This is a genomic window from Streptomyces sp. NPDC090032 (genome assembly GCF_044748025.1).
GTDB lineage: Bacteria > Actinomycetota > Actinomycetes > Streptomycetales > Streptomycetaceae > Streptomyces.
In genome coordinates, this window is sequence record NZ_JBIVFF010000019.1 from 1 (window position 1) to 55,253 (window position 55,253).

The following is a 55,253-nucleotide window of genomic DNA, read 5'->3' on the forward strand; positions in this document are numbered from 1 at the left end:
CACCGCGGCCTCATGGCCGGCTTCGGACCAGGCATCACCGCCGAAATCTCCCTCGGCACCTGGACCACCCAAACCGAAACCTGACACCCCCAAAAAGGCCCAGGACCCGTTCCACCGCCACCGCCACAGCAGCGGCAGCGGCAGCGGCAGCGGCAGCGGCAGCGGCAGCGGCAGCGGTGCAACGAACGCGGAGAACCCCAGCAACTCATCCCCCACACGACGGCTGCCTCGTGCCGCGCCCGCGCGCAACACGAGGCAGTCGTCGTGTGCGTGAGCGCAGCCAGCCCGGCAACCAGACGGATAACACACCTCGAGCACACCCGCTCAGGCTCCCGCACCGCACCCCTCAACCCCAGCCAGTCGGCAAGCCGGCGACTGGCCGATGGCCATGCCTGGGGGTGGGGCGTCTCTTCTGTCACCGGACGGCACCAGAGGGCTGCAGCAAGCGGCGTGGCGCGGCGCGCCACGTCAGCGGGTGGCGGCCACGAGCACCCCGAGCACGACCGCGACCACGGACACAGCACCGAAGGCGACCGTCAGCGGCCCCTGCATGGTGGGCCTGCGGTGCACCGCCACGGCGGCGCCTACGGCGAGCGCGAGCGTCACGATCACGAGCAGGAGAACAAGCACCAGCTGGGACAGGGACATCGGGTGTGGTCCTTCGGTTCGGGCGTGCTCGGCACGCGACATCTGATGGAGCCATCCAGCTCTCCAGCCCCTAGGGCGGCTCGAGTTCGGTCGGACAGCACCACAGACCTTGGGACACCCCGGGGTTAGCCCCGCAACCCCCGATTCCCACGCGGTTCGTAGGAATGCCTCCCTTTTGCGCCCGTACTGGCCTTACCGGCAACAGCACTCGCGCCCAGGGCCGGGACGGCCTGCGGCAGCACCAGACTTCCGGCGCGGCCCGCAGCCTCGTAAGGCCCAGGTGAGTACTCACCGTGTACAGCCGGGCTCCAACCCTCTCGCGCTATAGCCCCGCAACCCACCCAAGATGTGGCCGGCCCCTCTCGTCCCAACACCCGGACGCAATCGTGGAGTTCAGGTCCACGGACGGCCGGGTCAGGAGTCGGCGGGCCGGGTTCTCAGCCCGTCCAGGATGAGCTCCAGGATGCGGGTGGCGCGGGCTTCCCAGTCCTCGCCGGGCGGGATCCGCCACAGGACGCTGAGCTGGAGGAGTACGTCCTGCGGTTCGGTGCCCGGTTTGAGGTCGCCGGAGGCGCTGCCGGCGTCGAGCAGGACGGCGATGGCCCCGAGGAAGGGGTCGTAGTTCTTGTCGTCGAGGCCCCCGCTGGTCGCCGCGTGGATGACTTCGGAGACGCCGTACTTGAGCCTCCCGTAGCGGGAGACTTCCTCGAACCAGCGGCGCAGGGCGTCGAGAGGGGGCAGATCGGCCGCGAGGGTGTGGGCGAGGTCGATGACCTTCTGGATCTCGTGGTGGTAGAGCTCCACGATCAATGCCTCGCGGGTGGGGAAGTGCCGGTACAACGTCCCCACCCCGACCCCGGCCTGCTTGGCGATGCCCGTCATGGAGGCCCCCGAGGACGCGGCGAAGGCTTCACCGGCGACCTCGAGGATGCGGGCCCGGTTGGTCAGTGCGTCGGTGCGGGGGGCGCGGGCAGAGGGTGGGGTCATGGCTGGTCCGATCGGTCCGGTTGCAAAGCGGAAGGGCTTCCGTTACGTTCGAAAAGCAATGCGGAAGGGCTTCCGCTTAATCTTGTCACACCCCATGGAGGACAGCCATGCCGGAAACGGTTCTGGTCACCGGAGGCAGCGGATACGTCGCCGGCTGGTGCATCGTCGAGCTGCTGCGGCGCGGCTACCGCGTGCGCACCACCGTGCGCAGCCCTGGCAAGGAGCAGGCGGTGCGCGAAGCCGTCGCCACTCAGGCGGACACGGCCGGCCGGCTGGAGTTCGCGATCGCCGACCTCACCGCGGACGAGGGCTGGGACGCCGCGGTCAAGGGTGTCGACCACGTCCTGCACGTCGCTTCCCCCCTGGGCGGCGCCGTCGCCGACAACTCGGAGGCCATGATCGCCCCCGCCCGCGATGGGGCCCTGCGCGTACTGCGCGCCGCCACCGGGGCCGGGGTGCGGCGCGTGGTGATGACGTCCGCGGCGAACACCGCCAGCCCCTCCTCGTACAGCGAAGAGGGCGTCACCGACGAGACCCTGTGGACCGACCCGGACGATCCGACGCTGATCCCCTATCGCCGCTCCAAGACGCTCGCCGAACGTGCCGCGTGGGACTTCATGGCCACCTACGACGGCCCCACCGAGCTCACCACGATCCTGCCCGGTGCCGTCTTCGGGCCGGTCCTGGCCACCAGCACCATCGGCTCGGTCGGCATCGTCCAGCGGATGCTCTCCGGCGCCATGCGGGGTGTGCCGCGCATCGGCCTGGAGATCGTTGACGTCCGCGACCTGGCCGACATCCACATCCGTGCCATGACCTCGCCCCGGGCCGGCGGCGAACGCTTCCTCGCCACCGGCGAGTTCACCTGGATGCTGGACATGGTCCACGTCCTGCGGGAGGAACTGGGCGAGGACGGCCACCGGGTCTCCACCCGCCGGATCCCCGACCTCGCCGTCCGCCTCGCGGCCCGCTTCCGCGACCCGTCACTGCGTGACATCACCCCGGCCCTGGGGCGCCGCAACCGCCACAGCACCGCCAAGGCGCACCGCCTCCTGGAATGGCAGCCGCGCCCGGCCCGCGAGACCGTCATCGACTGCGCCCGCAGCCTCCTGGCCCACGGCGCCGTGTAACGGGTACGGATACGGTGGCTCGCTCGGCGCACCGCGCTCAAGCCGTGCGTGGTGAATGCGCTCAAGCTGTGCGTGGTGAAGAGGAGTGCCCCCAGCCGGTGGGCCCAGATCGCCCCATGGCCCTCGCCACTGGCTTCGACATCCCACGTCGGTGATGCCGGGAATCAGCCGGGCGCAGGTGACATCACTCGTCGCCGACGCGCTGCGACGCGGTCCGTACCGGCTCGCCGGAAGGTGATCGGAGCCGGTGGAAGGTAAATGCGTCGACAGCGCCCCTCGGCACCCGGCAAAGTGGCCGCCCGTGACGAGCAGTGAGCTGTGGACCCGTGCGACCGCCGACCGCTACGACGCCGAGGAGGCCGAAACGTCCTCGGCCGCCGTTCTCGGGCCGACTCTCGCCTTCCTCGCCGGACTCGCCGGAGATGGCCGGGCACTGGAGTTCGCCATCGGAACTGGACGAGTGGGCGTCCCGCTCCAGGAACGCGGCGTGCCGGTAGTGGGCATCGAACTGTCCGAGCACATGGCAGCGGTGCTGCGGAGCAAGATCGACGACGACGCGCTCCCGGTAGCCATCGGGGACATGGCCACCACCGTCGTCGCCGGCGAGTTCACCCTGGTCTATCTCGTCTACAACACCATCACGAACCTGCTCACCCAGGACGAGCAGGTCGAGTGCTTCCGCAACGCCGCACGTCATCTGGAGCCCGGCGGCCGATTCGTCATCGAGCTGGGCGTGCCGCCGCTGCGGTTCCTGCCGCCCGGCCAGGTCGCGGTGCCGTTCGATGTCTCTGAGCGGCATCTCGGCTTCGACACCTTCGACCTCGTCGAGCAGATTCTCGTCTCGCACCACTTCACCCGCGACGGCGACGACGGCCGCTACCGCCGCGGCAACTCCCGGCACCGGTACGCCTGGCCGGCAGAGCTTGACCTGATGGCACGGATTGCGGGGCTCGAGCTGGAACGTCGCGTCGCGGACTGGGACGGGACGCCGTTCACCCAGGACTCCGCGAAGCACATCTCCGTGTGGCGCAAGCCAACCTAAGGTCTGCCACCGAGCCGTCAACGTAGGCCGCCACCGTTGCGCATCAGCAGTTGATCGTTGATCCACGTGCCCTCCCTGGAACACAGGAAGTCGACGAGGTGCGCGGCGTCCTGCGGAGTGCCCAGCCGGCTGAGGGGGGCTCCGGATGCAGTGCTCCCGGACTTCCTCGGGTATCCAGCCGGTGTCGATCAGCCCGGGAATGCTCGCGTTGGTGGTGACGCCGGAGTGGGCGAGTTCGTGAGCGGCTGTCAGGGTGATGCGGTCCAGGGTCCCTCGCTCGCCCCGTAGTGCACGTTGCCGAGAGTGTGATCACTGGTGCGGCTGACGGTCCGTCCGGTTCCCCGATGTGCGGTAAGCGGCGCTCGAAAACTCGCGGATGAGCAGCCAGGTGGCACGCGCGGGTGTTGAACGGGGCGTGTCGCGGCTCGACCTTCTTGGCGAGGGTTTCCTTGCGGTCAGCCGCCTCGACAGAGTTGCGGCCATCGGCTTCCGGGTGTCAGGAACGTGCCACCCGGAAGCCGATGTTGCCCGTCGAGCTGTCGGGGGTGTTGGAGCTGCGCGCACCGACGCGGTAGCGGTTGCAGTACGACACGTGGCACAGGTGGGAGCCTCCGCGCATCACGCGTTTCGTCCCGGCAGGCGGACCCTGCGGCGCGGTCCGGGGCCCCGTGCGGTGGTAGTCCGGGCTGAACCAGTCGGTGCACCACTCCCATACGTTGCCCACCGTGTTGTAGAGGCCGAAGCCGTTTGGCCGGTTGGAGCGAACCGGCGCTGTGCCGTTGCGGGCCCCCGGGGCTGCGTTCGGGAAGTCGCCTTGCCAGATGGTGAGCATGTTCCTGCCGTTCGGGGCCAGTTCGTCGCCCCAGGGGTAGCGCTTGCGCGCAAGTCCGCCCCTGGCGGCGTACTCCCACTCGGCCTCGGTGGGCAGCCGGGTGCCCGACCAGGCGCAGTACGCCGTCGCGTCGTGCCAGGAGACGTGCACCACCGGGTGCTGCTGGATGTCCTGGAAGTTCGAGCCGGGCCCGCTGGGCGCACGCCAGTTCGCCCCCTCGATGGCCCGCCACCACGGGGTGCCGGGCACCGCCGGGGACGAGGCCCGCAGGTCCGGGGGCAGGAAGCCGGCGAACACATACGAGAATCCGAACCTTTCCGCCTCCGTGACGTGCCCGGTGACCTTCACGAAGGATGCGAACTCCGCGTTGCTGACCGCCGTCGCGGCGATCGAAAAGGCGTCGATCTCCACTTGCCGTACCGGCCCCTCGCCGTCGGCCGTTACGCCGTCGGCGTCGTCGCAACCCATCGAAAACGCCCCGCCCGGGAGCGTGGTCAGGCCTCGGCGGGCGCGCCGGGCCGCGGGATCGCTCGTCTCCGACCGCGGCGGGACGAGCCGTTGTTCCAGGGTGCTGCGTGCCGGGGTGCAGCAGGAGGGACGAGGGGCGCTGGTCATGGAAGGGGCCTCTCGGGCAGGGCGACGGGGTCGGGGAGGTGAGGGGGAGAACTGCGGTGTGTGCCGGTGCGGGAGGCTCCCGCACCGGCACACCCGGATCAGGCCGCCCGGTCCGCGGCCAACTGCGCGGCCAGCGCCGGGATGCCGAGCCGCCGCTCATCCGCGGGCGTGGCCCCGTGCAGAAGGTTGGCGAGTTGGTAGGGGTCGTTCACGAGGTCGTAGTACTCCCGGAACTGGAGCTCACCGGTGCCGACCTCCTGCCCGGCACTGTCCGTGTGCAGGGCGTAGTACTCGATGTACTGCTCCGTCGGGCTCTTGTAGGAGGACCAGGTGTGCGGATTGTCGCCGGGGTTGCGGTGCCACCATTCGATCAGCAGGTGGTCGCGGCGCGCGGTGCCGAGGAGGGACTGCCCGTCGTGCAGCGGACTAGGGGCGAGGCCGGCCGCGTCCAGGATGGTCGGAGCGATGTCGATGTTCGCGGCCAGGCGGTCGTCGACGGTGCCCGAGCCGAGCCCGCCGGCCGGCCACGACACGTAGAACGGCACCTCGACGGCCGGGCGGTAGGGCACCGACTTGGCGCCCCAGCCGTGGTCGCTCCAGCTGTAACCGTTGTCGCCGAGGTAGAAGACCAGCGTGTTGTCGAGCTGCCCCAGGGTGGCCAGCTTGTCGTGCAGGGCCTTCACCGCGTCGTCCACGGACAGGAGGGTGCGCAGCTGGTTGCGGCGCACGGTACGGCCGTCGGCGAGAGTGCGGGTCGCATTCCGGATGTACTCCGGCTTGTCGCCGCGGTCCTCCTCGGTCACCGAGGGACGGCCGTTCCAGGCGGGCACGGGGGTGTCCGCGTATTTCGGCTCGGGCGTGTTCGGCCCGTGCGGGGCCTTCGGCGCGACGAAGGCGAACCAGGGACGGTGGTCGGTGGCGGACTTGTCCAGGAACTTGAGGGCTCGGTCGCGGATGACGCTGGTGCTGTAGCCATCGATGGTGCGTACCGTGCCGTTGTCGTTGTACGTGCCGTCGTTATAGGTGACCGGCGCCGAGAGCAGCCACTCGTCGAAGTGCGGCGGGATGTCCTTGTTGCTCCAGGCGTTGAGGTATTTGCCGAACAACCCGGTCCGGTAGCCCGCCTGTTGGAGGTGCCGCTGGACGGTGGTGGACTGATCGAGGTTGTACGGGCTGCTGTTGTCGCGCACTCCGTGGTGGCGTGCGTGCCGACCGCTGAAGATCGACGAGCGCGACGGTGCGCAGAGCGGGGTGGCCACGTGCCCCTGCCGGAATTCGACACCGCCGTCGACCAGCCACCTCAGCGTGTTCGGAGTCGCCCACTCGGTGTGGAGGGGCTGGTCGTCGGTGAGGATCACGAGGATGTTGGGGCGGTTCGCCGCCGCGTCCGGCGCCGCCGCGGCGGCGGCACGGGTGGCGAGGGTGGGAACGGCGGTAGCTGCGGCGACGGCTGTGGCGCCGGCGAGGAATCCGCGTCTGCCGAGGTCCGATTGGTCGTTTCGGCTCATGGCGGAGGAAGCCCTTCTGAAGGTGCGCCCGGCTGGGCGTACGCGAAGTACGACAGGGGGAAAGGAATGGGCGGCGCTCCCGGGGCGCGTCCACACCGGGGTCTGCGGAGTGAACTTAGGAGGGCGCGGGGTAGCTGGGCAACGGAGGCGGACGGACGGACACAGCCAATTCATGTGCGCGCAGTAATCCGGCGAACACAGCGCCGGAGATGCCCGGAAAGGCGGGGTACGACCGCTGATGGACGGCAGTACGCCTCACCCCGAGCGGCTCGCGGAGCAGGGACTGGCTGGCCGCGTGTGAACCTGGCTCCCCTCATCAGGTTCCTTGGAATCGATCTTCTAGGCTGGCGCGGTGACTGATGAGCAGGAATGGGAGCAGCCGTCGGGAGTGTGGGCTACCGCGGTGGGGGTGGCCCGGGTACGGGCACTGGAGACCGAGCGGGAGAACGCACTGTTCCGTGACCCACTGGCACAGGCCTTCGCCACCGCCGGCGGCCTGTGGCCCTCCTCGCCGCCGCCCGATGACGAGGCCGCGCGACGCCGCCGGCTGGCCGTGTCGTTGTCCATCGTCATCAGGACGAAGTTCCTAGACGACCTGTTGCAACAGGCCTCCGCGTCCGGGGTCCGGCAAGTCGTGCTGCTCGGCGCGGGCATGGACAGCCGGGCCTTCCGGATGGACTGGCCCGAGGGCACCCGGCTGTTCGAGGTCGACACCGCCGCGCCGCTGGACTTCAAGGCCTCCGTGCTGCGCCAGGAGCGGGCCGTCGCACGCTGCGAGCGGATCACCGTGCCGGTGGATCTACGTGAGGACTGGCCAGGCGCGCTGAACGCTGCCGGGCACGATCCAGCCGTGCCGACCGCGTGGATCGCCGAAGGACTACTGATCTATCTCCCCGAGGACGCGGTGGAACTGCTGCTTGCCCGGATCAGCACGCAGTCGGCGACGGGCAGCAGGATGGGGCTGACATTGGGCTCGCGCGGCGTGATCGAACGCTTCGGCGCGGACTCCGCGCCGGGATCGGCGGCGTCCATGTGGGTCTCGGAGATGCCCGACGACCCGGTGAGCTGGCTGGCCGGGCATGGCTGGGAGGCTGACAGCCACACCCTGCACGAGCGCGCTGCCGCCTACGGCCGCCCGATCAGCACTCCGCCGCAGCGCGAGGAGCGACCCGGCGGACTGATCTCGGCTGTCCGCCGGTAGAGCGCCTCCCGGTTCCCTGGATGATCGATTCCGAGGGGCCTGATGAGTGGAGCCAGGTTCATGCGCGGCCGGCCGGTCATGCGCGCACTGACCGCCTGTCGCACCGGCGTTGGATGATCCGCTCCACGAGCGCATGCGCCACGAGATCACCGACATCGCCCAAGCCGTCGCCACCCACGCACTCGCCGTCGCCACCCACGCACTCTCGAAGACCCCCACCAAGAGCTGCCCACTGCACGCCGGGCCAACGCCGCCGACCTCACCGCCCCCACACACAGCGAGATCCACTACCGCGTCCCCATGAAACCGAAGACCAAGCCGGCAACCAGGCTGGGCTGCACACGGCGAAAGAGGCCGGGGCTTCGAGCACCCCATCCGCAAGGTTAGGCCAATCGAGTGAACCGGCCACCAGGAACTTGCCGCATATGCCAGGATCCTGCGTTACTGAACATATTCCAACTAATGGGCAGCCCTTACCACTCGGGATGCGTGGTGCTGGGGTGGCCTGTCCCTTCACACGTGGGAAGGAACAGGTCCGTCGGGATCGCGATGGGCACCCAAGTGGGGTTGGAACGCCAGTCGGTGCCGCTTACGCGGTGCCGGCTGGTCTTTTTTGTGTGGACCGGGCGAAGATCGGTGGCGCACGCCGGTGGTACGCAGGCTCCCCCTCAAGCATCCACGTGCTGTGGCTGGCACCTTGTCAGACATTCATCCTTGTGGGGTACTTGAAGCAGCGAACCGGTGGGCTGCCCATCCCACAACCGGGGATCACGGTAAAGGGCGGCATCTGCCGGTTCTTCCTTTGTGCGTTCACGAGGGAACTCCATTGACCGGCTGCACGGTTCAGCCGTCCGTCCTGCCGTAAGGGCCTTCCGCGAAGGATGCCCGGCGGTCCCCAGGTTCCGCCGTGTCCTGTGTACCTGTCCTGTCAGCGAGGAGTCTCTCCATGCCCATGACCCCGAACCAGGGATCCACCGGCGGTGGCACGCTGGTGACGATCACCGGTACGAACCTGTCCGGCACCACCGCCGTCACGTTCGGCACCAAGCCGGCCGCCAGCTTCACCAACGTCACGCCGACCCAAGTCACAGCCGTGTCGCCCTCGGGCGCCGGCAGCGTCGGAGTGACCGTGACCACCCCGGGCGGCACGAGCAACCCGATTCCGTTCTTCTACGTCGGAGCCCCGTTCAAGTCCTCGCTCGGGCCGACATCCGGCCCCCTGGCGGGCACCAACACGGTCACGATCAACGGTGTCGGTCTGGCGACGGCCACCAGTGTGTCGTTCGGCGCCAACTCCGCCGTACCGACGGTCGTCTCCGACACCCAGCTCACCGTCGTCGTGCCGGCAGGCGCGGCACCAGGTCCCGTAGGAGTGAGCGTGACCACCGCGGGCGGCACGAACAACGGTCTGTCCTACACCTACGTGGACGTTCCCACCGTGACCGCGGTGACGCCCACCGCCGGGCCGACGTCCGGCGGTACCGGAGTGACCATCACCGGTACCAACCTCGGCACCACCGAGTCGGTCACCTTCGACGGCAACCCGGCACCGTTCACCCTGGTGAACTCCGCCACGGTCTCGGCGGTGACCCCGCCCGGCACCGCCGGCGCGGTCGACGTCGTGGTGACCAACCCGGCCGGCTCCGACACGGCCGCCGGCGCGTTCACCTACGTCGCGCCTCCCGGCATCTGACCGTCAGCCCCGCTGCCGCCCGGTCTTCACCGGGCGGCAGCTCTGCTTGACCACCGCTGCCCGAACGGCAGTTCCCACCCTGCGCCGTCCGGCCACGTGATCCCCCGTGGGCGGACGGCCCTCATCCGCCCAAGCCCCAGACCGGGCAGTTCCCCCGGACCTGGACCGGACATCCGCGTCGCCTTGGGCTTCGCCCAGGCTGCCATAGGAGCTTCTTCATGCCGCCCACGATCAGCACCATCAATCCCTCGCAAGGGCCCACCACCGGGGGTACCACCGTCACCCTCACCGGCACCGGGATGACGGGGTCCACCGCAGTACGGTTCGGCAGTACCAACGCGACCTCCTTCATCGTCAACTCGGCCACCCAGATCACAGCGGTGAGCCCGCCCCACGCCGCGGGTGCGACAGCGGTGGTCGTCATCCATCCGACCGGTAACAGCAACTCGGTGACGTTCACTTTTGTGGTGGCGCAGGTGCCGGTGGTCACGGGTGTGGCGCCCAGTAGCGGTCCGACGTCGGGCGGCACCAGTGTCACCCTCACGGGAACCGGGTTCACCGGGGCCACGACGGTCACCTTCGCCGGGGTCCCGGCGACGTCGTTCATCGTGAACTCGGCCACCCAGATCACCGCCGTGACGCCCGCCGGCAGTGCCGGGGCAGCAGTAGTGAGTGTCACGACACCGGGGGGTACCAGCGCCCCGGACGCCTTCTTCTTCTACGCCATGCCGCCCGTCCTCAACAGTGCAGACCCAGCGCTCGGCCCGGCAGCCGGCGGCGTGGTGGTCACCCTGACCGGAAGCAATCTGCTCAATGCCAGTGCCGTACGGTTCGGCAGTACCAACGCCGCCTCGTTCACCGTGGTGTCAGCGACACAGATCACGGCCACTGCCCCGCCGGGGACGGGGAGTTCACCGATCACAGTGATCACGCCAGGCGGCACGAGCAACCCCGTGGCCTTCAGCTACGTCGCCACGCCCACCCTGACGGCAGTAGTGCCCAGTAGCGGCCCGACGTCCGCAGGCACCGTGGTCACCCTCACCGGTACGCGCCTGGCCACCGCCTCGGCCGTCACCTTCGGGGGTACGGCCGTCTCATTCACCGTCGTGTCGGACACCCAGATCACGGCGGTCGCACCCGCGGGACCCGCTGGTGCGGTCACGGTGATCGTCACGACAGCAGGCGGCACCAGCCCCGGCCTGACCTACACCCGCGTTTCCCCGCCGGGCATCTGACACCCCGACGTCCGCACACTGCGATCCACCGCACACACCCCATACAGCCCGTCGTGCCGGCGTGCCGTCGAGTCACTCGGCTGCCCGACGATCCTCTCAACCGATGATCCAACCAGGTTACTTGTGGGCGCCGCCTCCCTGGGAGGCAAGAAGCACCGCCGTAGCGTGAAGCTCCCAGTGCCCGCAACCGCGGGCCCTGCGACACAACAAGGAGCCGAACCGGTGAGGATCACACCACGCAGGTCAAGACTCGTCGTCGCCACAGCCCTGGCCGCCGTGCTGGGACTGGCCTCACCTGCCTGGGCCGCAGGGTCCAGCACCACGGTGACGGCCACCCCGCAGTCCACCCAGGTGGGCGCTACGGTCCAGCTCGCGGCCACGGTCGACTGTCCTGCCGACCCCAGAGGCGGGCTCGGCGTGACGTTCTTCGACGATATGGTCCAGCTCGACACCGTGCAGGTGAACGCCAACGGCCAGGCAAGTCTCCCCACGACGTTCGCCACCCCCGGCACGCACACCATCACCGCCTCCTACAACGGCACCACGGAGTGCGACGCCTCCCACAACACCACAACCGTCCAGGTCACGTCCGTCCCGACGCCCCCTGGTCCGCCCCCGGGCTTCTGCCTCCTCGCCTGTGGCGGACTGATCAACTTCACCGTCGGCGACATCAACAACATCAACATCTCCAAGCACTAGTCATAGGCCTCTGCACCGCGGCACCTGCGCCAGGCACACTGCCTCGGAGCATTGCCTGCGCGGCTGACTGGTGGTTCACACGTGCCGAAATCCGAGCGGCGCGGCGGCCGTCGGATCGGCCACCGCAAGGTCATCAACGCGCTCCTGTGCCGGCAGTGCACCGGGGTGCGAGGCAGGATGTGCCTCCCCCTCCAGCGATGACCAGCGATCTCCTTCCGCCGCAGGTCTGGATACGGTCCATGTTCATCACCAGCGTCAAGGGCCGCGCATTCTCGTCGGTCTGAGCCCCACAAACCGTTGCTGTCCTCCTCAATCTCGGTGAGGAGGACAGCAACATTTCGGCAGCCGAGTCACTCCCGTGAGCAGGCCCGAGCTCCCGTGTCGTCTCCCGGGCGGCACTGCCATCGGCCTCGCGCGGCACACCTGCCGGGTCGTGCTGTTCGGCGAAGTCGAGCGTCAGGGCGCCAACCCATCAAAGAGACACGCTCTGAGGGCGCGTGGTGTCGGTGTCCCCGTGGACACCGATCAACGCTTCCCTAGAAGTAGTGCCTACGTCCCCCCACTGCACGCCCGCTGGCGCCGAGAATCCACAGGACCGCACCGACAACGACAAGGATGCCGCCGACCGTCGTCAGCAACGAAATACCGACCAACATGCCTATTACGAGCAGAATGGCTCCGAGCACAATCATGGGTGTTCCTCTCATCAAGTCTCGTCGGGATGCGTCGGAATTCTGTCTGTCCGACGGCATCCGCTTCCCGCCGTCTGCATAGCCGGGAAGGGGTCAAGAACCCCGCCACCAGCAAATCTTGCGGGCGCTTGGTCGCTCCATGTTTTGTCCGTGTGCCCGTCTCTCTGCGGCCCATGCGTCGACAACCCGCACTGTTTCCTTCGCCGAGGTTGCTCCGTCGACGTGACAAGGGGCAATGACCGGCAGAAAACATCTCGGCACCGTAGCCCAGCGGCGTCACCGCGTTGCTCTTCCTGTCATCTCCAGCGAGCAAGACACGACTCGGAATGTGCAATGTGCCAGGGGTCGACTCTTCCAGCGGGGGCAGACGGTGGACATGACTCCAGGATCGACAGCGGCACGCGGGCGCGGTCAGGCACGACGCGCCGCGAACAGCACGGCAGTTGCAGCGGGAGCCCGGGCGGGGTTCGTCGCTCGCGGGATCATCTACGTACTGATCGGCGTTCTTTCGCTGCGGATTTCCTTCTCGGACGGGGGTGGCAAGCAGGCGGACCGGGGCGGGGCCATCGCGGAGATCGCGGGCAAGCCCTTCGGTGCCGCGCTGCTCTGGCTCCTCGGCGCAGCCCTGGCCGGCATGGCCCTGTGGAGGCTGTCCGGGGCCACGTTCGGCCAGGCGGGGCCCGATGGCAGGAGGGCGAACAAGCGGGCCATGGCCGCAGGTCGTGCTGTCTTCTACGGGTTCGTCTCGTACTCCGTGCTGTCTTACGCGGCCGGGGACAAGAGCAGCGGAAGCGGTGCCTCGGACGAGAACTCCCGCGACGTCACGGCGAAGGTTCTGGATTGGCCGGGAGGCCAGTGGATCGTCGCCATCGCCGGCGCCGCGGTGGCCGCGGCCGGCGTATGGATCGCGGTGAGGGCCCTGAGGCGCAAGTTCCAGAAGCATCTGAAGATGTCCGGGATGTCTCCGAAGATCCGTCAGGTGGTCACTGTGCTCGGGGTGTTCGGCGGTACGGCTCGGGGTGTCGTCTTCGCTGCCGCAGGCGGGTTCGCCCTCACGGCGGCCGTCCAGCACAAGGCCGGCAAGGCCAAGGGCATGGACGACACTCTGCGCTCTTTCGCCGATACACCAGTCGGGCCCTGGCTTCTGATGTTCATCGCGGTCGGCCTCATGGCTTACGGGATGTTCTCCTGGGCCAGCGCCCGCTGGCGAAAGCTCTGATGCTTGGCCCGCACGCCGCCGGCGGGCGCCCGCCGGCGGCGTGCGGGCCATGGAGCGAGACCGATTACTCGTCTCGGAGCGGGCTACGAATTCGATAGCTCAGGCTTTCCTCTGCATACCGCTCCGGGCAGGGTTTGCCTGTTCCGCCGCCTTGGGGTCCTTCTCGTCCGCCTTGGCTCGCACGCCTTGCTGGATGCGCTCGCCGAGCGACTTGTCGATGTTGGACCAGTACTCCAGGGCCCTTGCGAGGACGGGCTCACTCACCCCGTTGAGCAGGTGCCCGACGACGTTGTCCACGAGACGCCCGCGCGCGGCGTCGTCGAGGACCTCGCGTACCAGCGTGCCCGCCTGGCCCCAGTCGTCGTCCTCGGCGTGGTCGACGTACGCAGCGCGCGTGATGTCGCCGTCCGCGTACCAACTGGGCGGCGAGTAGCGGCCCGCGTCGGCTGCCGGGCCGCCCTTGGAATTGGGGGCGTAGACCGGGTCCTCGGTCTTGCGGTACGCCATGGCTCCGTCTTTGGAGTATGTGTTCACCGGCACGATGGGAGCGTTGACCGGAAGCTGCTGGTAGTTGCCGCCAATGCGGTAACGGTGCGCGTCGGCGTAGGAGAAGAGTCTCGCCAGCAGCATGCGGTCAGGGCTGGGGCCGATGCCGGGCACCAGGTTGTTGGGCTGGAACGCAGCCTGTTCGATCTCGGCGTGATTGTCCGTGGGGTTGCGGTCGAGGGTCATCTTGCCGACCTCGATCAGCGGGTAGTCGCTGTGCGGCCACACCTTGGTCAGGTCGAACGGGTTGAAGCGGTAGGTGGCCGCCTCGTCGTACGGCATGACCTGCACGTACAGCGTCCAGCTCGGGTGATCGCCGTCCCGGATGTGCTCGAAGAGATCCCGGGTGTGGTAGTCCGTGTCGGCCGCGCACATCTGGTCACCCTCGTCCTGGGTGAAGAACTCGATGCCCTGGTCGGTCTTGAAGTGGTACTTCACCCAGAACCGCTCGCCCTGCGCGTTGATCCACATGTACGTGTGCGAGGTGTAGCCGTTCATGTGGCGCCAGGTACGCGGGATGCCCCGGTCGCCCATGAGCCACGTGACCTGGTGCGCGGACTCGGGCGAGAGGGTCCAGAAGTCCCACTGCATGTCATGGTCACGGAGGTTGTTGTCCGCACGGCGTTTCTGGGAGCGGATGAAGTGCTGGAACTTCATCGGGTCCTTCACGAAGAAGACCGGGGTGTTGTTCCCCACCATGTCGTAGTTGCCATCGGTGGTGTAGAACTTCACCGCGAATCCGCGCGGGTCACGCCAGGTGTCCGGGCTCCCGCGCTCGCCGGCGACGGTCGAGAACCGGGTCACCAGATCGGTGCGCGTGCCCGGCTGGAAGACCGCGGCCTTCGTGTAGGCGCTGACGTCTCCGGTGACTTCGAAGTGGCCGAAGGCACCGCTCCCCTTGGCGTGCGGCTGCCGCTCAGGAATGCGCTCCCGGTTGAACTGCGCCATCTGCTCGATCAGATAGGAGTCCTGCAAGAGGATCGGGCCACCGGCGCCGACGGTGAGCGAGTGCTCGTCGCTCTCGACCGGAATTCCGGCATCCGAGGTGGTCGCCTTACCTGTGACGTCGTTCATGAGCTGCGTGCGCCTTTCGATCGGTGTCCGTCGCGCCGCGCGGCCGTGTTCTGCTGCTACGGAGAGTGACAGCAGGGGCGGCTTCGCGGCTGATCAGCAGATACACGGGCGAGCTGTTCCCATCCAGCCTGCGGCTTCTTCGCTCATTCGGCATTTTTCCTACACCGCCCTGCAGCCCAGCCCTGCCGACCGGCCCTCCTGCTCGGTGATCTCTCGCGGTCGGGTCCGGGGGCCTGGTTCACGCCGCCTCTACGTGCCAGGGCGCGGTTTCCCGGGGCTGATGTCGGCTCCGCCGGGACTGGTCAGCTTCTCGCGCCTCGACCCGGGGGCCGGCAGGCGAGCGGCAAACTGGACGGGTCCGGCGTGGATGTCGAGGGCTACGGCAATTGGGGCGGGGGTCGAATCTCTGCGCCGGGTACTCCGCCCGAGGGTGCCGCGATCACACGTGAGGCCTTGAGGACGGCGGCCGTATCCATTACCGCAAAGTCTGCGAGTTGGTCGGCCAGGAGCTGATCGAGGCCGAGAACGGCAAGGGCTACCAGGTCTCCAAGGACGAGATCATCGCGTCGGCCAAGAAGACGGCTCCGAAGAAGGCGGCGATGTCCGGGCGCCGGAGGTCCGCCTGTACGGCGAGGAGAAGCATCATGGCAGCGAAGCAGACCGTCTACCACTCAAACCGTCCGGCGAACGGGCTGCGGACGCGGGAGTGAAGTGGCAGGTCGAGGGCAGGGAAGGCCGTCGGCTGCTGCACGAGCCGCACCGCACGCAGAAGGATGCGATCGACTCCGCGCGTGACCGGGCCAGGGAACACACCCCCGCGCAGGTCGTCGTCCACGCCCGCGACGGGCACATCCGCACCGCGTACGCCTATGGCGACGCTCCTGCGACGTCCCCCGACAATCGTGGCCGTAACGCAGGGAGCGGGGGCCTCTTCCAGGACCCTGGGAGCGCGGGCACTATGAGTTCGACACGCACCGTCAGTCCACCTCGAGGGTTCGCGCTCGCCGTGGCCGTGCCGTGGTGGGCCGAGGCGATCGAGCGGACGATGGCCAGGCCGAGGCCGTGCCCGGAACGGTCGCTGCTGACCCGGGAGCGGGCCCGGTAGAAGGGTTCGAAGAGCTGGTCCACAACGGCTTTGTCCACGTGCGGGCCGGTGTTCTCCACCTCCATGACCACCGCTGCGTCCCGGTCCCGGAAGACGGAAAGGTGCACATCGCCGTTCGGGGAAGTGTTGTGGAGGAGGGCGTTGTCGAGGAGGTTGAGGACCAACTGCCGCAGCAGGGTGGCGTTTCCGGCCACCTCGCAGGTCTCGCAGCCGGACTCCGTGTCCACGTCGAGGCGGATGCCGCGTGCTGAGGCCTGCGCGGAGCGTTCGGCGGCGGCCCGTTCCGCGAGTTCGGCGAGGTCTACCGGATCCGGGTCGAATGGGGCGTAGCCGGCGCTTGCCAGGTCGAGCAGCGCGCGTACGACACTGATGTTGCGTTCGTTGGTCTCCCGCAGCATCGGGGCGAGCTCGGCGAACGACTCGCCTGTGGAGTCGTCGCCGGCGATCTGGAGCGCGGCCCTGGTGGTGGCCAGCGGGGTGAGCAGTTCGTGGGAGGCGTTGGCGGCGAAACGCTGGTGCGCGGCGAAGGACTCCTCCAGGCGGGCCAGCATCGTGTCGAAGGTGTCGGCCAGGCGTTTGAGCTCGTCGGCGGGGCCTTCGGCGCGGATGCGGTCTTTCAAGTTGCCGTCCGCAGCCTCGCTGATGGAGTGCAGGGGTGCGAGCAGCCGCTTGGAGAGCAGCCAGCCGGCGCCGAGGCCGCTCGTCAGCACCAGGAGCACCCCGCCGACGGAGACCAGCAGGACCGTGTTCCAGACGTCTTCCTTGCTGGTGATGTCGCCGAGGTTCTTGGCCTTCGACCCCGGCTGGATGTCGGAGGGCTGGATGGGAGAGCGCTGTGGTGTGGGGGTTCGGGGCGTGGGCTGAGCCGGTGTTCCGCGTGATGCCTCGATGAATGAGGAGCCGGGCGGGGCGATCACCGTCGTGCTGAGATCGTACGTCGGCAGGTAGCGCATCCCGGTGTAGATGATCGTGACCATCAACGCGGCGCACACCCCGAGTGCCGCCCCGAGTCCGAGGAAGAGGCGGGTGTGGATGCTCAGGCTCCGGATGCGGACCTGCCGCATCACTCCGTCCCCAGGTAGTAGCCGGCGCTGATCGCGGTGTGCACCAGCTGTGGTTCGCCGAGCTTCTTGCGCAGGGTGTGAACGACGAGGCGTACCGCGTTGGTGAACGGGTCGGTGTGCGCGTCCCAGGCTTTGTCCAGGAGGTACTCGGCGCTCAGCACCCCGCCGTCGGCGCGCATCAGGAGTTCCAGTACGGCGAGTTCCTTCGGTGTGAGCCTCACCTCCGTGTCTGCGCGGGTGACGAGGCGACGGTGGGTGTCCAGGCGGACGTCGGCGAAGGTGAGGACGGGGGCGTGAGCCATGGGGGTGCGGCGGTACAGGGCACGCAGGCGGGCGATGAGTTCGGGGAAGTCGAAGGGCTTGGCGAGATAGTCGTCAGCACCCAGCCCCAGCCCCTCGACCTTGTCGCCGAGGCGCCCGGCGGCGGTCAGCATCAGGATGCGGCAGCCGAGGTCCATGGCGACGATGCGACGGCACACCTCGTCGCCGTGCACCTCGGGCAGGTCCCGGTCCAGGACCACCACCCACCGGCAGCCTCGACCAGGACACCGCCGACGGGATCGTCGAGGTGTTCCGCAAGCTGGCGCACGACGACGGAAAGTGCGTGATCCTGGTGACCCACTCCCGTGAGGTCGCCGACGCCTCCGACGAGGTGGTCCGGCTCAAGCGCGGCAGACTCATGACGACCTGATCCGGCGCACGCAGCATGTGGGAGGGCTCGGGCTCCCTGATCAGCGGGGAGCCCGAGGCCTACGGCCGGAGAACGATCTTGCCGTGGGTGTGGTGCCGTTCCAGCTCACCGAACGCGTCTCGCACCCGCTCCAGCGGGTAGGTGTGGGCGATCGGCACTCTCAGCTCCTCGCGCGCGGCGAGCCGGGCCAGCTCGCCGAGCACGACCGCGCACGCCGCCGCACCTTCTCCGTACGTCCCTGCTCCGACCTTGGCCGCGGCCTGCCAGTCGCTGATCGTGTTGATCCGTTCGGGCCGTACGCCCAACTCCACTGCCAGTTCCACGTAGCCGTCGCCGAACGTGTCGATGAACGCGTCGACGTTCCCGCCGGAAGCCTGCCGGATCCGGTCCGCCACGCCCTCGCCGTACGCCACCGGGACAACCCCACGATCCGTCAGCCAGGCGTGGTTCGGCTCGCTCGCCAGCCCGATCACCGTGGCGCCACGCCGCCGCGCGAGCTGCACGGCAAGAGACCCGACGCCGCCCGCCGCACCGGACACGACGACCGTGTCGGCAGGTTCGGGGTCCACCGCGAACACGGTGGCGTACGCGGTCGTGCCGGCCACGTACAACGACCCTGCCACGTCCCAGGACAGCCCTTTGGGACGGGAGACCACGTTCACGTCGTCGACCACAACGAACTCCGCATGACTCGCCCTGCGATGGGTGAAGCCCAGCACTTCATCGCCCACCGCGAAGCCGCGTACGTGCGGACCGATCTCCGCCACGACGCCGGCGAGATCGCTGCCCTGCCCGGAAGGGAACGTCGCAGGCCAGCGTTCGTGCAGCGCGCCCGTGCGGATATGTGCCTCGCCCGGCTGGATCCCGGCCGCGTGGACCTCGACCAGCACCTGCCCGGGGCCGGGCACCGGCCGTTCCACCTCCTCCACCCGCAGTACATCGATCCCGCCGTACTCGTGGAACCGCACCGCCTTCATCAGGTGATCACCGCTCTCCTCGTTCGTACAGGGCTTGGACGGCCACGCGCCGGATGGCTACATCGACCGTGCCATCGCACCCAACGGCTGGGCGACAGAGGGGTATTCCCCCAGAGCGTCGCCGATGGAGAAGCGGTCCGCGGCGACGTCAGCCTCGCCGGCCGCGCACCTGTGACCTGACGTCCACGGTGCAATCCGAGCACGCCGGAATTCGGTCGAGCGCTGTTGGCTTCCCACCACGTTGCGCTGATCGCGGCTGGGACGCGACCCCGTTCGATCCAAGAGCAGGCTGTCCGGGACGAGCGGGGCGTGCAGCCGGCTGCTGAGGACGGCGACGACGCTGCTGTTGGTCGTGGGCGGGGTTCGTCTTGGGGTGTCCAGCGAGAAGCCCTGGTTTCCGTGGATGCGCTTGAACGGAGGGGCCGTTGGCCGGCTTCGCGGAGTTCCATGCACCGCGGCTGTGACGCTGAACTCGGCGTGACCCGGCCTACGAGCCTATGGGTGTTCGCCGAGTTGGAGGACGCCGGCGAGGGAGAAGCACAGAGCTCCGGTGAGGGTGCCCCAGTTGGCGATGTCGGCGTTGACGAGACTCTCGGTGGCCGGGCAAGTGTAGGCAGCGAGCGCTGAGACCATGAAGAGGGCCGAGCCCAGCTGGTTCACGGCGACGATCCACCAGCCAAGGCTGTCCAGGCGGAGGCGGGGCCGGCCATGGCAGATCTCGACCAGCCCCAGGTGGCCTGAGACCAGGAAGAGCGAGCAGCCGATCACGTCGGGCGCCCAGATCAGCCGGTTGACCTGCTGGACGTTCAGGCCTTCCAGGAAGGAGTCCAGAAGATCGACGGCGAAGACGAGGGTGCCCGCGAACAGGACGAAGGTGCTCAGCCAGTCCACCCGCATCGGTTCGTAACTCCACCACCGCCAGTGGGGGGTGACCAGTTGGCCTTCGCCGCCGCCCACGTGGCGGGGCGCATTGATCACCTGGAGCAGCGAGACGTACCCGCCCGTGTTGAAGAACAGGCCGCCGGCGAAGTAGATCGAGGCGCACTGGGTGGCGTCTCCGGAGCCGAACTGTGCGAAGGCCGCGCCGGCGGCGAAGAACGCCCCGCCGATGACGAAGGCGGTCGCCGCGATGGCATTGAGTCTGCCGAGGCGGGCCATGGCAACGGCGTCCGCACTGTTGTGCCGAGTGGTCCCCGTGCCGGGAGGACGGACGGCTAGTACCCCGCGTCGGCGCGCGAGCCTGGACTCCCATACAGCGGTGCCGCCGCCGGGCGGGTGCCAGGTGAGCCGGGTGATGAACGGTCCTGCGCCATCGGCGCGCTGCACAGGTTGTCCCACAGGCCGAGCTTAGAGATTCAGGAAGGGCCGGGAGGCGGGCGAAACGCCGTCCTGCCGAGCCGTCGCTGCAGCTTGGGGGTGAGCCATGGTTCCTGACCGGCCCGTCCTCGGCGGCGGGGTGCGGGGCTCGGGCGATAACGGCCGCACTCTCCAGGGCCTCGGCCTCGGCCTCAGCGGAGCGCCCACGCTCCTCAGCAGACCAGTACAGCGGCACACCACCGGGAACCGACGACTGCCCCTCCCCCGCCCGGACACGGGCGCAGACGCAGGTGCGGAGAGGGCGACCCCCCAGACGACCGCTCGTAGCTCGACCGGACGCTGAGAAGTCACTCGATCGTCCGTCCAGGCTCCACTCCGGTGGCGGCGTTCCTTCACTCAGTTTCCACCGACCCGAAAGCGTCGTCGAAACGGTGCGCTCGGTCTGTCCGCTCAAGGTGGACTTGAGGGTGACGTGCATGGTCGGAGTGCCGCCGAACGAGAAGGCTCAAGTCGCGAGGGTGGCAGGCCTCGGCCGGGCGGAGGCGGCTTCGGGGTGCTGATCACCGGCGGGGGCGTGAAGCCCGACTCCCGCGCGGCGACCAGGGAGTTTGCGGCACAGCAGGGAGTGCAGCGGATGATCGACAGTACGTCGACGGCACCGTTCGACGCCTACGTGCGACGGGAGTTCGAGCCCCGGATCCGGTAAGCCGCCTCCAAGGGGTGACGGCCATGGGGGCCCAGGCGTTGATCCCGGCACCTCCTCACCTCGAACAGCACCAGCACCAGCACAGCCCCGACCTGACGCAGCATTACGAGGTTCCGTCCGGTCGTCACGGGCGGAGTCAGAGCCGGATCACTCATTGCGGCGGTGACGGTGCCGTGCAAGAGAACATGCCCATTGGTCGTACCTCGTGGCCACAGCCCGGAAGCTGTTGAGCCGGTTGGCCTGCGCGCCGGCGAAGACGACTAGGTGTCTGCGGTCTGAGGGCGGCTCAGGTAGTGCTGTCCTTCGGTGGTTCGGGTTGGGTATGGAGGATGTCGCGGGCCTGTTCCGCCGCGCGCGCGATGCTTTCGGAGACGAAATCGAGGAACCGGGCGATGTTCTCCAGACGGGTCGCCGCCGGAGTACCCGACCCGAGAACGCCGACACCCTGCCGCGCGATGTCAACCATGTGGGCGGTGGATCGGGCGGAGGCCATCATCGACTGGTACATGATGTCGTTGTCCACGACATAACGCTCACGGCGGCGTTCATCGCGCTCCCGGCGGACCATGCCCTGACTCTCCAAAAACGCGACCGCCTTGGAGATGGACGCAGGACTGACCTGCAGACGCTGGACGAGTTCGGCCGCGGTCAGACTGCCCGTGTCGGTGAGGGTGAGACAGGACATCACCCGGGCCATCATCTTCGGCGCGCCCGACTGTATGAGAACCGTCGTGAACGTCTCCTCATACGCGCGCACCGCCTCGGCATCACGCCCATGAGCCTGCGCCGGCGCGCCCGGGTCACGGGGCGCTGCCGGCTGCTTGCGGCGGGAACGCTGTTCCGTCGCACGGTGGGCGAGGTCCGCACGGTAGGCGGTCGGGCCGCCGTTACGCATCACCTCACGCGTGACCGTCGACGTCGGACGCGCCAGGTTTCTGGCGATCTCGGCATAAGCCAAGCCATCGGCCAGCCCCAGCGCGATCTGCTGACGCTCCTGCTGGGTAAGTCTGCCTCCCGGCATTGCGCTCCCCTTCTCCTTCACAACCCTGCGCCGACCCCGGCACCCATCCGCGGCATCCGGCGTTCGGACCCGGCAACCGTGCCCAGAGGCCGGCATTCGCGTCCGGCATCCGTGACCGATGTCCGGCGGGTCGACTATAGCGTTCACTCTCATATCATTGCAACGAACAGGGGTGTGACCCGTTGCGTTAGAGCCCAGATCATTGCAATGAAATCCCTGCAACTACCTGTACTTATAGGGTTCTTGCACAACAAGGGTATTGCTCGATCATTGAATGCAACGTAGCGTTTCGTCCATCAGAAACCACGGATTCAAGGAGCACACCGTGCAGAAGTTCGACACCCCCTCCCCCGTCACCGCCGTCCTGGACATCCCCGCGGGACGCATCCAGTTCATCGCCGCCGACCGCGCCGACACCACCGTCGAGATCCTGCCCGCCGACAAGTCCAAGAGCCGCGACGTGAAAGCGGCCGAGCAGACCACGGTCACCTACGCCGACGGTGTTCTCCGGATCGAGGCGACGGCTTCGAACAACCGGATCCTGGGCAACTCCGGATCCGTCGAAGTGACCGTCCAGCTGCCCGCCGGCTCCCGCGTCCAGGCGAAGACCGCCGCCGCCGAAGTGCGGGGCGTGGGACGCCTCGGCGACGTCACCTTCGAAGGCGCGCAGGCCTTGGTCAAGCTCGACGAGACTGCCGGCGCCCGCCTCACCCTTCAGGCCGGCAACATCCTCATCGGCCGCCTGGGCGGTCCCGCGCAGATCAGCACGCAGAAGGGCGACCTGGACATCACCGAAGCCACGAGCGGCACGGTCGAACTGCGCACCGAATCAGGCGACATCACCATCGGCGCCGCCCGCGGCACCTCCGCCACCCTCGACGCCGGCACCACCTACGGCCGCATCCACAACACCCTGAAGAACACCGAAGGCTCCACCGCCGGCCTCAACATCCAGGCCACCACCGCCCACGGCGACATCACCGCCCGCAGCCTCTGACCGCCCGCAGTCTCTGAGGAGCAGTCAGCAGGACGAACCTGGCCGTCGCGGCGAACAGACTGGGCAAGTCCTACGGCGACAAGCCCGTCCTCGACGGCATCGACCTGGCCGGCCCCGAGGGAACCATCCTCTCCCTCGGGCCGAACGGCGCCGACAAGACCACCGCCGTCAAGATCCTCTCCAACCTCCTCGCACTCGACCCGCCTCCGGCGAGACCCGCGTCGGCGGCCACCACCTCACCGCCCATGCGCAGACCGTGGGGGCCGCGATCGGAGTCACCGGACAGTTCTCCGCCGTCGACGGCCTCGTCACCCGCGACGAGGTCAGCAGTCGGGCCTGGCGCGATCTGCTCCTTGAACCGCGCCCGACACACCCCGCACAGAACAGGGCCTTGCTCCATCAATGCGTGCCTGACTTGCGACCCGCGTGGCGGCCGGCATCGCAGACAATGGCGAACCGGCCGCCGGCCCATGGCGTGCGCTGGGGACTGGCCGAGCGGATGGTCGCCTCATCTCAGCGGGGCCGAGATCGGGCACGGCATGTGGTTCGAGGAATGCTGGTTCGGCCAGAGTGTCAGGCTCCACGGAGCTGCGACCCGGACGATCGAGATCAAGGCCAGCCAACTTCCGGGACGCAACCTGACCTCGAACATGGAGGGCGCCTCCCCACCCGCAAGCGGCCCGGCAGGATCCGGCGGACCGAGTCCGCCCAAGGACCTCCTGGACGGACCCGTTGAGCGTGAGCTCGCGCTCTCAGGACTGTGGCCTCCGGCCACGGCACGCCCCCCCCAAGCTGACCGCATCGAGGGCTTGCCCTCACATCCCGCGACCAGGTAGGAGCTGATCATCCATCGTCCACCACTTCGAAAGGTCTTCCACGGCGGGGCGGGCCAGCGCTGTGCGGGGGGGGGCAACGTCGGTGGGCGCACTCAGCGGCTGCTCAGCGGCTTGCCGTACTTCTGAGCCGTGGAGAGGTCCGGGAGGCCGAGCGTGCGAGGTGAGAAGGCTGTCGAGCCGCCGGCCGAGCCGCTGCGGAGGAGCCATGCGGCGCCCAAGGAGGCGTTCTCCCCGGGGGATCCGACGGTGACATCCGGTACACCGTCGGCGTTGCCGTCACCCGAGGCGACCGCCGCGCCGAAGGCGTCCCCCGCCTCGGCGACGCCCGGGACGCCGGGCGTGTCCTGATTCCAGGCAACGGACCTGGCAGCACCCCCTGCGTCGAGCAGGCCCTGAGCGCCGCCGTAGAGCAGCCAGGCGGCACCCGCCCCCGCTTTGCTTCCGATGGCCTCCCCAGGAGCGCCGGCAATCAGGTCGTCGCGGCCGTCGCGGTTCACGTCGGTGACGGCGAGTGAGGCGCCGAAGCGGTCGCCGTCCTCGGCCACGCCCGGGACGCCCGCCGTGTCCTGGTTGAGGGTCTGGGCGCGACTGCCGAACGAGCCGCCCGCGGGGCCTCCGTAGTGGATGTGGATGCCGCCTCCCTGGGCGAGCTTCTCGGGGCCGCACGGGTCGTCGATGTTCTCGTCGGCGATCTCTCGGCATTCGCCGAGCGCCAGGTCGTCGTGGCCGTCGCCGTCGAAGTCGCCGGCGGCCAGGGCGGTCACGCCGGCGTTGTCCGTGTTCCAGAAGTTGGCCATCTCGGCCCGGTCGGCGTCCCACTTCCACAGGCGTACGTGGGACTGCGTGTTGGGATTGCCCGCGGTCCAGTACGCCACGGCCAGGTCCCCGATGCCGTCGCTGTCGAAGTCGCCGGTGGCCAGGACGGGGGCGCGGCCGCCCATGGGGGCGGCGACGACGGTGGTGACCATGCTGTCTTCGCCCTGGATGACACGGGCGACGACCTTGTCCGTGCCGCCGATCACGATCACCTTGTTGTCGCCGCCGGTCAGGTCGGCTGCCGCGACCGACGTGCCGTACGCGGCCGACGCCGCCGGCCCGGTGAGGACCGTCGACCCCGGTCCCGGCCCGCCCTTCGAGCCGCCTACGGCGATGACCATGCCCGCATCGGTACCGCGGTCGGTGACGTCCTCTCCGGGGACACCGGCGAGCAGTTCCGCGATGCCGTCGCCGTTGAGGTCTGTCAGAGCCACGGAAGCGCCGAAGCGGTCGCCCGCCTCCGGAGTGCCGGGAACCTCGGGAGTGGCCTGGGTGACACGGATGCTTCCGTGGGCGCCGACGCCCCTCGGGCCGCCCCAGACGACGTTCACGTACCCGGCCTTGGCCTTGCCGCCGACGGTCCCGTCCGGGACGCCGACGGCGAGGTCCGCGTAGCCGTCGCCGTTGAAGTCGCTCGTGACGGTAGGGGCTGCGGCAGCGGTGGCGCCGGACGGGAACACGAGCCCGGCGGTGGCCGCGGCGGCGGCTGCGATGGCGTACGTCAGGATGCGGCAGTTGTGTGGCACGGAGGCTCCACTCGGTCGACGGGGTACGGGTTGTCTGGTGTGACCGTCGAAGGGTGCAGCTGGTTGTACGAAGTCCATGGGCGGTGCGAACGCGGAATTGCCTCACCTGGTGGACTGGCGCGAGACCTGCGCTGACCCGTGTTGTGGTGGCCGGCGTCGAAAATGTCGTCGGCGGCGCACTGGAGCCAGTCGCCGAAGACGGTTGGAAGCCCACCGGTGAGATCCTGAACGCCTCTTGGGCTGTCGGCCGGAAGGTGAATGCGTTTCCTCAATCACTGCCCCCCATTGCCGCTCTCGACATCACCCTGGGCGGTGCGCTCGCTGTTGGTGGGCGAGTACGCGGGCCGCGCCTGGCAGGGGCCTCCAACCGGACCCCGGCCGAACACCCTACGTACGCCATCGACTTGGGGTACGAGCACGCGTTGATCGCCGTGCCGGCGAGGTCGACGTTCGCCGATGGAGGTGCCCTTCTCGTGCAGCCGTGGGACCGCGCATCCCGCCCGTTAGGATCCTGGAATGGCTCTGACCCTGAGTGACGTGGACCGGTTCGAGGCGGCCAGGCCCCGCCTTGAGGCCATCGCCTACCGCATGCTCGGCTCGGCGAGCGAGGCGGAGGACGCCGCACAGGAGACCTATCTGCGCTGGCAGGCCGCCGATGTCGAACGCATCGAGGTGCCGGAGGCCTGGCTGACCAAGGTGCTCACCAACCTCTGCCTCAACCAGCTCGCTTCGGCTCGTGCTCGCCGCGAGACCTACGTCGGCCAGTGGCTGCCCGAACCGCTGCTCGAAGGGGACCCGATGCTGGGCCCGGCGGAGACGGCCGAGCAGCGCGAGTCGGTGTCGTACGCCGTACTGGTCCTTCTGGAGCGGCTCTCGCCCAACGAGCGTGCGGTGTACGTGCTGCGCGAGGCGTTCGCGTACTCCCACCGGGAGATTGCCGAGATCCTGGGCCTCAGCGAGGCGGCCAGCCAGCAGATCTTCCATCGCGCGAAGAAGCATGTGGCGCAGGGCAGGGCGAAAGCGGCTTCCGGCGGTGGTGCAGCTGGTGGGGGTGCGGCTGGTGGGGGTTCAGCTGATGGGGCAGCTTTGGGCGGGGCTGCCGACGGGGCACGGGCCGAGATCGACGAGGCGGCCGCGCGTCGTATCGTCGAGGAGTTCCTCGCTGCGGCGACCAGCGGTGAGACCGGGCCGCTGATCAAACTGCTCACCTCGGACGCCATCGCGGTCGGCGACGGCGGCGGGAAGGTGCCGGCCCGGGCCAGCGCCTTCGGGGGTGCGGTCGCGGTGGCGAAGTTCCTGCGCGGGCTGTTCAAGCCGGCCCAGGCCAAGCGGGATCTGGTCGGCGGTTCGCCCGACCTCTACGCCACCACCGCCAACGGGGGCCCCGCGGTCGTCGCGGTGGTCGACGGCCGGGTCTTCGGGATCATGTGCCTGGAGCGGACGCGGGAGGGCATCGTCGCGGTCCGCAGCCAGGTCAACCCGGACAAGCTGGAGCGCGCGACGGAGCGCTGGGCCGCGGGCGATTTCGGTGCTCCGGTCGTGGCCGAAGCCCTCTGAGCCACCATGTGATGCAGGCCACACCCCTCTCCTGTCAGGAATCCGCGGGCTGCCCGGTTCAGGGGGTGTGACCGGCCAGAAGGCGCCGGATCCGCGCAGACAGGAGCAGGCAAATGCAGCACCGCATCATCGTCCTCGGCGCCGGCTACTCCGGAGCGATCGCGGCCGGCCGGCTCGCCAAACGGCTACGCCGCAAGGACGCCGCCATCACCCTCGTCAACGCCGAACCCGACTTCGTCGAGCGGGTCCGGATGCACCAGCTGGCCGTGAGCCAGGAGCTGAAGTCGCGCCCACTGCGTGAGATGTTCTCGGGCACGGGGGTCGAGCTGAAGCTGGCGAAGGTCACGACGATCGACGTGGACCGCAAGACGGTCGCCGTGGAGAGCGCCGACGGCTCGGAACGACTGTCGTACGACACCCTCGTCTACGCCCTCGGCAGCGGATGGAACGCAGGCGGCGTCCCTGGCGTCGCCGAGCACGGCCACCAGATCGCGGGCCGTCCGGGTGCGCTCCGGCTGCGAGAGCGCCTGGCCCAGCTCGCCGAGGGCGAGACGGTGGTCGTCGTGGGTGGCGGACTGACCGGACTGGAGTTCGTCACGGAGGTGGCCGAGGCCCGCCCGGACCTCGACGTCGCGCTGGCCGCGCGCGGCGACCTGGGCGACTGGCTCTCCGCGAAGGGCCGCGCACACCTGCGCAAGGTCACCGACGGGCTCGGCGTCACGGTGTACGAGAACGCCTCGGTGGCCACGGTCGAGGCGCACCGGGTCACGACCACGGACGGCCGGACCATTCCGGCCGCCGTCACCGTCTGGACCACGGGCTTCGCGGTGCACCCGCTGGCGAAGGCCACCGGCCTCGAACTCGCGGACACCGGCCGCATCGTGGTCGACGCGACGATGCGCTCGGTCTCGCACCCGGACGTGTACGCGATCGGCGACTCCGGCCATGCCCTGGGCGCAGGCGACAAGCCACTGCGCATGTCCTGCGCCTCGGGCGCCCCCATGGCCTGGCAGGCCGCCGACTCCATCGCGGCCCGTCTGACCGGCACCAAGCTGCCGAACGCCCCGCTCCGCTACTTCAACCAGTGCATCTCGCTCGGCCGCAAGGAGGGTCTGATCCAGTTCGTCACCGCCGACGACCGCTCCGTGGACCGCGCCTTGGTCGGCCGCTTCGCGGCCCGCTACAAGGAGTTGGTCTGCAAGGGCGCGGCTTGGGCTGTCGCCAACCCGACGCTGGGCATTCCGGTACGACGGCGGCGGTTGGAGGCCGACCGAGTTGCGTCGAAGGGGACGGCAGGGGTGGCGGCCTGAAGCACGCACCACCTTGCGCACGTCGGGAAGACTCCAAAGCAAGTGAGGGTCATGGCAGCCCGGGCGCGGCCTACAGAGGTTTTTCGGGCCGTGCGCCACGGGCTACGAGCGGACGACACGTGCCTGGTTGGCCCCGCCTTCAAAGGGCGGGTGCTACGACAGGTTCCATGAACGAAAATGAGGGGCGGCCATTCGTCCCACCCGAGGTGGATCGCGTATCGAAGGACAGGATGCTCGCTCTCACCGACGGCGTGGTGGCCATCGCCATGACGTTGCTCGTGCTGGACATCAAGCTGCCCGAGGGCCTTCGCGGGGCGGAGCTGCACCGGGCACTGGATGAAGCTCAGTCCCAGGCGGGCGCCTTCCTGCTGAGTGCGGTGGTGATCGCGCTGTTCTGGCGCGCCCACCACGCGGCGCTGCGGCACGCGGGGCCGATCGACTCGTACCTGTTCTGGCTCAACGTGGCGTTCCTGCTACTGGTGTCGTCGATTCCTTTTCCCACCAAGGTTCTTGAGGACTACGGCGACCAGTTCCTCGGTCCCGGTTTGTACGGGGCCGTCATCGGCACGGCCGCACTGGTGCTGTATGCGATGGACCTGCACACCAGCCGCTCCGCCGGCGCGCCCTGGCGCCGCGTCCCGCTCCCCGCTCAGGCCGTGGTGTTTCTGCTCTCGGTGGGGATCGCGCGGGTCTCGCCCACCGCTGCGATCTACAGTTGGGCCGCCGCCGTGCCTCTTTCCATGGTGGCCGCCCGGATCGCGGCACGCGGTCGCTGACCGGATGTTCCAGCTGGGGGGGAACGTGCTGTGTCGTGCCGGGAGGTGCGGGCGGCGCGCCTTACGGTCAGCTGGCATGACGCATGAATCGCAGGACGCATCCCACCTGAGCCGGCGCACCGCGCTCGCCGGGCTCGTCGGTGGGGCCGGGGTAGCACTGGCCACCGGTTGCACCTCCTCGAACGGAACCTCCGCACAAGGGGTCGCGCCCAGGCCCACGGCATCGGCCACTGGCTCGTCGGCGGGTGCCACGCCTGGGGTGATGACGCTCTTCCGGGACCCGGCGTTCAACTTCAGTGGCCTCTGGGCCCTCGGCGGGGCCGGGTTCGGCGGCAGCGAGGTGGGCGAGGTGCTCACTGCCGTGAACACGATCAACAAGGCCGGCCTCTCCTCGCAGACGTACGTCGAGACCTTCAAGAAGCTCGGCGACCAGCTGATGAGCGCGCCCGAGGGCAGCAAGCCCGACCGGCAGGCCAGGCGCCTGCGCGCACTGCGGGCGGCGCAGTACTACGCCCAGGCTCTGTTCTTCGTCCTCGGCTCCGACACCCCCGAGAGCGAGGAAGCGCTGTACAGGGCCGGTCGCGGTGCCTGGGACACATTCTGCGAGCTGTGCGACCCAGCACCGGTGACGGCGGACATCCCCTACGGGAAGACCCCGCTGCCGGTGTGGCTCTTCCGCCCGGACGACTCCGGCAAACAGCGCCCCACTGTGATCCTCACGAACGGCAGCGATGGACAGAACGTTGACATGTGGGCCTATGGCGTCTCGGCCGCCCTGGAGCGTGACTGGAATGCCCTCGTGTACGACGGGCCGGGCCAGGGACAATTGCTCTTTGTGAACCGGGCGGTTTTCACACCGCGTTGGGAGAAGGTCGTCACACCGCTCGTCGACTGGCTGGTCGCCCGTCCCGACGTGGACGCCGGCAGGATCGCCCTGACTGGGCTGAGTATGGCGGGCAACCTGGCCCCCCGGGCCGCGGCCTTCGAGAAGCGCATCGCCGCGCTGGTGGCGATGCCTGGATGCCTGGAACCCTGGCTGGGCTTCCCGCAGGAGATTCGGGAGATCCTCACCCCGAACAAGGAGCAGACCAACAATATCTGGAACAAAGAGGTCGTCCCCGAGCTGCCTGCGGCTGCTGCCGCGACGATGAAGAAGCGCTTCGAGCCCTTCTCCGTCCCGGCGATGCTCGCTGCCCGCCAGGGCAAGGTCTTCACGGACTTCTACACCCCCGCCAAAAGCATCGAGGCACTGACCGTCACGAGCGTGGTAGGCCGCATCACGATGCCCACCCTGGTCCTTGACTACGAGTACGAGCAGTTCTATCCCGGGCAGCCGCGGACGATGTTCGACAAGCTGACGTCCCCCAAGGACTACGTGAAGCTCACCGCGGCCACCGGCGCACAACTGCACTGCTCCCCGATGGCCCCGCAGCAGCACTGCGACGTCGTCTTCGACTGGCTGCAAGAGACGCTGCCGGGACGCTGACAGCCATGTTGCAGCCGCTCGCCGAACGGGCGATCGGCGAGATCAGGCGGCCGAGCAGCAAAGACAGGCCTTCCGGCGGTACCGGCACCGGCTCACTCCAGTGCCGGGACGGCGACGGGAGGACGGCCTTGCCCAGCGGGTGGTCGTGTTCCAGGTGGGTGAAAGCCGCACGGGCCTCGGTCAGCGGCTGGGCACCGCGGGCTCGGAACTGCGCCCATGGGCTGACGTGCAGCCCGCCGGGAGCCGCTCCGCAGACCTGCGCCGCCGGGGCCATCGCTCCCTCGGGTCCGAAGGATGACCACCGTGGCGGCGCCCGAGCCCCTGCCCGAGGAGGAGCGCGCACCACTCTGCCGCAGCCGCCACCGACGGCAGGTCCTGCGGGTTCACTTCCATCTCGACCAGTTCCAGCACCAGTACCTGTTGTTCGAGCAACTCCTCCTGCTCGTCGAAGACATCACGCCCCACCCCAGGCCTATCCACTCTGTCACCCAGGTAGCTGACGGTGAACCGGGTGATCTCACCTGACGCCAGGCCGGTGTCGACCCGATGCTGAGACTGTTGGTCTTGGGTGATGGCTCCGAAGGGGTCCGAAGGGGTCGCTCAAGGACAGTCGTCCGCAGCCATGTCGTGGCTGACAGTTCTGGGTCCTGGATGAGGTCATGCTCTGCCTGGAGCAACTGCTGAGGTCGGGCTTCGACAGATGGAGCGGCAGTGGCGGGAGATCGCCGCGCGCCGGTCGTGCTGTGGCTCGATGAGCGCCAGCTTCGACAGCCGGACAGCCGGGTTTGCCACGGGCCGTGAAGTGCGCCGAGAGGAAGAGAACATGACCGACTCCTACGAAACGATCAGCACCAGGCTGGACGGCAACGTCCTGTACGCCACCTTCAACGCCCCGCCGATCAATCTCATCGGTCCCGAGGTCGTCCGTGACCTGGTCGATCTGCTCGAGGAGCTTTCCCAGTCGGTGACCACGCGGGTGGTGGTCTTCGACAGTGCGGATCCCGACTTCTTCTTCCCGCACGTCGACCTGACCAAAGTGCCCGAATACACCGCTGAAGCCGCGAGAGCCGGGGGCCCGGGCGACGCCTCCCTGGGGATGCTGTTCCTCAAGCTCAGCGAGATGCCGGTGGTGACCATCGCCAAGTTGCGCGGCCGTGCACGAGGGGCGGGCAGCGAGTTCCTGCTCGCCTGCGACATGCGCTTCGCCTCCCGGGAGAACGCTGTCCTGGGCCAGCCCGAAGTCGGCATCGGCACCCCGCCCGGCGCGGGAGCTATCCAGCACCTCACTCGCCTGCTGGGCCGGGGCCGAGCACTCGAAGCCGTGCTGACGTCGGCCGATTTCGGTGCCGAACTCGCCGAACTCTACGGATGGATCAACCGCGCGGTGCCCGATGCCGAGCTGGACGAGTTCGTAGCCGGCCTCGCCGCGCGCATCGGGGACTTCCCCCGCGATGCGCTGATCACGGCCAAAGCCGCCATCAATGGCATCAGCCTGCCAACTCCGGTCGCCCTGCGCGCGGATGCCGCCCTGTTCCAGCAGCTGGTTCGGGGGGAGGCGGCACAGCAGCGCATGGCAGCACTGTTCAAGCGGGGCTTCCAGACCCGTGGCCGTACCGAGCTCGACCTTGGTGACGCCCTGGGCGACTTCGAGGCCGTCGACTGATGACATCACGATGACGCATACGTCGGTGCAGCCCACCTCGATGATGTGTGGAGGAAGAGATCGCGTTCGTGTGACTCGGGCACCGTGCCGTCGAAGCCGCCGGGTGTCCCCGGTTCTCCGCGCGGATTCATGACCGGCGCGGCACCTGCGTGCGGACGTTGCCGCATCGGTGGCTCCTCTTGAGCGCCGCCGCCTGACCATGTGAACCGCGCCGGGGGCAGGACGGCGAGGACGGCTACCGATGCCTGTGCCCAACCCCCTGACGTTCAACCAGCCCAGCTCGTACGGCAACCGGACATCAGCCCTCGATGCCCTTGTGGGCCACGAGAGCCGTGGTGGCACGAGAGCGGGAGGTTCTGATTGGGTGTGCGTTCCGGCGTCACACGAGAAAGTTGCCCGACATGACATTGCCTAGTGAACTGACCGACGTCCTGGGCGGCCCGGCCATCTGCTTCCTGACGACCCTCATGCCGGACGGTTCGCCGCAGATCACCCAGACCTGGGTCGACACCGACGGGGACCACGTCGTCATCAACACGGTGACCACCCATCAGAAGATGAGGAACATCCACCGTGATCCGCGCGTCGCCGTCGCCATCGCGGATCCGGCCGAGCCCTCACGCTACTGGGCGATCCGCGGCCGCGTCGTGTCGTCCACGACCGAGGGCGCCGAGACACACATCGACAAGGTGGCCCACAAGTACCTCGGCGGACCATATCCCTGGTTCGGTGGGCGCGATCAGGAGCGCGTCATGCTCACCATCACCGCCGACAAGGTGCACTCGCCGCGCGGATGAGCCACTGACAGATCGCATCCGCCCCCGCAGGCCCCCGCCCGACCGGCCCACCACCCCAACCCCCGACTAACTGCAACCAACCACCAGAAACCAGTGCCACTTGACCGAGCGAGCGGAGGAACGTCAGTGCCGGCTACGCCTTCCGCGACGAGTCGGCGATCTTGTCCAGTTGGCGCATCGCCTCGGCATGGGCGCTCATCCGCCTGCTCAGGCAGCCGTTCGCGAAGAGCGCCACTCCGATGACCAGCACCAGTTGGAACAGCACCACCATGCAGCCGCAACGTCTGGCCGGCACCATCTCGGCGACGTAGACCGGCAGGATCTGCCCGCTGCTCCCGCCGCCATGCCGGCACGGTCCTTGGAGATCATGTGGCTGCGCACGCCGCGAACACAGGCCGGGATCCCCTTGATCAGGTGCCCTCTGGATTGCCCACGCGTGCGCACAGCCAGGTAAGACGCCGATGAGACACCTACGACGCAGTTCAATGTCACCTGGAAGCCACGATGTCCAGGTTGGACGCACCGGAGGTCCCAGTGACGCACTCCCCTCACCCCCAGACGACCGGTCGGGACGCCGCCGACACCCCTGAAGAGACATCCGTCACCAATCTCCGTCAACGTGCGCGTGCCCTTGCCGCATCAGGACAGCGCGCGATTCTGGGGATCGTCGGGGCACCCGGCTCGGGAAAGTCCACCCTCGCCGCCCGTCTGGTCGCCGAGCTCGGCCCGCGTACAGCCGTCGTGGTTCCCATCGACGGCTTCCATCTGGCCAACAGCGAACTGGATCGGCTCGGCCGCCGGGAGCGCAAGGGAGCACCGGACACCTTCGACGTCGCGGGATACACAGCGCTTCTTCAGCGGCTGCGCGATCCCGCCGAAGACGGCGTGTACGCACCGGAGTTCCGCCGCGAGATCGAGGAAGCGGTGGCCGGCGCCATTCCGGTCCCGGCTGACGTACCCCTGATCATCACCGAGGGCAATTACCTCCTGCTCGACGAAGGCGATTGGGCGTCCGTCAGAACGTTCCTCGATCAGGTCTGGTTCCTGGCCACTGATCACGAGACGAGACTGCAGCGGCTCATCGAACGGCACGTGGCCTATGGCAAATCCCCCACGCAGGCCCGCGCTTGGTCTCTCGGCAGCGACCAGGACAACGCCGACCTTGTCAGCGCCACGATGCCCCGAGCCGACCTCGTACTCTCTCCGCCGCCCCTGGGCCACGTGCCGCACTCGGACCAGGACACCTCCGTTCGGCCCGAGGCCGAGATGCCGGGTGAGGCTGCCCCAGCCACAAAGAAATAGAAGTGACCTGGACACTCGGCCTACTTGAGCAGCCAGCGGCTCCCGCGCGTTCTCGTACGTGTCCAGGGACTCCTGGTCCTCGGTCGGAGGGTTCCCACCAACAGGATGCAGTGGACCACCTGCATGTGCAGTTCGATCAACTGCCCATTGGTCAGGCACACTCAGCTCACGCATGGTGCCCTCGCTGATCACGTGGGCCGCATGGGCTGGTCGGCCGCGGCGGTCAGTAGCCCTCGCGCGAGGGCCAGGTCCCCGTGACTTCAACGGTGAGTGCGGTCAGTTCGCGTTCGGACAGCCCTTGCTTGGGGCCGAGGCGTCATGCCCGGTGCCGCGCTCGTCACCGTCCCGCTGACGACGCCGGTGAATCACCCCGGACAGCGCACCTGACGGATGTGCCCCTGGCCGTCGACGAGATCCACCGGCAGCCGTGCGCCGTCCGACTCCCAAGGGGGCGCAAGTCGGACGGCGCGGCGCTCATACGGTCTTGCGCGCCCGGGCCACTACGCCGGGTCGATGCGGGAGATGCCGCCGCCCAGCGCGAGCACGTACAGCTCGCCCTTGCAGCCCTGCACGAAGGAGATGACCTCGCCGCCGTTGACACCGAGGTCGTTCACTCCGGTCACCTTGCCGTTCTCCAACTGCAGGGAGCGGACGGTGCCGTCGCAGTAGTCGCTGAACACATACTGGCCCCTGAGGTCCGGGATCGCCTTGCCGCGATAGACGTATCCGCCGGTCACCGAGCAGCCGAGGCCGGTGCGGTCGTACTCGTGGATCGGGGGAACATGATTCGCCGGCTCCACCCCGCCCCTGAAGGGATGAGTGCCCTCCATCTGGGACCAGCCGTAGTTCTCACCGCCCTTGCTGCTCGCCGGCGCCCAGTCGATCTCCTCCCAGTCGCTCTGGCCGACATCACCGATCAGCAGATCGCCGGTGCCCGCGTCGAAAGAGAACCTCCAGGGGTTGCGCAGACCGTACGCCCAGATCTCGCCCCTCGCGTCCGGGTCGCCGACGAACGGGTTGTCCGACGGAATCGCGTACGGCGTGCCGCCGCGCGGGTCGATCCGCAACAGCTTGCCGAGCAGCGTGCCGAGGTTCTGGCCGTTGCCGTGCGGGTCGCCGCCGGAGCCGCCGTCGCCGAGCGCGATGTAGAGATAGCCGTCGGGGCCGAACTTGATGTCGCCGCCGTTGTGGTTGTCGTAGGGCTGCGTCTGGGTGAGGACGGTGCGCCGGGTGTCCGGCAGGAGCTTGCCGTCAGACACGGCGAACTCGTCGACGGTGCTGGTGCCTTCGAGATTCGTGAACGAGATGTAGAAGTGCGTGAACTGCTTGTCGAACGCGATGCCCAGCAGGCCGCGTTCGCCGTCGGTGGTGGTCTCGGCGGAGATGTCGAGCACAGGTTGGCCTAGCCCTTGATCGCCCAGGACCCGGATCGTACCGGCCCGTTCGGCTATCCAGACGGTGCCTCCGGGACCGGCGGTGCCCGCGGTCGGGTTCTGCGCGGTGGCCACGTTCGTGAGCGTGACTTCCGCGGCCCGCGGCTGGGCCTCGCGCTGGTCCGCGGATGCCGTCGTCAAAGCGAGGGAGGCGACGAGACAGATGGTGCCGATGATCGCAAAGCTCTTCGTGCGAACTTTCACCGTGATCCTCCTGGAGGCGGCGAATGGGGGCACCCGGCTGCTCAGGGCAGTGTTGGGTCAGCGTCGCCCGCGCCAGCACGCAACCTGGGTGGGGGGAAGGGATACCACTGGCACGGATGAGAATACCGAGGCGCACGCTTTTGGTATAGACCATGAATTGGCGACGGCCCGCGCTTCACGTTCCCGGATGCGCCACGCGCCGGTCGGCGTCCAAGTAGGCCTCGGCCATGGGAACTTGAGCTTCAGCCCGATGCCCGCCCAGGCCGATCCCCTCCAGAGCGAGGCCCGCGCCAGACCTGACTCACTCAAGCCGGAGCGCGCGCTTCAAGGCCGGTGGCAGACCCGCTCGACCAGCGTCTGCCAGCCTGCCCCCAGCGGGCGGGCTCGGCGCTGGAAGGCGGCGTCGGACTCGGCATCCGTTTCCGGGCCGCTCCCCGGCAGCGCCAGGAAGATCATGAACGGGCCTTCGAGGGCGCTGGTGAGCTGGACGGTCAGGCTGTCGAGGTCGGCGACACCGGTGTCCGCCCCGCCCAGCAGCATGCGGATGTGAGCCTGGGTGAACATGCTGCCACCCTCGGCCGGGACGGGCCGGTGCCGATCCAGGGCGGCACGGACGATCGTGACGTGGTCGAGGAGGTAGGCGATACGGGCCCGGCCGTACGCGACCAGCCGCTCGAGAGGGGCCGCGCCGGGGCCGAGTGGGGGCGGGCCGGCCAGAACCTGGCGCTGGAAGGCGTGTTCGTCGTCGTCGAGCAGGGCGTGGAAGATCCCGGCCCGGGTGCCGAAGCGGCGATAGACGGTGCCCTTGCCCAATCCGGCACGCTCGGCGAGGCCGTCCATGGTGACCTTGTCCGCTCCCAGCTCGGCGACCATCTCGCGGGCCGCGGCCAGCAACTGCTCACGGTTGCGAGCGGCGTCGGCACGTTCGGTGCGGGGTCGTCCCAGGGGCAGCGGCGATCGTTCCATCCGGCAAATCTATCTCCGCCCGGCCACCCGCCCGACTACCCGTCCGGCATTCGTCCAGCCAACGGGAATATAAACGGGGTGAAGTCCGCTTATGCTGTCCGAGGCTCGCCACCTGACCCACGCCCCAGGCTCTGCGCCCCCGTGCGCAGGCCTCCGTGCGCGGCACCGGCTGCCGGGCCACGTCCCCTCCCGTCACACGAAACGGACCCGTCATGAACGTCTTCCTCTGGATCCTGCAGGGCCTGCTCGCCGCCACGATGCTCGCCGCGGGCGGAGGCAAACTGGCCCAGCCCTACGAGAAGACCGCCGAATCCATGGCGTGGGCGAAGAGCTTCAGCGCCGGCCAGGTGAAGACCATCGGGGCACTGGAGGTGCTGGCCGCACTCGGCCTGATCCTCCCGGCCGCCACCGGCATCGCCACCGTGCTCACGCCGCTCGCGGCCGTCGGCGTCGCGCTGATCATGATCGGCGCAGTCGTCACCCACGCCCGCCGCAGTGAATGGCCCAACGTCGGCATCAACGTCGTCCTGCTCGTCATCGCGGCCGTGATCGCCTGGGGCCGCTTCGGCCCGTACGCCTGGTAGATCCCCGAACCCTCACTCCACCCTCCCCCCCTCCCCCGTGCCTCCACAGAACCGGAGCCCACCATGTCCGATGTGCTCTTCGGCCTCGACACCTTCGGCGACGTCCCGCAGGACGACGAAGGCCGTCCCGTCTCCTTCGCCCGCGCGATCCGGCAGGTCGTGGACGAGGCCGTGCTCGCCGACTCCATCGGTGTCGACGCCCTCGCGCTCGGCGAGCACCACCGCCCCGAGTACGCCGTCTCCACGCCGGAGACGGTGCTGGCCGGCATCGCCACCCGCACCGAGCGGATACGGCTCGCCTCCGGTGTCACCGTGCTCAGCTCGGACGACCCGGTCCGCGTCTTCCAGCGGTTCGCCACACTCGATGCGCTCTCGAAGGGCCGCGCCGAGATCATCCTGGGCCGGGGTTCGTTCACCGAGTCGTTCCCGCTCTTCGGCTACGACCTGACCGACTACGACGTGCTCTTCGAGGAGAAACTGAACCTGTTCGTCAAACTGCTCGACGAACAGCCGGTCACCTGGGAAGGCACCAAGCGGGCCCCGCTCAAGGACGCCGACGTCTTCCCGAAGACCGAGTCGGGGCGCTTGCCCACCTGGGTCGGCGTCGGCGGCTCCCCGGAGTCCGTCATCCGCACCGCGCACTACGGACTGCCGCTCATGCTCGCCATCATCGGCGGCGACCCGACGCGCTTCAGCCGCTACATCGACCTCTATCGGCGCGCCTCCGACCAGTTCGGAACCACCGCGCACCCCGTCGGTATGCACTCCCCCGGGTTCATCGCCGACACCGACGACGAGGCCCGCGCCCTGCACTGGCCGCACTACAAGGTCATCCGCGACACGATCGGAGCACTGCGCGGCTGGCCGCCGGTCACCAAGAGCGAGTACGAGGCGGAGATCCTGCACGGTTCGTCGTACGTCGGCTCTCCCGAGACCGTCGCCCGCAAGATGGCAGCCAGCATCAAGAACCTCGGTGTCGGCCGCTTCGACCTCGTCTACACCAGCGGTGCGCAACCGGTCAGCGCCCGGCTGCGGGCGGTGGAGCTCTACGGCACGAAGGTCGTGCCGATGGTCCGAGACATGCTGGCCGATTGACCTGGAGGTCATTTGGCCCGGCGGCCCTTGGACAGGCTGACCGACTGACCGACCGGCTCATCGCCACCGAGGAGGATTCCCATGAGCGCACAGCACCCCCGCACGATCGGCATCCTGGGCGCGGGCAAAGTGGGTACCGTGCTGGCCCGCCTCGCCGTTACGGCCGGGTACCGCGTCCTGATCGCGGGCTCGGGCGACCCCGGGCGCATCGCGCTCACCGTCGAGGTCCTGGCCCCCGGCGCCGAGCCCGTCACCGCCGAACGGGCCGCCACCGAGGCGGACTTCGTCATCCTCGCCCTGCCGCTCGGCAAGTACCGCAGTGTTTCCGCGGAGGCGCTGCACGGCAAGCTCGTCGTCGACGCGATGAACTACTGGTGGGAGGTGGACGGAATCCGTGACGACCTCACCGACCCGGGCACCTCCTCCAGCCGGCTCGTCCAGGCCCACCTGCCCGGCTCCCGCGTGGTGAAGGCCTTCAACCACATGGGCTACCACGATCTGGAGGACAGCGCCCGACCCGATCTGCCCGCCGGCGCGCCCGGCCGCCGTGCCATCGCCGTCGCGGGCGACGACGCCCGGGCCGTGGCCTCCGTCGCCGCGCTGGTGGAAGCCCTCGGTTTCGACGCTGTCGATGCCGGAACGCTCGCCGACGGTGTACGCCTGCAACCCGGCACCCCCGTCTTCGGTGCGAACACTTCGGCGCCTCGGCTTCGGGAACTGGCAGCGGTGCAGGCGAGCGGTTCCGAGGCCGCGTAGGACCACGGCGGAGTGGTCAGTGACCACGGAGCCGTCAATGATCCGGGCCAAGGGCGGCCTCGAGGGCGCCGAGGACGCCGAGCCGGGCGAGAATCACGCTTCCGGACGGGTAGCAGTCGAAGCGCTTGATCTTGCCGTCCGTCAGCTCGAACACCTCGCAACAGGGGGCGTCCATCCGGTTCTCGGTCGGCTTCAGCGTCCCGCCGGCCATGCTCAGCGGGCCGTTGTGAGGATCTGCGGATCTGCTGACGTTCTATGAGTCGGTCGGGGAGGTCGTGCTGCCGGACGTGGGCAACGGCTACGTCGTCCACTCGGCGCGCGATGTCCTGCACAGGCTCGCAGAGGAAGGGCCGGTCTTCGTTCCGGAAGCCGATGACCCCTTGGGGTTCCGGAAGCCGATGACCCCTTGGGATGGTGATCGCCTCGAACGGTGGTGGCCTCCTCTACGTCGCCGACTGGGGTGGCGCGATCCACCGGTCTCGGTCTGCATCCCTGGAGGACGCGGAGTTCGACAGGGTTGCCGACGACCTGCCGCAGTTCCTTGATCACATCCGTCGTCGCGTCGTCAGAGCAACTCATTCATTCGCGCCGGGACAGTCCGGGCGCGAGGAACCGGCGGACGGGGCCATGTTCTGGCGGTGGGCGGTCAGGAAGGCTGGACTTCGTCGAAGAGGGCGAGGGCTTCGGAGGGGTCCGGGCTCACGAGGCGTTCCAGACCGGACGTCGTGATGTTCGCCCACCTGCCGGCCCGTGCCCACATCTGTTCCTCGAAGGCGCGGACGGCCTCGTCCAGGTCTCCAGGGCCGACGGCTGCGATGGACTCGGCGAGTTCGGCGCCTTCCAGCATCGCGAGATTAGCGCCCGCACCCAACGGAGGCATCAGGTGGGCGGCGTCGCCCAGTAGCGTCACCCCCGAGACGTGGGCCCAGGTGTGGGACACGGGAAGGACGTAGAGGGGGCGGTGGACGAAAGCTGTGCCGTGGCGGAGGAGGTCGAGGACAGGCGCGGCCCAGCCGTCGAACAGAGCCAGCAGGCTTGATCGCACGGCCTCGACGTCGTCCAGGCCCAGGCCCACGCGCTGGTTCAGGTCCCCATGCCGATCCGGGTTCGTGTGCCGGTCCAGCGGCGCGCGGAACTGGGCGTAGACCTTGACGTGGCCGCCGCTGTTGCGTTGGGCGACGAGCGCGCGGTTCACGCCGTAGGCAGCCATGGAACCGTCGCCGACCAGCCGGGCGAGCTCGGGGTGGCGGGTGTCGACGTCGTCCAGGGAGGTCTCGACCAAGGTGACACCGGTGTACTGCGGGGTAGCGGACGAGACCGCCGGGCGGACCCGGGACCAGGCACCGTCCGCGCCGATCACGAGGTCGAACACCTCCTGTCGCCCGTCCGCGAAGTGGACCAGCACGCCGTCCCGGCTCTCCGGCACCACCTCCGTCACGACTCGCCCCCATTGAACGTCCAGAGGTCCGAGCAGCAGGTCACGGAGTTGCCCGCGGTCGATCTCGGGATTGGCCATGTCCCCCGGTCGAGGTTGCCAGTCGCGGAGGACGGTCCCGTCCGTGTCCAGGATGCGCATGGCCTGCCCCTCGGGACGGGACAGCCCCTGGAACTGCGCCATCACCCCCGCCTTCTCCAGCGCCAGCTGGCCCAGCCCCTCGTGCAGGTCCAGCGTGCCGCCCGCGGGCCGGGCGTCGCGGGCGGGATCGCGTTCGAGGACGGTGACAGAGTGACCATGGCGGTGCAGGACGCGGGCGAAGGTAAGGCCGGCGGGGCCGCTGCCGATCACGGCGATACGGGGTCTCATGTCGATACAACGTACGGCCCCTCACCCAGCCGGTGCCGCCCGGTCACCGAAACGAAACGACGGCGTGAGCCGGCGGATGGGTGGTCCGCTTCGTGGTCAAGGGTCACCATCGAGAGTCCCCTTCTCAGCATCGGCCAGTCTGGGTGTCCGGGACGGGCCTCCCTGCTCAACACGGACCAGGTGACAGACGGCCGGCCCCGCCGGGCCCACCGAGCCGGGCAATGCGGGGCACCGACGAGCGGGTAGTGACGGTCCGCAGCACGGATTCCGTGAATCCCTTGCGCCGTCCAGGGCTTGGGGGGTGGCATTGTCCTGGGATCGTCCCGCTCTTCACTCTCGACTCACCCGAAGTCCCCAACCACAGAAGCCAGTTGACTGCGCACGGCACCCGGCCGACCGGCGAGGCCGTCGTAGTCACCTCACGGTAGGAGAAGCCATGAGAAAGAGGAGCACCACCCGTCCGCCCCGCCGCGCGGCCCTGATCGCGGCGCTCGCCGCGGCTGCCGCCGCCGTCGGCCTCGCCCTGCCGTACACCGGCGGTGTCCCCGCCGCCCAGGCCGCCGTCCGCAAGCAGGTCGACAGCGACTACACACTGCTGCGCCGCTCCCCCGCCTCGTACGTCATCGGCACCGCCTACCGCGGCTGGACCGTCGACATCCAGGGCGATCCGCAGGGCGGCTACCGCTGGGGCCATATCTACGGCGACCTCAACTCATGTCTGTGGATCTACGACGGCGCGGCCTCCGGCGACGAGGCGCACGCCAATGAGTGCGGCGACCCGGTGACCATGCCTACGTCGGAGTTCACCAACGGCCAGATCGGAGGCGGTACGTCGGACGGTGCCACCGTACCCACGGTCGCCGGATCGGGCTGCGCCACATACGACGGCAGCCACATCACGGGCTACGGGAACGTGCGCCCGTGGGCGGTGCCCACCACCCCGAGTGCCCCGCTGAACACCCAGGTCGCCATCGGTCAGACGGTGCTGTGGCGCTACGTCAGTCGCGACGGCCGCTACGTGATGGTGCGCGATCCGCGTGGCGGCAGCACCGACGGTGTGGGGCTGCAGAGCTGGTACTTCATCCCGCGCGGCTGCCTGCCGACGACGCTGCCCTGATCCTCCAACACCTTCAGCGGCGGGCGCAACGCGGCGAGACTGACGCCGAGTTCGGCTTGGAGCGCGCCCAGGTCGAACGTTGCCCTCTCGCCGATCAGGCCGATGAACACCCGGTGGGCGATGGCCTCCACGGTCGGCCCGTGAACCCCGCCCCGCACGTAGCCCGACGTGTCCACCTGTCGATCTGTCGTGGTGGACGGCGTCGCCGAGGGCCCGGTCGCGACGGGAACAGCCCCGGCTACGCCGAGGACTTGACGACTGCTCCAGCCCCCGTCGACGTGGAGGCTGGAGCCGGTCACGAACGACGCCTCCGGCGAGGCGAGGAACGCGATGGCGGACGCGACCTCCGCCGGGTCACCGAGGCGGCCGCCGCGGTCTCGGCGGCGCCGGCCACACGCTCGTCCTCGGGCACCCGCTCCCACAGGCCCGTGAGGATCGGCCCCGGCAGCACCGCGTTGACCCGCGCCTGCGGCCCGTACTCGACGGCGAGTTGACCGCTCAAGGAGACGAGTCCGCCCTTGGCCGCCGCGTATGCGGGGTGACCGGGGATGACGTGGTGGGCGTGGACGGATGAGACGAGGACGATGGCGCCGCGCTCCGCCCGCAGGTCGTCCAGACAGGTGCGCACGCCGAGGAGGGCGGCGGTCAGACCGACGGACAACTGCCGGTTCCAGGACGCAGGGGACGTCGCGTGCGCCGGGGCGACCTCGACCTTCACCGCGTTGCTGACCAGGACTCCGACCGGACCGAACGTGCGGGCGGCGGCGAGGACTTGCTGCCGGCTCTCCTCGTCGGCGACGTCTGCGATGACGACGGCGGCCCCCTCGTCGGCGAGACGGCGAGACGGCGCGCGGTGCCCGCGCCGGCTCCCGCCGCGGCGCCGGTGACGACCGCGGTGCGTCCGGTGAAGCGGTCGGCTGAGCCAGGGCCTGTCATGAGCGCTCCTTCTGGTCGGGAACTGCTCGGGATCCGCTCGGGATCCGTATGTGATTTGTTCAGGGATTGTTCAGAACTCGTTCGGGACTGGTTCAGGATTTGTTCGGAACTTGTTTGGGGGCTGCCACGGGCCCGCTCCGGCTCTTGTCCGGTCACGAGCCTTCACAATACTTAGTAATTAATTGATAGTTGAGGCCGTCGACGGTATCGGCGCCCAGGCGGAGCGCCCGCCCCAAGCCACTGGCAGTAACAGTGGCAGCGGTTTTGGCACTGGCACTGACAAGGAGGTCGGATGCCCTCTCGGAGGAAAGTTCTGGCGTGGGGCGCCGCGGCCGCCGCGGGTGCGCCAGCGCTCGCCGGCTGCGGCGAGTCACCGGGCGCCGCCCGGCTCAGCGCGGAGACCCGGCCCCGGCCCGGCGGGAAGGTCCGGCTCGCCCTGTGGACCTGGGTTCCGCTGCAGAAGTCCGTCGACCTCTGGAACCGGACCCACCCGGACATCCAGGTCCAGGTGCAGATCGTCCCAGCGAACACGTCCGGCGGCTACCAGAAGATGCACTCGGCGCTGAAGGCGGGCAATCCGCCGGATCTGGCACAGGTCGAGTTCTACGCGCTGCCCGAGTTCATGCTCGTCAACGGCCTCACGGACCTCAGCAGGTACGGCGCCGACAAACTCAGGAAGTCATACGTCGACTGGCAGTGGAACCAGGGCGTCTTCGGCGGCCGCACGTACGCGATCCCGCAGGCGTCGGGACCGATGGGCCTCTACTACCGCAAGGATCTCTTCGAGCGCTGGGACGTCGAAGTCCCGGGCACCTGGGACGAGTTCCGGCAGGCCGCCCGTGCCATCAAGAAGCGCGGGGCCGGAGCGAGGATCTGCTCGTTCAACCCGTCCGGCGGCTCCTGGTTCTCCACCGCCGTCTGGCAGCGCGGCGCCCACTGGATCCGGACCGATCCCGAGACCGACACATGGATCGTCGACATCGACGGCGAGCAGTCGCTCGATGTCGCGGACTACTGGGACGGGCTCATCCGGGAGGACCTCGTCGCGCTCATGCCGGACACCCAGGCCCCCTGGTACCGGGACATCCAGACGGGCCAGTTGGCGAGCTGGCTCTCGGCGCAGTGGGGCGACGCGCTGCTGCGCGGCAACGCGCCCGGCACCAAGGGCAAGTGGCGGGTCACGGGCCTGCCGCAGTGGGAGGCGGGCGCGCACGCGTCGAGCAACTACGGCGGCTCCTCCACCGCGGTCCTGCAGGGCAGCCGTCATCCCGTCGAAGCCCTGGAGTTCGCGCACTGGCTGAACACCGACCCGCACAGCATCGACCTGCTCGTGGCCGCCGGATACGGCTGGCCCGCGGCCCGTATCGACCTGAAGAAGACGGCCCTCGGCAAACCCGACCCGTTCTTCGGCGGGCAGGTCTACAACGAGGTGTTCCAGATCTCCGACCGCAACGTCGACACCTCCTGGCAGTGGTCGCCGACCACCACCCAGTCCTTCGCGCACATCCAGGACGGGATGGCCCGCGCGGTCGCCACCGGCGGCACCCTCGTGGAGGCGCTCAAGGACGCGCAGGGCAAAGTCGTCGACGACCTACGGGCCAAGGGCCTCAAGGCAAGGAGCGCACGATGACGACCGCCACTCCCGTGCGGGCCGCGAAGAGCCGCTCGTCCCGCCCCGACCGCGCCGCCTGGGCATTCCTCGGCCCGTTCCTCGCGATCTTCACCTTCGTCTTCGTCGTACCGATCGGCTACGCGCTCTACCAGAGCCTGCTCAAGGTCGACCGGCACGGCCCGATGGGCCTCGGCGCGCCATCGGTCGGCTTCGCGGGCCTCGACAACTATGTCCTGGCCCTCCAGCAGACCGCGTTCCTCGAGTCGTTCGGCCGGGTGCTGCTCTTCGGCGTCGTGCAGGTACCACTGATGCTTTTCCTCGCCACGTCCCTGGCGCTGATGCTGGAGCAGGTCGGCCGCCGCTGGTCGTCGGTGCTGCGCGCCTCGTTCTTCCTGCCGTACGGCGTCCCGGGTGTCATCGCCACCATCCTGTGGGGCTTCCTCTACGTCCCCGGAATCAGCCCGATCACCGACGTGCTCGGCGACGCCGCCCCCGACTTCCTCGGCTACCACGGTGTGTTGTGGTCGATCGCGAACATCGTGATCTGGGAGTTCGCGGGCTACAACATGCTCATCATCGTCGCCCAGCTGAAGTCGATCCCGCAGGAGCTGTACGAGGCGGCGCAGATCGACGGGGCCGGTCCGGTGCAGACGGCCCTGCACATCAAGCTCCCGCTGATCCGTCCGGCCCTCGTCCTCACCTGCGTGTTCTCGGTCATCGGCACGCTGCAGTTGTTCGCCGAGCCGCTCGTCATCAAGCTGCAGGCGCCCGCTGTCACCAACGACTACACGCCGAACCTGAGCGCGTACAACGACGCCTTCGCCAACGCCAATCTCTATCTCGCCGCCGCGAAGTCCGTGATCCTCGCCGTCGTGGCCTGCGTCCTGTCGTTCACGTTCCTCAGTCTGGTCAACCGCAAGAAAGGGAGCGGACGTTGAGCGTCACGACCACCACGGACCTGCCCAGGGTCGACACGCCCCCCGTTCCCGCCGCCCCGGCCGCGCCGCGCCGTACCCTGCGCCCCGGCCGGATCCTGCTGGTCGCCTCCCTCACGGTCGCGGCCTGCTACTTCCTGCTGCCGGTGTACTGGCTCGTCGTCGCGGCCACGAAGTCCACCGACCGGGTCTACGGCAGCTCCGGCCTCTGGTTCGACCACGCCCAGCTGCTGGACAACCTGACCAAGGTGTTCACCTACGACGGCCACGTCTACCTCCGCTGGGTGCTCAACTCCGCGCTGTACGCGGGGGTCGGTGCGGCCGTGGCGACGCTGCTCGCCGCCGCGGCGGGGTTCGCGCTCGCCAAGTACCGCTTCGCGGGCCGGGAGGCGGTCTTCAAGACGGTCCTGGCGGGGGTGCTGCTCCCCCAGAGCACGCTCGCCCTCCCCCTCTATCTCGTGTTCAGCAAGATCGGCCTGGTCGACACGTACTGGGCCGTCCTGCTGCCCAGCCTCGCCTCGCCGTTCGGCGTCTACCTCTGCCGGATCTACGCCGAGTCGGCGGTCCCGGACACGCTTCTGGAGGCCGCCCGGGTGGACGGGGCTCGCGAGGGCCGGATCTTCTTCCGGCTCGTCCTGCGCATCATGTCGCCGGCCCTGGTCACGGTCTTCCTGTTCCAGTTCGTCGGCATCTGGAACAACTACTTCCTGCCGCTGGTGATGCTCTCCGACGACCGGAAGTATCCGGTCACCCTCGGCCTCACCACGTGGAAGACGGCGGCCGACCGGGTGCCGGAGCTCATGCAGTACACCATCGGCGGCGCCTTCGTCTCCGTCATCCCGCTCGCCGTGGCGATGCTCGTGCTCCAGCGGTTCTGGCGGACGGGTATGACGGAGGGAAGCGTCAAGGAGTAGGGGAATCCCAGGGCAGCCGCCCAGGGACTCCCTCTGCCGCTGGGCCCCCGTACTCTCCGTGACGGCGCGTTCGCCGATCGGTGACGGCACATCAACTCCCCTCAAATGCGCGGCGGTTGATGTGGCAAGCTGAGGGATCATCGAGGCCGGGAGGGGCTCAGCGTGAGACAGGACGGCTGCCAGGCCGGGAACATCGACACCAGCAGGCCGCATCCCGCGCGGATCTACGACTACCTGCTCGGCGGCAAGGACAACTACGAGGTGGACCAGCGGGCCGGTGACGAACTCGCCGCCGCCGCGCCCGAGGTACGCATCGGTCTGCGGGCCAACCGCGCCTTCCTGGGGCGCGCCGTCCGGTACGTCGTGGACAGCGGCGTCCGCCAGATCCTCGACATCGGCACGGGCCTGCCCACGTCGCCGAACGTGCACGAGACCGCCCACGCCATCGCGCCGGACGTGCGGGTCGCGTACGTCGACAACGATCCGATCGTGAGCGCGCACGCGGACGCCCTCCTCAGTGGCTCCCATGCCACCGGCGTCGTCCTGGCCGACCTGCGTGACCCGCGCTCCGTCGTCGACCACCCGGGCGTCCGCCAGGTCATCGACTTCGACAAGCCTGTCGCCCTGCTCCTCGTCGCCGTCCTGCACTTCCTCACCGACGCCGACCAGCCCGAGCGGATCGTCGCCACCTTGCGCGACGCCCTGGCGCCCGGCAGCTTCCTCGTCCTCTCGCACGCCACAGGCGACTTCGCCGACCGCAGCGCGGCCCAGGCCGTCTACACCAAGGCCACGGCCACCTTGAACCTGCGGTCCCGGACCGCGGTCGAGCGCTTCTTCACCGGCTTCGAGCTGGTCGAACCCGGCCTGGCCCAGGCCCCGTTCTGGCGCCCGGACCTCCCGCCACCCGCCGGATCCGAGGAGATCGGGTTCTACGGTGGTGTGGCCCGCAAGCCCGGCTCCCGATGAGCGGTCCAGCCCCGCCGCGGCCCTCACGGTTGTAGTAGCCGGAGGTGACGTTGTCCCGGTTGAACGCGCTCGGCGACGCGCACCGCGTGGCGGCGGATCTCCTCGTCCGGCGCGTACTTCCACTCGGGCCCGTATCCGGTCTCGTCGAGGATCGGCAGGTGCTTTGCCGTGGAGCTGCCCGGCTGACCCTCCGGGGGTCGGCCGGGCCGGACAAACCGCATCTGCTCCTGCCCGTCCTGGCTTACGGACTCGTCCAGAAGAGCCTCGCCTGACTCGTGGTGCGGCAGGCGCTGCCGGCACCGTCATGATCGGGCCGGCGCTCGCCGGTTCAGTCCACGTTGGGCCGGGCGAGGCCATGGTCGTAGGCGAAGATCACGGCCTGGATGCGGTCGCGGGCGCCGATCTTGGCCAGGACGCGGCCGACGTGGGTCTTGACGGTGGACTCGGACAGGACGAAGCGCGTGGCGATCTCGCCGTTGGTCCAGCCCTGACCGACGGCGACGAGGATCTCGCGTTCGCGGTCGGTGAGGGAGCCGAGTCCCGGGTCCTCGGCGGAGTCTGTGCGGTGGGCGGGCACGTAGCGGGTGAACTCGTCCAGGAGGCGGCGGGTGAGGGCGGGTGCGATGACGGCGTCTCCGGCGGCGACGGCGCGGATGCCGGCGACGAGTTCATCGGGGCGTGCGTCCTTGAGGAGGAATCCGCTGGCGCCGGCCCGCAGCGCGGCGTGGACGTACTCGTCGAGGTCGAAGGTGGTGAGCACGAGGATCCGTGAGCGGGCGCCGGCGGCGACGATGCGACGGGTGGCCTCGATGCCGTCCATGCCGGGCATGCGCACGTCCATCAGGACGACGTCCGGGCGCAGTTCGGCGGTCTTGCGGACCGCCTCGGCCCCGTGGGCGGCCTCACCGACCACGTCGGTCTCGGGAACGGAGTCCAGGAGCATGTGGAAGCCGTAGCGTTGCAGCGGCTGATCGTCCACGATGAGTACGGTCGTCACCCGGCACCGCCTTGCGGCGTGAGGTCGAGGACGGCCTCGACGCTCCATCCTCCGCCGCCCGCCGGCCCCGCGCTGACGGCCCCGCCGTAGAGGGCCGCTCTCTCCCGCATACCCACCAGGCCGTGTCCTTCCTCGTTCGGCGGTCCGAGCGGTGCGGCCGGGCCGCTGTCCTGGACCCGGACGGTCAGCCGGGCGTCCTCGACGAGGATCGCCAGGTGCACCCGCGTGTCGGCGACGGCGTGCTTCAACGTGTTGGTGAGGGCTTCCTGGACGATGCGGTACACCGTCAGTTGCACCCCGCCGTCGAGAGTGTCCATGTCGCCGGAGGTCCGGTAGACGACCTCGAGTCCGGCTGCGCGCACGTTGGCGCACAGTGCGCCGATGTCCGCGATGCCGGGCTGTGGACTGAGTTCGGGGCCGCCCGAAGGACCGTCCGTCGCTTCCCGAAGGACACCGAGTACGCGTCGCAGTTCGCCGAGGGCCTGGCGGCCGGTGTCGCCGATGAGCTCGAGTGCCTCCTTGCCACGTTCGGGTGCGATGTCCGTGGCGTAGGCGCCGGCGTCTGCGAGCGTGATGATCACGGAGAGGTTGTGGCCGACGATGTCGTGCATCTCGCGGGCGACACGGGTGCGTTCAGTGGCGGTGGCCAGCCTGCTGCGCTGGTCGCGTTCGATCTCCAGCTGGGCGGCCCGGTCCCGCAGTCCGGCGAGCTGGGCCCGGCGAACCCGTACCACCAGGCCGAGCGCGAGGGCGGCGGTCGCCGTGCTCAGCAGGAAGAACAGCGCGTCCCAGACGGACACGGCCGGGGAAGCGCGTACCGCCACCAGCACCATGGCGCCCGCCATGGCCGCGCAGGCCCACGGCAACTGCCGTAGCCGCCCGTGCAGGGCCAGGCTGTACAGGGCGACGAAGAGAGCGACGTCCGCGCGCAGTGCCGCACCCAGCAACCACTGGACGACGAACACCGCGGCGATGACGCCGAAGGCCGTCACAGGCTTACGCCGCCGCCACAGCAGGGGCAGTACCAGACCCGCTTGGAGTGCCAGCATTCCCGCGACGGGCAGCTGGGTGAAGGCGAGCCGGAACCGGCGCGGGCCGTCGCCGTCGTCCACTCCGCCGTGGAGCAGTTCGGGCAGGCAGAAGATCAGGAAGACCAGAACCACGACCGCGGTGTCCAGCACCCACGGATGTGTCCGGTCGGCCTGCTTCAACCGCTGGCCGCCCCTGGACAGTCGGGCGACCAGCAGTCCCGTTCCGCTGATGTCATCGGTGGTCACGGACGTCACCTGTTCATGGTGCAGGTGTCAGACGTCGGTGCGCGCGAGCCGGTACGCCGCACCGCCCAACGCCAGCGCCGTCCAGCAGAGGAAGACCAGCAGTCCGGCGCCCGGTGACAGAGTGGTGGAGTCGTGGGTCAGCGCGAACATCGACTCGCCCGCGTTGGACGGCAGGTAGGGGCTGATGTCGTCCTGCCAGGAGCTCGGCAGCAGTGAGATCAGTCCCGGGATCAGCATCAGGGTGGCCACCAGCACCGAGATCCCGCCGGCCACCGACCGCAGCAGGGCACCCAGGGCCGTGCCGATCACCCCGACCAGGCCGAGGTAGAGCCCCGCGCCCAGCAGACTCCGCACGACACCCGCGTGCTCAAGGCCCATGGCCGCGGGCGTACCCGAGACGATGCCCTTCCCGATCAAGAAGGTGACGAACGCGCCGACGGTCCCCACCGCCAGCGCCACCACCCCGAACGCGGCCGCCTTGGACCACAGGACCGGCAGCCGGCGGGGCACGGCCGCAAGCGTGGAACGGATCATGCCGGTCGAGTATTCGCCCGCCGTGACCAGCACGCCCAGCACGCCCAGGGCCAGCTGGGCGAAGTTCGTACCGAAGAGGGACAGGCTCACGGCCGTGGAATCGGCGAAGTCCCGGTCGATGTGGCCGGAGCCGATCCCCGACTTGTAGCGGCTCGCGGCGATCAGGCCGAAGGCCACCAGGAACAGCAGGCCGAGGCCCAGGGTGATCCAGGTCGAGCGCAGGGACCACAGCTTGGCCCATTCGGAGGAGAGCACGCGCCGTCCGGTCACCCGGTATGCGGGGCGGTCGGGCGTTGTCCTGGGTTCCTCGGCGGTTGCGGTGAGGGTGCTCATGCGGGCCTCCCGAGGGTCTCGATCCCGGTCGTGGTGCCGTGGTACTCCACGGCATCCCTGGTCAGGTCCATGAACGCCTCCTCCAGTGACACGGTCCGCGCGCTCAGCTCGAACAGCGCGATCCCGTGTTCCGCGGCCTTCAGTCCGATCTCGCGGGCGGTCAGCCCGGTCACCTGCAGTTCCTCGGAGCCGATCCGGCCGGTGACGTCGACACCGGGCCCCGCCAGCACGTCCCGCAGCCTCGCCGGGTCCTGCGTCGCCACCCTCACCGTGTCGCCGCCCGCCTCGCGGATCAGGTCCGCCACGGTCGTGTCGGCGAGCAGTCGGCCGCGCCCCACGATGATCAAGTGGTCCGCCACAAGAGCCATCTCGCTCATCAGGTGCGAAGACACGAACACCGTCCGGCCCTCGTCGGCGAGCCCCTTCAGCAGGTTGCGGATCCAGAGCACGCCCTCCGGGTCCAACCCGTTGACCGGCTCGTCCAGCATCACCGTCCGCGGATCGCCCAGCAGCGCCGCGGCGATGCCCAGCCGCTGGCCCATCCCGAGGGAGAAGGCACCGGCCCGCTTCTTCGCCACAGTGCCCAGTCCGGCGAGGTCGATGACCTCGTCGACCCGGCGGCCCGGAATGCCGTGGGTCAGCGCGAGGGCCTTGAGGTGGTTGTACGCCGAGCGGCCCGGGTGGATCGACTTCGCCTCCAGGAGGGCACCGACCTCCTGCAGCGGAGCCTGATGGCGGGCGTAGCGGTGGCCGTTCACAGTGACGGCGCCGCTCGTCGGGGCGTCGAGTCCGACGATCATGCGCATGGTCGTGGACTTGCCCGCGCCGTTGGGCCCCAGGAAGCCGGTCACGGTGCCTGGCTTCACGACGAAGTCCAGGCCGTCGACGGCCGTCTTCTCGCCGTACCTCTTGGTCAACTGTCGTGCGTCGATCATGCGCGTTCTCCCTGTCGGCCTGCGGCGCCCGTCGCTTCCGACGCCACACCGGCAACGCTAAGAGCCGATTCCCCCGATCCCGTGGTACCGGAAGGCTGAACCACAGCGGGCGTGTGGTACCGCGGTACTACGCGACTACCTGCGGTGACGTCCGTGCGCATGTCCATGGGGAACTTCCTCGACTCCGCCATCGTCTACAGTTCAGTAGACCGTCTACAGGCTTGTAGTCGATATCGGGTGTCGCCGTTCCCGCATCCGACTGTCCGGACGAACGGTGAGGGTGAAGGTGAAGGTGAGGGTGAAGGTGACAGTGAGGGTGAGGGGTGAAGGATGAAGCGCGGCGACACCGCCGGCCTGGCAGGCACCTGCGGCCTCGGCGCGTGGACGGCGTTCGGCGTGCTGACCTTGGTGGTGGCGGGCCGCGACGGCAGACCGCTGTTCGCGGACGCCGACCTTCTCTCGTGGTCCGTCGGCCACCGGCCGGACGTGGCGGTGACGTTCGCCCGCGGACTGACCGCCACCGGGACGGGTGTCGTCCCGTTCGCGCTGGCCGCACTGGCCGGAATCATCGCGGGCCGCACCCTGCGGCAGCGCGCGCTCGCCGCCGCGCTCTGTCTGGGCTGCCTGGGGGCGGGACAGGCGTTGCGGTACGGGGTGATGGCGGTGGTCGCCCGACCTCGGCCACCCCTGGCGGACTGGGGGACGCATGCCTCGGGGTGGTCGTTTCCGTCCGGTCACGCCACCACGTCAGCCCTCACCGCGGGGCTGCTCGTCATCGCCGTCTGTCTGCGGGGGCCGCGTCGCCGGGCCCCACTGGTCCTGATCATCGGCGGCTGGGGCGCATCGGTCGGGCTGACCCGCGTCTTTCTCGGGGTGCACTGGTTCACCGACGTCGTCGGCGGCTGGCTGTTCGCCTTGGGATGGCTAGGGGTGTGCCTGTGCGCCGCGGGCTGGTGGCTGCCCGAGCGGTTGACCCTCGGCATACCGGACACCGACACAGCGCACCGGACGACGGAACCGAGGGGCGAGGCAGAAAGCCGAACGGACACGGCACGAGAACAGACAGACACGGCACGAGAACAGACAGGCGTGGCACGAGAACAGACGGACGTGACACGAGGCGAGAAGGAGCTCCATGCACCAGACCATCCTGGTCGTCGAGGACGATCACGCCCTGCGTGACGTGCTGATGCGCGGGCTGCGCGACGAGGACTTCGACACCGTGGCCGCGCCGGACGGCGCCACCGCCCTGCGCCTGGCCACTGCCGGAATCTCCGCCGCGGTGCTCGACATCGGGCTGCCCGACGCCGACGGGCGCGACGTGTGCCAGGCCATGCGCGCGAACGGATTCCTCTCCCCGGTCATCTTCCTGACCGCCCATCACCGCCTCACCGACCGGCTGTCGGGGTTCTCCGCCGGAGGCGACGACTACTTGCCCAAGCCGTTCCATCTCGCCGAACTCGCGGCCCGCCTGCGGGCAGCACTCAAACGGGCCGCGCCGCCGCCCGCTTCCACGGCAGGGGACCTGGCGCTGGACGCCGTCCGGCACCTGGTCAGCGTGCGGGGCACCCCGGTCGATCTGACACCGACCGAGTTCCGTCTCCTGGCCGCCCTCATGTCGGCTTCCGGCGGCATCGTGCGCCGCCGCGAGCTGGTCCGGGCGGGCTGGCCGGAGGGCGCCCAGGTGCACGACAACACCCTCGACCAATACCTGACCCGTCTGCGCCGCAAATTGCGCGAGGCGGGCAGCGACCGGACGATCGGCACGGCCCGCGGGGTCGGCCACCGCCTGTCATGAGCGGGATCCGCCGCCGGCTGCGGCCCGCCGTGACCGTCTTCCTCCACCGGCTGGCGCCCCGCACCCTGCGCGGCCGGCTCTCACTCGTCGCCTTCACCACGGCCGCGCTGCTGATGCTGGTCCTCACCGTCGCCTTCAACGCCGTGGCCCAGCAACGCCTGCAGCACCAGGCGGACGACGAACTGCGTACCCGCGCTGCCGCCGTCGCGACGACCGTCGACACCGGCGGCACGACGGTTCGCGTCCTGGAGACCTCCCACGACGAACTCCTCGACACGAACGTGTGGATCTACGCCGGCCGACGCCTGCTGGAGGAACCGTCGGCCGCCGGCCCCGTGACCCGCGTCGCCGACGCACTCGCCGGGCGCGGCGGGCGACGATGCGTCACCGCCGACGTCGATGGCCCCCTGCGGCTGTGTTCCCAGCCGGTGCCCGGAGAGAGGAGCGAGGCCACGGTGGTCACCGCACTCGACCTCTCCCCCTACCGGAGTTCGGCCGACACGCTGCTCATGGGGTCGCTCGCTCTGGACGCCGTGATGCTCGCCTGCACCTACGCCCTGACCCGGATGGCGGTCGGCCGCGCGCTGCGCCCCGTCCGCACGATGACCGACCAGGCCACCCAGTGGAGCGCCGTCGCCTCCGAAGAACGCTTCGGAAGCATGCGGCACCCGGCCGAACTCGCCCGTCTCGGCACGTCATTGGACGCCATACTGGACCGCATCCGCACACTTCTGCGCCATGAACGCCAGCTCACCGGTGAACTCTCACACGAGCTGCGTACGCCCCTGAGCCGGATCATCGCCGAACTCGACTGGTGGCAGACCCGCCCTCGCACCGCCGTCCAGACCCGGGCCACCCATCGGGTCATCGTGGACGCCGCCGAGTCCATGCGCACTATCTGCGACACCCTCCTGGACGACGCCCGGGGCGGCACCCTCACCGCTCCGGGCACCGCCGAAGTCCAGCCCACGCTGCAACGCCTGGCCGAAATCCGGGACGCGCCAGGCCACTTGACGGTCACAGCCGACGGCCCGCATCTGATCACAGGCGTCCCACCGGCCCTCCTCGAACGCATCGTCAGCCCGCTCCTCACCAACGCCTGCCGCTACGCCCACTCCAGCGTCTCCGTCCGCTCGTACCGCGCACCGGACGGCGTGGGCATCGACGTCATCGACGACGGACCGGGCGTACCGTCCCCGTTCGCGGGACAGCTCTTCGAGCCCGGTCGACGCGCGGAGCCCGGCGACGGACACAGCGGAGCGGGCCTGGGGCTGTCGCTGGCGCGACGCCTGGCCCGCTCCGCCGGCGGCGAAGTGACGTACGACCCCGGGCACAGACCCGGGGCACGGTTCGTGATCAGCCTGCCTGCCGGCTGACGGCAGCCCCGTCCGGCGGACGAAGGGCATCGATACCGGGCCGGTGGTGATACCGGGACCGCGAGAGGTGGCCTTTCCGCCGCGGGTCCGGGCGCGGTTCAGGCGTTGACGGTTCCGGTGGCCAGGAGGGCGAAGAGGAGTACGCCGACGACGATCCGGTAGATGACGAAGGCGTTGAAGCTGTGCCGGGCGATGTACTTCAGCAGCCAGGCGATGGAGGCGTAGGCGACGATGAAGGAGACAGCGGTTCCCACGATCAGGGGCGCTGTGTCCGCTCCGGCTCCGACCGCGTCCTTGAGTTCGTACAGGCCTGCGCCGGTGAGTGCGGGGATGCCGAGGAAGAACGAGAGCCGCGTGGCGGCGAGGCGGTCCAGGTCGAGGATGAGCCCGGTG

Annotated in this window: 50 protein-coding genes and 6 pseudogenes (1 of these 56 running past the window's edge); 31 read left to right on the forward strand and 25 right to left on the reverse strand. The window is 69.2% G+C overall.

Translation table 11 applies throughout. The annotated features are described in order from the left end of the window. The 3 genes and pseudogenes from ACIPWY_RS35565 to ACIPWY_RS35575 all read right to left on the reverse strand — a co-directional run. Positions 1–216 (reverse strand): annotated as a pseudogene (locus ACIPWY_RS35565) (hypothetical protein); the annotation flags it as partial. A gap of 252 nt (positions 217–468) precedes the next feature. Continuing rightward, a complete protein-coding gene (locus tag ACIPWY_RS35570) occupies positions 469–648 on the reverse strand; it encodes a hypothetical protein (protein ID WP_362908411.1) in 180 nt (59 codons plus the stop codon). Positions 649–1,062: 414 nt separating this feature from the next. Further along, positions 1,063–1,635: a TetR/AcrR family transcriptional regulator gene (locus tag ACIPWY_RS35575; RefSeq protein ID WP_401536557.1), complete on the reverse strand. Its 573-nt coding sequence runs from the start codon at positions 1,633–1,635 to the stop codon at positions 1,063–1,065. Positions 1,636–1,742: 107 nt separating this feature from the next. Between ACIPWY_RS35575 and ACIPWY_RS35580 the strand changes: the two genes are divergently transcribed. Beyond that, on the forward strand, positions 1,743–2,765 hold the full coding sequence (locus tag ACIPWY_RS35580; RefSeq protein ID WP_362908409.1) for an NAD-dependent epimerase/dehydratase family protein: 1,023 nt from the start codon (positions 1,743–1,745) through the stop codon (positions 2,763–2,765). Between the two features lie 301 nt (positions 2,766–3,066). Beyond that, positions 3,067–3,807: a class I SAM-dependent DNA methyltransferase gene (locus tag ACIPWY_RS35585; RefSeq protein ID WP_401536559.1), complete on the forward strand. Its 741-nt coding sequence runs from the start codon at positions 3,067–3,069 to the stop codon at positions 3,805–3,807. Between the two features lie 17 nt (positions 3,808–3,824). On the opposite strand, the pseudogene ACIPWY_RS35590 reads toward ACIPWY_RS35585, so the two are convergent. The 3 genes and pseudogenes from ACIPWY_RS35590 to ACIPWY_RS35600 form a co-directional block, all read right to left on the reverse strand. Continuing rightward, positions 3,825–4,206: pseudogene (locus ACIPWY_RS35590) on the reverse strand (SDR family oxidoreductase); the annotation flags it as partial. Between the two features lie 97 nt (positions 4,207–4,303). Beyond that, complete coding sequence (locus ACIPWY_RS35595) at positions 4,304–5,254, reverse strand: formylglycine-generating enzyme family protein (RefSeq protein ID WP_401536561.1); 951 nt, start codon at positions 5,252–5,254, stop codon at positions 4,304–4,306. A 98-nt stretch (positions 5,255–5,352) separates the two neighbouring features. After that, positions 5,353–6,762, reverse strand: coding sequence for a sulfatase (locus ACIPWY_RS35600; RefSeq protein ID WP_393705362.1), 1,410 nt, complete (start codon positions 6,760–6,762; stop codon positions 5,353–5,355). Between the two features lie 352 nt (positions 6,763–7,114). Here ACIPWY_RS35600 and ACIPWY_RS35605 point away from each other — a divergent pair, with 352 nt between their 5' ends. The 4 genes from ACIPWY_RS35605 (at position 7,115) to ACIPWY_RS35620 (ending at position 11,590) form a co-directional block, all read left to right on the forward strand. Further along, entirely contained in the window at positions 7,115–7,963 is an 849-nt protein-coding gene (locus ACIPWY_RS35605) for a class I SAM-dependent methyltransferase (RefSeq protein ID WP_362908405.1), read from the forward strand. A 946-nt stretch (positions 7,964–8,909) separates the two neighbouring features. Further along, positions 8,910–9,656 (forward strand): IPT/TIG domain-containing protein, encoded by a 747-nt coding sequence (locus ACIPWY_RS35610; protein WP_362908404.1) that lies wholly within the window; start codon positions 8,910–8,912, stop codon positions 9,654–9,656. A gap of 218 nt (positions 9,657–9,874) precedes the next feature. Continuing rightward, positions 9,875–10,891 (forward strand): IPT/TIG domain-containing protein, encoded by a 1,017-nt coding sequence (locus ACIPWY_RS35615; RefSeq protein ID WP_362908403.1) that lies wholly within the window; start codon positions 9,875–9,877, stop codon positions 10,889–10,891. Positions 10,892–11,113: 222 nt separating this feature from the next. Beyond that, complete coding sequence (locus ACIPWY_RS35620; RefSeq protein ID WP_362908402.1) at positions 11,114–11,590, forward strand: Ig-like domain-containing protein; 477 nt, start codon at positions 11,114–11,116, stop codon at positions 11,588–11,590. A 536-nt stretch (positions 11,591–12,126) separates the two neighbouring features. On the opposite strand, the gene ACIPWY_RS35625 is transcribed toward ACIPWY_RS35620, so the two are convergent. Next, on the reverse strand, positions 12,127–12,282 hold the full coding sequence (locus tag ACIPWY_RS35625) for a DUF6131 family protein (RefSeq protein ID WP_362908401.1): 156 nt from the start codon (positions 12,280–12,282) through the stop codon (positions 12,127–12,129). Positions 12,283–12,658: 376 nt separating this feature from the next. Here ACIPWY_RS35625 and ACIPWY_RS35630 point away from each other — a divergent pair, with 376 nt between their 5' ends. Next, the gene (locus ACIPWY_RS35630; protein ID WP_362908400.1) at positions 12,659–13,501 is read left to right on the forward strand and encodes a DUF1206 domain-containing protein; all 843 of its coding nucleotides are present in this window, start codon (positions 12,659–12,661) and stop codon (positions 13,499–13,501) included. A 99-nt stretch (positions 13,502–13,600) separates the two neighbouring features. Here ACIPWY_RS35630 and ACIPWY_RS35635 read toward each other — a convergent pair whose 3' ends face one another. Beyond that, entirely contained in the window at positions 13,601–15,121 is a 1,521-nt protein-coding gene (locus ACIPWY_RS35635; RefSeq protein ID WP_362908399.1) for a catalase, read from the reverse strand. A 494-nt stretch (positions 15,122–15,615) separates the two neighbouring features. Here ACIPWY_RS35635 and ACIPWY_RS35640 point away from each other — a divergent pair, with 494 nt between their 5' ends. Together ACIPWY_RS35640 and ACIPWY_RS35645 are read left to right on the forward strand one after the other, a co-directional pair. Continuing rightward, positions 15,616–15,831, forward strand: coding sequence for a hypothetical protein (locus ACIPWY_RS35640; RefSeq protein WP_362908398.1), 216 nt, complete (start codon positions 15,616–15,618; stop codon positions 15,829–15,831). Continuing rightward, positions 15,828–15,932 (forward strand): annotated as a pseudogene (locus ACIPWY_RS35645) (DUF2188 domain-containing protein); the annotation flags it as partial. The gene ACIPWY_RS35640 and the pseudogene ACIPWY_RS35645, both read left to right, overlap by 4 nt. Positions 15,933–15,988: 56 nt before the next feature. On the opposite strand, the gene ACIPWY_RS35650 reads toward ACIPWY_RS35645, so the two are convergent. Further along, the gene (locus tag ACIPWY_RS35650) at positions 15,989–17,290 is read right to left on the reverse strand and encodes a HAMP domain-containing sensor histidine kinase (protein ID WP_362908397.1); all 1,302 of its coding nucleotides are present in this window, start codon (positions 17,288–17,290) and stop codon (positions 15,989–15,991) included. Continuing rightward, positions 17,290–17,814, reverse strand: a pseudogene (locus ACIPWY_RS35655) (response regulator transcription factor); the annotation flags it as partial. The pseudogene ACIPWY_RS35655 and the gene ACIPWY_RS35650, both read right to left, overlap by 1 nt. A 44-nt stretch (positions 17,815–17,858) precedes the next feature. Between ACIPWY_RS35655 and ACIPWY_RS35660 the strand changes: the two are divergent. After that, positions 17,859–17,981, forward strand: coding sequence for a hypothetical protein (locus ACIPWY_RS35660; protein ID WP_362908396.1), 123 nt, complete (start codon positions 17,859–17,861; stop codon positions 17,979–17,981). A 59-nt stretch (positions 17,982–18,040) separates the two neighbouring features. Here ACIPWY_RS35660 and ACIPWY_RS35665 read toward each other — a convergent pair whose 3' ends face one another. From ACIPWY_RS35665 to ACIPWY_RS35675, 3 genes are all read right to left on the reverse strand, one after another. Beyond that, positions 18,041–18,958 carry an NADP-dependent oxidoreductase gene (locus ACIPWY_RS35665; protein WP_362908395.1) on the reverse strand — a complete coding sequence of 306 codons (918 nt, stop codon included), beginning with the start codon at positions 18,956–18,958 and terminating at the stop codon, positions 18,041–18,043. 495 nt (positions 18,959–19,453) lie between these two features. Then, positions 19,454–20,296: a hypothetical protein gene (locus tag ACIPWY_RS35670; protein ID WP_362908394.1), complete on the reverse strand. Its 843-nt coding sequence runs from the start codon at positions 20,294–20,296 to the stop codon at positions 19,454–19,456. Between the two features lie 971 nt (positions 20,297–21,267). Beyond that, a complete protein-coding gene (locus ACIPWY_RS35675; protein ID WP_362908393.1) occupies positions 21,268–22,002 on the reverse strand; it encodes a helix-turn-helix domain-containing protein in 735 nt (244 codons plus the stop codon). A 325-nt stretch (positions 22,003–22,327) separates the two neighbouring features. On the opposite strand from ACIPWY_RS35675, the gene ACIPWY_RS35680 reads away from it, so the two are divergent. Then, positions 22,328–22,999 carry a DUF4097 family beta strand repeat-containing protein gene (locus ACIPWY_RS35680; RefSeq protein ID WP_362908392.1) on the forward strand — a complete coding sequence of 224 codons (672 nt, stop codon included), beginning with the start codon at positions 22,328–22,330 and terminating at the stop codon, positions 22,997–22,999. A 38-nt stretch (positions 23,000–23,037) separates the two neighbouring features. Then, a pseudogene (locus tag ACIPWY_RS35685) lies at positions 23,038–23,321 on the forward strand (ABC transporter); the annotation flags it as partial. Positions 23,322–23,927: 606 nt separating this feature from the next. On the opposite strand, the gene ACIPWY_RS35690 reads toward ACIPWY_RS35685, so the two are convergent. Further along, positions 23,928–25,397: an FG-GAP-like repeat-containing protein gene (locus ACIPWY_RS35690; protein WP_362908391.1), complete on the reverse strand. Its 1,470-nt coding sequence runs from the start codon at positions 25,395–25,397 to the stop codon at positions 23,928–23,930. A gap of 516 nt (positions 25,398–25,913) precedes the next feature. Between ACIPWY_RS35690 and ACIPWY_RS35695 the strand changes: the two genes are divergently transcribed. The 7 genes from ACIPWY_RS35695 (at position 25,914) to ACIPWY_RS35725 (ending at position 32,986) form a co-directional block, all read left to right on the forward strand. Next, entirely contained in the window at positions 25,914–26,954 is a 1,041-nt protein-coding gene (locus tag ACIPWY_RS35695) for a sigma-70 family RNA polymerase sigma factor (RefSeq protein ID WP_401536571.1), read from the forward strand. 113 nt (positions 26,955–27,067) lie between these two features. Continuing rightward, positions 27,068–28,264 (forward strand): NAD(P)/FAD-dependent oxidoreductase, encoded by a 1,197-nt coding sequence (locus ACIPWY_RS35700; protein ID WP_401536573.1) that lies wholly within the window; start codon positions 27,068–27,070, stop codon positions 28,262–28,264. Between the two features lie 167 nt (positions 28,265–28,431). After that, entirely contained in the window at positions 28,432–29,040 is a 609-nt protein-coding gene (locus tag ACIPWY_RS35705; RefSeq protein ID WP_401536576.1) for a TMEM175 family protein, read from the forward strand. A gap of 76 nt (positions 29,041–29,116) precedes the next feature. Then, complete coding sequence (locus tag ACIPWY_RS35710) at positions 29,117–30,526, forward strand: alpha/beta hydrolase family protein (protein ID WP_401536578.1); 1,410 nt, start codon at positions 29,117–29,119, stop codon at positions 30,524–30,526. Positions 30,527–30,820: 294 nt separating this feature from the next. Further along, positions 30,821–31,051, forward strand: a complete 231-nt coding sequence (locus tag ACIPWY_RS35715; protein WP_362908386.1) for a hypothetical protein — start codon at positions 30,821–30,823, stop codon at positions 31,049–31,051. A gap of 226 nt (positions 31,052–31,277) precedes the next feature. Next, positions 31,278–32,189: an enoyl-CoA hydratase/isomerase family protein gene (locus ACIPWY_RS35720; protein WP_362908385.1), complete on the forward strand. Its 912-nt coding sequence runs from the start codon at positions 31,278–31,280 to the stop codon at positions 32,187–32,189. A gap of 401 nt (positions 32,190–32,590) precedes the next feature. Next, positions 32,591–32,986 (forward strand): PPOX class F420-dependent oxidoreductase, encoded by a 396-nt coding sequence (locus tag ACIPWY_RS35725; protein ID WP_401536581.1) that lies wholly within the window; start codon positions 32,591–32,593, stop codon positions 32,984–32,986. 133 nt (positions 32,987–33,119) lie between these two features. On the opposite strand, the gene ACIPWY_RS35730 is transcribed toward ACIPWY_RS35725, so the two are convergent. Then, on the reverse strand, positions 33,120–33,257 hold the full coding sequence (locus ACIPWY_RS35730; protein WP_362908383.1) for a hypothetical protein: 138 nt from the start codon (positions 33,255–33,257) through the stop codon (positions 33,120–33,122). A 242-nt stretch (positions 33,258–33,499) separates the two neighbouring features. Here ACIPWY_RS35730 and ACIPWY_RS35735 point away from each other — a divergent pair, with 242 nt between their 5' ends. Continuing rightward, positions 33,500–34,288, forward strand: a complete 789-nt coding sequence (locus ACIPWY_RS35735) for a nucleoside/nucleotide kinase family protein (protein ID WP_401536584.1) — start codon at positions 33,500–33,502, stop codon at positions 34,286–34,288. A gap of 500 nt (positions 34,289–34,788) precedes the next feature. Here ACIPWY_RS35735 and ACIPWY_RS35740 read toward each other — a convergent pair whose 3' ends face one another. Together ACIPWY_RS35740 and ACIPWY_RS35745 are read right to left on the reverse strand one after the other, a co-directional pair. After that, a complete protein-coding gene (locus ACIPWY_RS35740; protein ID WP_362908381.1) occupies positions 34,789–35,925 on the reverse strand; it encodes a PQQ-dependent sugar dehydrogenase in 1,137 nt (378 codons plus the stop codon). A gap of 324 nt (positions 35,926–36,249) precedes the next feature. After that, entirely contained in the window at positions 36,250–36,891 is a 642-nt protein-coding gene (locus ACIPWY_RS35745) for a helix-turn-helix domain-containing protein (protein ID WP_362908380.1), read from the reverse strand. A gap of 212 nt (positions 36,892–37,103) precedes the next feature. On the opposite strand from ACIPWY_RS35745, the gene ACIPWY_RS35750 reads away from it, so the two are divergent. The 3 genes from ACIPWY_RS35750 (at position 37,104) to ACIPWY_RS35760 (ending at position 39,326) form a co-directional block, all read left to right on the forward strand. Then, complete coding sequence (locus ACIPWY_RS35750; RefSeq protein ID WP_362908379.1) at positions 37,104–37,475, forward strand: DoxX family protein; 372 nt, start codon at positions 37,104–37,106, stop codon at positions 37,473–37,475. Positions 37,476–37,538: 63 nt separating this feature from the next. Beyond that, positions 37,539–38,570 (forward strand): LLM class flavin-dependent oxidoreductase, encoded by a 1,032-nt coding sequence (locus tag ACIPWY_RS35755; protein ID WP_362908378.1) that lies wholly within the window; start codon positions 37,539–37,541, stop codon positions 38,568–38,570. Between the two features lie 81 nt (positions 38,571–38,651). After that, on the forward strand, positions 38,652–39,326 hold the full coding sequence (locus tag ACIPWY_RS35760) for an NADPH-dependent F420 reductase (RefSeq protein WP_362908377.1): 675 nt from the start codon (positions 38,652–38,654) through the stop codon (positions 39,324–39,326). 34 nt (positions 39,327–39,360) lie between these two features. Here the strand turns inward: ACIPWY_RS35760 and ACIPWY_RS35765 are convergent, their stop codons facing one another. Both ACIPWY_RS35765 and ACIPWY_RS35770 read right to left on the reverse strand, forming a co-directional pair. After that, positions 39,361–39,537 carry a hypothetical protein gene (locus ACIPWY_RS35765; protein ID WP_362908376.1) on the reverse strand — a complete coding sequence of 59 codons (177 nt, stop codon included), beginning with the start codon at positions 39,535–39,537 and terminating at the stop codon, positions 39,361–39,363. Positions 39,538–39,972: 435 nt separating this feature from the next. Beyond that, positions 39,973–41,130 (reverse strand): NAD(P)/FAD-dependent oxidoreductase, encoded by a 1,158-nt coding sequence (locus tag ACIPWY_RS35770; RefSeq protein WP_362908375.1) that lies wholly within the window; start codon positions 41,128–41,130, stop codon positions 39,973–39,975. 436 nt (positions 41,131–41,566) lie between these two features. On the opposite strand from ACIPWY_RS35770, the gene ACIPWY_RS35775 reads away from it, so the two are divergent. Then, on the forward strand, positions 41,567–42,247 hold the full coding sequence (locus ACIPWY_RS35775; protein WP_362908374.1) for a hypothetical protein: 681 nt from the start codon (positions 41,567–41,569) through the stop codon (positions 42,245–42,247). Positions 42,248–42,485: 238 nt separating this feature from the next. Here ACIPWY_RS35775 and ACIPWY_RS35780 read toward each other — a convergent pair. Next, positions 42,486–43,183, reverse strand: a pseudogene (locus ACIPWY_RS35780) (SDR family NAD(P)-dependent oxidoreductase). 292 nt (positions 43,184–43,475) lie between these two features. On the opposite strand from ACIPWY_RS35780, the gene ACIPWY_RS35785 reads away from it, so the two are divergent. The 4 genes from ACIPWY_RS35785 (at position 43,476) to ACIPWY_RS35800 (ending at position 47,610) form a co-directional block, all read left to right on the forward strand. After that, a complete protein-coding gene (locus ACIPWY_RS35785; protein WP_362908373.1) occupies positions 43,476–44,813 on the forward strand; it encodes an extracellular solute-binding protein in 1,338 nt (445 codons plus the stop codon). Continuing rightward, positions 44,810–45,733 carry a sugar ABC transporter permease gene (locus ACIPWY_RS35790; protein ID WP_362908372.1) on the forward strand — a complete coding sequence of 308 codons (924 nt, stop codon included), beginning with the start codon at positions 44,810–44,812 and terminating at the stop codon, positions 45,731–45,733. The genes ACIPWY_RS35785 and ACIPWY_RS35790 overlap by 4 nt, the downstream gene beginning before the upstream one ends. After that, positions 45,730–46,644 (forward strand): carbohydrate ABC transporter permease, encoded by a 915-nt coding sequence (locus ACIPWY_RS35795; protein ID WP_401536590.1) that lies wholly within the window; start codon positions 45,730–45,732, stop codon positions 46,642–46,644. The genes ACIPWY_RS35790 and ACIPWY_RS35795 overlap by 4 nt, the downstream gene beginning before the upstream one ends. 162 nt (positions 46,645–46,806) lie before the next feature. Further along, on the forward strand, positions 46,807–47,610 hold the full coding sequence (locus ACIPWY_RS35800; protein WP_401536592.1) for an SAM-dependent methyltransferase: 804 nt from the start codon (positions 46,807–46,809) through the stop codon (positions 47,608–47,610). A 328-nt stretch (positions 47,611–47,938) separates the two neighbouring features. On the opposite strand, the gene ACIPWY_RS35805 is transcribed toward ACIPWY_RS35800, so the two are convergent. From ACIPWY_RS35805 to ACIPWY_RS35820, 4 genes are read right to left on the reverse strand one after another with little or no spacing between them, the layout of a single operon-like run. Beyond that, complete coding sequence (locus tag ACIPWY_RS35805; RefSeq protein WP_362908370.1) at positions 47,939–48,607, reverse strand: response regulator transcription factor; 669 nt, start codon at positions 48,605–48,607, stop codon at positions 47,939–47,941. Then, a complete protein-coding gene (locus ACIPWY_RS35810) occupies positions 48,604–49,884 on the reverse strand; it encodes a sensor histidine kinase (RefSeq protein ID WP_401536594.1) in 1,281 nt (426 codons plus the stop codon). Before ACIPWY_RS35810 ends, ACIPWY_RS35805 begins: the two co-directional genes overlap by 4 nt. 27 nt (positions 49,885–49,911) lie before the next feature. Continuing rightward, positions 49,912–50,751, reverse strand: coding sequence for an ABC transporter permease (locus ACIPWY_RS35815; protein WP_362908368.1), 840 nt, complete (start codon positions 50,749–50,751; stop codon positions 49,912–49,914). Next, positions 50,748–51,686, reverse strand: a complete 939-nt coding sequence (locus ACIPWY_RS35820) for an ATP-binding cassette domain-containing protein (protein WP_362908367.1) — start codon at positions 51,684–51,686, stop codon at positions 50,748–50,750. The genes ACIPWY_RS35815 and ACIPWY_RS35820 overlap by 4 nt, the downstream gene beginning before the upstream one ends. Positions 51,687–52,016: 330 nt before the next feature. Between ACIPWY_RS35820 and ACIPWY_RS35825 the strand changes: the two genes are divergently transcribed. The 3 genes from ACIPWY_RS35825 to ACIPWY_RS35835 are packed head-to-tail and all read left to right on the forward strand — an operon-like array spanning position 52,017 to position 54,860. Then, positions 52,017–52,868 (forward strand): phosphatase PAP2 family protein, encoded by an 852-nt coding sequence (locus ACIPWY_RS35825; protein WP_393705345.1) that lies wholly within the window; start codon positions 52,017–52,019, stop codon positions 52,866–52,868. Beyond that, positions 52,822–53,484 carry a response regulator transcription factor gene (locus ACIPWY_RS35830; RefSeq protein WP_393705344.1) on the forward strand — a complete coding sequence of 221 codons (663 nt, stop codon included), beginning with the start codon at positions 52,822–52,824 and terminating at the stop codon, positions 53,482–53,484. The genes ACIPWY_RS35825 and ACIPWY_RS35830 overlap by 47 nt, the downstream gene beginning before the upstream one ends. Further along, positions 53,481–54,860: a HAMP domain-containing sensor histidine kinase gene (locus ACIPWY_RS35835; protein WP_362908364.1), complete on the forward strand. Its 1,380-nt coding sequence runs from the start codon at positions 53,481–53,483 to the stop codon at positions 54,858–54,860. The genes ACIPWY_RS35830 and ACIPWY_RS35835 overlap by 4 nt, the downstream gene beginning before the upstream one ends. Before the next feature lie 98 nt (positions 54,861–54,958). Here ACIPWY_RS35835 and ACIPWY_RS35840 read toward each other — a convergent pair whose 3' ends face one another. Then, positions 54,959–55,253, reverse strand: the 3' end of a protein-coding gene (locus ACIPWY_RS35840; RefSeq protein WP_393705343.1) for an undecaprenyl-diphosphate phosphatase. 542 nt of this gene lie beyond the right edge of the window; only the last 295 of its 837 coding nucleotides appear in the window; the start codon falls outside the window, past its right edge; it ends in the stop codon at positions 54,959–54,961.

What these genes read in the sequence shown, in the direction of transcription:
- ACIPWY_RS35650 (WP_362908397.1), bottom strand. Translation starts at nt 17,290, where the DNA reads ATGCGGCAGGTCCGCATCCGGAGCCTGAGCATCCACACCCGCCTCTTC.
- ACIPWY_RS35830 (WP_393705344.1), top strand. Translation starts at nt 52,822, where the DNA reads ATGCACCAGACCATCCTGGTCGTCGAGGACGATCACGCCCTGCGTGAC.
- ACIPWY_RS35635 (WP_362908399.1), bottom strand. Translation starts at nt 15,121, where the DNA reads ATGAACGACGTCACAGGTAAGGCGACCACCTCGGATGCCGGAATTCCG.
- ACIPWY_RS35580 (WP_362908409.1), top strand. Translation starts at nt 1,743, where the DNA reads ATGCCGGAAACGGTTCTGGTCACCGGAGGCAGCGGATACGTCGCCGGC.
- ACIPWY_RS35725 (WP_401536581.1), top strand. Translation starts at nt 32,591, where the DNA reads ATGACATTGCCTAGTGAACTGACCGACGTCCTGGGCGGCCCGGCCATC.
- ACIPWY_RS35775 (WP_362908374.1), top strand. Translation starts at nt 41,567, where the DNA reads ATGAGAAAGAGGAGCACCACCCGTCCGCCCCGCCGCGCGGCCCTGATC.
- ACIPWY_RS35705 (WP_401536576.1), top strand. Translation starts at nt 28,432, where the DNA reads ATGAACGAAAATGAGGGGCGGCCATTCGTCCCACCCGAGGTGGATCGC.
- ACIPWY_RS35625 (WP_362908401.1), bottom strand. Translation starts at nt 12,282, where the DNA reads ATGATTGTGCTCGGAGCCATTCTGCTCGTAATAGGCATGTTGGTCGGT.
- ACIPWY_RS35600 (WP_393705362.1), bottom strand. Translation starts at nt 6,762, where the DNA reads ATGAGCCGAAACGACCAATCGGACCTCGGCAGACGCGGATTCCTCGCC.
- ACIPWY_RS35695 (WP_401536571.1), top strand. Translation starts at nt 25,914, where the DNA reads ATGGCTCTGACCCTGAGTGACGTGGACCGGTTCGAGGCGGCCAGGCCC.
- ACIPWY_RS35815 (WP_362908368.1), bottom strand. Translation starts at nt 50,751, where the DNA reads ATGAGCACCCTCACCGCAACCGCCGAGGAACCCAGGACAACGCCCGAC.
- ACIPWY_RS35720 (WP_362908385.1), top strand. Translation starts at nt 31,278, where the DNA reads ATGAGCGCCAGCTTCGACAGCCGGACAGCCGGGTTTGCCACGGGCCGT.
- ACIPWY_RS35710 (WP_401536578.1), top strand. Translation starts at nt 29,117, where the DNA reads ATGACGCATGAATCGCAGGACGCATCCCACCTGAGCCGGCGCACCGCG.
- ACIPWY_RS35770 (WP_362908375.1), bottom strand. Translation starts at nt 41,130, where the DNA reads ATGAGACCCCGTATCGCCGTGATCGGCAGCGGCCCCGCCGGCCTTACC.
- ACIPWY_RS35665 (WP_362908395.1), bottom strand. Translation starts at nt 18,958, where the DNA reads ATGAAGGCGGTGCGGTTCCACGAGTACGGCGGGATCGATGTACTGCGG.
- ACIPWY_RS35575 (WP_401536557.1), bottom strand. Translation starts at nt 1,635, where the DNA reads ATGACCCCACCCTCTGCCCGCGCCCCCCGCACCGACGCACTGACCAAC.
- ACIPWY_RS35750 (WP_362908379.1), top strand. Translation starts at nt 37,104, where the DNA reads ATGAACGTCTTCCTCTGGATCCTGCAGGGCCTGCTCGCCGCCACGATG.
- ACIPWY_RS35760 (WP_362908377.1), top strand. Translation starts at nt 38,652, where the DNA reads ATGAGCGCACAGCACCCCCGCACGATCGGCATCCTGGGCGCGGGCAAA.
- ACIPWY_RS35630 (WP_362908400.1), top strand. Translation starts at nt 12,659, where the DNA reads ATGACTCCAGGATCGACAGCGGCACGCGGGCGCGGTCAGGCACGACGC.
- ACIPWY_RS35610 (WP_362908404.1), top strand. Translation starts at nt 8,910, where the DNA reads ATGCCCATGACCCCGAACCAGGGATCCACCGGCGGTGGCACGCTGGTG.
- ACIPWY_RS35820 (WP_362908367.1), bottom strand. Translation starts at nt 51,686, where the DNA reads ATGATCGACGCACGACAGTTGACCAAGAGGTACGGCGAGAAGACGGCC.
- ACIPWY_RS35790 (WP_362908372.1), top strand. Translation starts at nt 44,810, where the DNA reads ATGACGACCGCCACTCCCGTGCGGGCCGCGAAGAGCCGCTCGTCCCGC.
- ACIPWY_RS35615 (WP_362908403.1), top strand. Translation starts at nt 9,875, where the DNA reads ATGCCGCCCACGATCAGCACCATCAATCCCTCGCAAGGGCCCACCACC.
- ACIPWY_RS35745 (WP_362908380.1), bottom strand. Translation starts at nt 36,891, where the DNA reads ATGGAACGATCGCCGCTGCCCCTGGGACGACCCCGCACCGAACGTGCC.
- ACIPWY_RS35675 (WP_362908393.1), bottom strand. Translation starts at nt 22,002, where the DNA reads ATGCCGGGAGGCAGACTTACCCAGCAGGAGCGTCAGCAGATCGCGCTG.
- ACIPWY_RS35765 (WP_362908376.1), bottom strand. Translation starts at nt 39,537, where the DNA reads ATGGCCGGCGGGACGCTGAAGCCGACCGAGAACCGGATGGACGCCCCC.
- ACIPWY_RS35715 (WP_362908386.1), top strand. Translation starts at nt 30,821, where the DNA reads ATGACCACCGTGGCGGCGCCCGAGCCCCTGCCCGAGGAGGAGCGCGCA.
- ACIPWY_RS35785 (WP_362908373.1), top strand. Translation starts at nt 43,476, where the DNA reads ATGCCCTCTCGGAGGAAAGTTCTGGCGTGGGGCGCCGCGGCCGCCGCG.
- ACIPWY_RS35835 (WP_362908364.1), top strand. Translation starts at nt 53,481, where the DNA reads ATGAGCGGGATCCGCCGCCGGCTGCGGCCCGCCGTGACCGTCTTCCTC.
- ACIPWY_RS35570 (WP_362908411.1), bottom strand. Translation starts at nt 648, where the DNA reads ATGTCCCTGTCCCAGCTGGTGCTTGTTCTCCTGCTCGTGATCGTGACG.
- ACIPWY_RS35700 (WP_401536573.1), top strand. Translation starts at nt 27,068, where the DNA reads ATGCAGCACCGCATCATCGTCCTCGGCGCCGGCTACTCCGGAGCGATC.
- ACIPWY_RS35825 (WP_393705345.1), top strand. Translation starts at nt 52,017, where the DNA reads ATGAAGCGCGGCGACACCGCCGGCCTGGCAGGCACCTGCGGCCTCGGC.
- ACIPWY_RS35595 (WP_401536561.1), bottom strand. Translation starts at nt 5,254, where the DNA reads ATGACCAGCGCCCCTCGTCCCTCCTGCTGCACCCCGGCACGCAGCACC.
- ACIPWY_RS35730 (WP_362908383.1), bottom strand. Translation starts at nt 33,257, where the DNA reads ATGGTGGTGCTGTTCCAACTGGTGCTGGTCATCGGAGTGGCGCTCTTC.
- ACIPWY_RS35755 (WP_362908378.1), top strand. Translation starts at nt 37,539, where the DNA reads ATGTCCGATGTGCTCTTCGGCCTCGACACCTTCGGCGACGTCCCGCAG.